Source organism: Candidatus Nanopelagicales bacterium, assembly GCA_041393815.1.
In the GTDB taxonomy this organism is placed as follows: Bacteria; Actinomycetota; Actinomycetes; order S36-B12; family JAWKJK01; genus JAWKJK01.
On record JAWKJK010000001.1, the window covers coordinates 115,344 to 171,541 of the forward strand.

The 56,198-nt window shown below is 72.7% G+C and carries 55 protein-coding genes and 1 tRNA gene (2 of these 56 cut by a window edge); 16 read left to right on the top strand and 40 right to left on the bottom strand.

Annotated elements, in window-relative coordinates; translation table 11 throughout:
• From R2737_00515 to R2737_00535, 5 genes are all read right to left on the bottom strand, one after another.
• Window positions 1-317 carry the 5' portion of an alpha/beta hydrolase gene (locus tag R2737_00515; GenBank protein ID MEZ5114720.1) on the bottom strand. It extends 481 nt beyond the left edge of the window, so only the first 317 of its 798 coding nucleotides appear in the window; it begins with the start codon at window positions 315-317; its stop codon lies off the left edge, out of view.
• 92 nt (window positions 318-409) lie between these two features.
• Complete coding sequence (locus R2737_00520) at window positions 410-1,171, bottom strand: SDR family NAD(P)-dependent oxidoreductase (GenBank protein MEZ5114721.1); 762 nt, start codon at window positions 1,169-1,171, stop codon at window positions 410-412.
• Window positions 1,172-1,268: 97 nt separating this feature from the next.
• Window positions 1,269-2,027 carry a hypothetical protein gene (locus R2737_00525; GenBank protein MEZ5114722.1) on the bottom strand — a complete coding sequence of 253 codons (759 nt, stop codon included), beginning with the start codon at window positions 2,025-2,027 and terminating at the stop codon, window positions 1,269-1,271.
• A gap of 23 nt (window positions 2,028-2,050) precedes the next feature.
• Window positions 2,051-2,353, bottom strand: a complete 303-nt coding sequence (locus R2737_00530) for a hypothetical protein (GenBank protein ID MEZ5114723.1) — start codon at window positions 2,351-2,353, stop codon at window positions 2,051-2,053.
• Window positions 2,354-2,408: 55 nt separating this feature from the next.
• Window positions 2,409-4,190, bottom strand: a complete 1,782-nt coding sequence (locus R2737_00535) for a 3-hydroxybutyryl-CoA dehydrogenase (protein MEZ5114724.1) — start codon at window positions 4,188-4,190, stop codon at window positions 2,409-2,411.
• Window positions 4,191-4,307: 117 nt separating this feature from the next.
• On the opposite strand from R2737_00535, the gene R2737_00540 reads away from it, so the two are divergent.
• A complete protein-coding gene (locus tag R2737_00540) occupies window positions 4,308-5,813 on the top strand; it encodes an aldehyde dehydrogenase family protein (protein ID MEZ5114725.1) in 1,506 nt (501 codons plus the stop codon).
• A 59-nt stretch (window positions 5,814-5,872) separates the two neighbouring features.
• Here R2737_00540 and nucS read toward each other — a convergent pair whose 3' ends face one another.
• Window positions 5,873-6,547 carry an endonuclease NucS gene (gene nucS, locus R2737_00545; protein MEZ5114726.1) on the bottom strand — a complete coding sequence of 225 codons (675 nt, stop codon included), beginning with the start codon at window positions 6,545-6,547 and terminating at the stop codon, window positions 5,873-5,875.
• A gap of 39 nt (window positions 6,548-6,586) precedes the next feature.
• Between nucS and R2737_00550 the strand changes: the two genes are divergently transcribed.
• Together R2737_00550 and R2737_00555 are read left to right on the top strand one after the other, a co-directional pair.
• The gene (locus tag R2737_00550) at window positions 6,587-7,447 is read left to right on the top strand and encodes an ABC transporter ATP-binding protein (GenBank protein ID MEZ5114727.1); all 861 of its coding nucleotides are present in this window, start codon (window positions 6,587-6,589) and stop codon (window positions 7,445-7,447) included.
• Window positions 7,444-8,292, top strand: coding sequence for an ABC transporter permease (locus R2737_00555; GenBank protein ID MEZ5114728.1), 849 nt, complete (start codon window positions 7,444-7,446; stop codon window positions 8,290-8,292). Before R2737_00550 ends, R2737_00555 begins: the two co-directional genes overlap by 4 nt.
• Before the next feature lie 8 nt (window positions 8,293-8,300).
• On the opposite strand, the gene R2737_00560 is transcribed toward R2737_00555, so the two are convergent.
• Window positions 8,301-10,328 (bottom strand): protein meaA, encoded by a 2,028-nt coding sequence (locus R2737_00560; protein ID MEZ5114729.1) that lies wholly within the window; start codon window positions 10,326-10,328, stop codon window positions 8,301-8,303.
• A 119-nt stretch (window positions 10,329-10,447) separates the two neighbouring features.
• Here R2737_00560 and R2737_00565 point away from each other — a divergent pair, with 119 nt between their 5' ends.
• Window positions 10,448-10,765 carry a hypothetical protein gene (locus R2737_00565; protein MEZ5114730.1) on the top strand — a complete coding sequence of 106 codons (318 nt, stop codon included), beginning with the start codon at window positions 10,448-10,450 and terminating at the stop codon, window positions 10,763-10,765.
• A gap of 209 nt (window positions 10,766-10,974) precedes the next feature.
• Here the strand turns inward: R2737_00565 and murA are convergent, their stop codons facing one another.
• Window positions 10,975-12,270 (bottom strand): UDP-N-acetylglucosamine 1-carboxyvinyltransferase, encoded by a 1,296-nt coding sequence (gene murA / locus R2737_00570; GenBank protein MEZ5114731.1) that lies wholly within the window; start codon window positions 12,268-12,270, stop codon window positions 10,975-10,977.
• 52 nt (window positions 12,271-12,322) lie between these two features.
• Between murA and R2737_00575 the strand changes: the two genes are divergently transcribed.
• Window positions 12,323-12,904, top strand: coding sequence for a cob(I)yrinic acid a,c-diamide adenosyltransferase (locus tag R2737_00575; GenBank protein MEZ5114732.1), 582 nt, complete (start codon window positions 12,323-12,325; stop codon window positions 12,902-12,904).
• A 118-nt stretch (window positions 12,905-13,022) separates the two neighbouring features.
• On the opposite strand, the gene R2737_00580 is transcribed toward R2737_00575, so the two are convergent.
• The 16 genes from R2737_00580 to rpmE all read right to left on the bottom strand — a co-directional run bounded on the left by R2737_00580 (window position 13,023) and on the right by rpmE (window position 26,758).
• The gene (locus tag R2737_00580; GenBank protein MEZ5114733.1) at window positions 13,023-13,427 is read right to left on the bottom strand and encodes a F0F1 ATP synthase subunit epsilon; all 405 of its coding nucleotides are present in this window, start codon (window positions 13,425-13,427) and stop codon (window positions 13,023-13,025) included.
• 7 nt (window positions 13,428-13,434) lie between these two features.
• Window positions 13,435-14,898: a F0F1 ATP synthase subunit beta gene (gene atpD / locus R2737_00585; GenBank protein MEZ5114734.1), complete on the bottom strand. Its 1,464-nt coding sequence runs from the start codon at window positions 14,896-14,898 to the stop codon at window positions 13,435-13,437.
• Between the two features lie 5 nt (window positions 14,899-14,903).
• On the bottom strand, window positions 14,904-15,827 hold the full coding sequence (locus R2737_00590; protein ID MEZ5114735.1) for a F0F1 ATP synthase subunit gamma: 924 nt from the start codon (window positions 15,825-15,827) through the stop codon (window positions 14,904-14,906).
• Between the two features lie 12 nt (window positions 15,828-15,839).
• Window positions 15,840-17,474 carry a F0F1 ATP synthase subunit alpha gene (atpA, locus tag R2737_00595; protein MEZ5114736.1) on the bottom strand — a complete coding sequence of 545 codons (1,635 nt, stop codon included), beginning with the start codon at window positions 17,472-17,474 and terminating at the stop codon, window positions 15,840-15,842.
• Window positions 17,475-17,631: 157 nt separating this feature from the next.
• Window positions 17,632-18,441, bottom strand: coding sequence for a F0F1 ATP synthase subunit delta (locus R2737_00600; protein ID MEZ5114737.1), 810 nt, complete (start codon window positions 18,439-18,441; stop codon window positions 17,632-17,634).
• Window positions 18,441-18,998 carry a F0F1 ATP synthase subunit B gene (locus R2737_00605; GenBank protein MEZ5114738.1) on the bottom strand — a complete coding sequence of 186 codons (558 nt, stop codon included), beginning with the start codon at window positions 18,996-18,998 and terminating at the stop codon, window positions 18,441-18,443. The genes R2737_00600 and R2737_00605 overlap by 1 nt, the downstream gene beginning before the upstream one ends.
• 43 nt (window positions 18,999-19,041) lie before the next feature.
• On the bottom strand, window positions 19,042-19,269 hold the full coding sequence (gene atpE / locus R2737_00610; protein MEZ5114739.1) for an ATP synthase F0 subunit C: 228 nt from the start codon (window positions 19,267-19,269) through the stop codon (window positions 19,042-19,044).
• A gap of 118 nt (window positions 19,270-19,387) precedes the next feature.
• A complete protein-coding gene (atpB, locus tag R2737_00615; protein ID MEZ5114740.1) occupies window positions 19,388-20,209 on the bottom strand; it encodes a F0F1 ATP synthase subunit A in 822 nt (273 codons plus the stop codon).
• 78 nt (window positions 20,210-20,287) lie between these two features.
• A complete protein-coding gene (locus tag R2737_00620; protein ID MEZ5114741.1) occupies window positions 20,288-20,485 on the bottom strand; it encodes a hypothetical protein in 198 nt (65 codons plus the stop codon).
• A 119-nt stretch (window positions 20,486-20,604) separates the two neighbouring features.
• Complete coding sequence (locus R2737_00625; GenBank protein MEZ5114742.1) at window positions 20,605-21,060, bottom strand: hypothetical protein; 456 nt, start codon at window positions 21,058-21,060, stop codon at window positions 20,605-20,607.
• 65 nt (window positions 21,061-21,125) lie between these two features.
• Window positions 21,126-22,253 carry an MraY family glycosyltransferase gene (locus R2737_00630; GenBank protein MEZ5114743.1) on the bottom strand — a complete coding sequence of 376 codons (1,128 nt, stop codon included), beginning with the start codon at window positions 22,251-22,253 and terminating at the stop codon, window positions 21,126-21,128.
• 15 nt (window positions 22,254-22,268) lie between these two features.
• Window positions 22,269-23,540 (bottom strand): serine hydroxymethyltransferase, encoded by a 1,272-nt coding sequence (gene glyA, locus R2737_00635; GenBank protein MEZ5114744.1) that lies wholly within the window; start codon window positions 23,538-23,540, stop codon window positions 22,269-22,271.
• Window positions 23,541-23,613: 73 nt separating this feature from the next.
• Complete coding sequence (locus tag R2737_00640; GenBank protein ID MEZ5114745.1) at window positions 23,614-24,279, bottom strand: L-threonylcarbamoyladenylate synthase; 666 nt, start codon at window positions 24,277-24,279, stop codon at window positions 23,614-23,616.
• Window positions 24,280-24,283: 4 nt separating this feature from the next.
• Window positions 24,284-25,288: a HemK/PrmC family methyltransferase gene (locus R2737_00645; GenBank protein MEZ5114746.1), complete on the bottom strand. Its 1,005-nt coding sequence runs from the start codon at window positions 25,286-25,288 to the stop codon at window positions 24,284-24,286.
• Entirely contained in the window at window positions 25,285-26,376 is a 1,092-nt protein-coding gene (prfA, locus tag R2737_00650; protein MEZ5114747.1) for a peptide chain release factor 1, read from the bottom strand. Before prfA ends, R2737_00645 begins: the two co-directional genes overlap by 4 nt.
• A 106-nt stretch (window positions 26,377-26,482) precedes the next feature.
• Entirely contained in the window at window positions 26,483-26,758 is a 276-nt protein-coding gene (gene rpmE, locus R2737_00655) for a 50S ribosomal protein L31 (protein ID MEZ5114748.1), read from the bottom strand.
• 278 nt (window positions 26,759-27,036) lie between these two features.
• On the opposite strand from rpmE, the gene R2737_00660 reads away from it, so the two are divergent.
• Both R2737_00660 and R2737_00665 read left to right on the top strand, forming a co-directional pair.
• Window positions 27,037-27,630 (top strand): hypothetical protein, encoded by a 594-nt coding sequence (locus R2737_00660; GenBank protein ID MEZ5114749.1) that lies wholly within the window; start codon window positions 27,037-27,039, stop codon window positions 27,628-27,630.
• Window positions 27,631-27,664: 34 nt separating this feature from the next.
• Complete coding sequence (locus tag R2737_00665; protein MEZ5114750.1) at window positions 27,665-29,542, top strand: signal peptidase I; 1,878 nt, start codon at window positions 27,665-27,667, stop codon at window positions 29,540-29,542.
• Between the two features lie 86 nt (window positions 29,543-29,628).
• Here the strand turns inward: R2737_00665 and rho are convergent, their stop codons facing one another.
• The 5 genes from rho to lysA all read right to left on the bottom strand — a co-directional run bounded on the left by rho (window position 29,629) and on the right by lysA (window position 36,645).
• Window positions 29,629-31,461, bottom strand: a complete 1,833-nt coding sequence (gene rho / locus R2737_00670; protein ID MEZ5114751.1) for a transcription termination factor Rho — start codon at window positions 31,459-31,461, stop codon at window positions 29,629-29,631.
• Between the two features lie 325 nt (window positions 31,462-31,786).
• Window positions 31,787-32,752 (bottom strand): homoserine kinase, encoded by a 966-nt coding sequence (gene thrB, locus R2737_00675; GenBank protein MEZ5114752.1) that lies wholly within the window; start codon window positions 32,750-32,752, stop codon window positions 31,787-31,789.
• 3 nt (window positions 32,753-32,755) lie between these two features.
• Entirely contained in the window at window positions 32,756-33,814 is a 1,059-nt protein-coding gene (gene thrC, locus R2737_00680; GenBank protein ID MEZ5114753.1) for a threonine synthase, read from the bottom strand.
• Window positions 33,814-35,124: a homoserine dehydrogenase gene (locus R2737_00685; protein ID MEZ5114754.1), complete on the bottom strand. Its 1,311-nt coding sequence runs from the start codon at window positions 35,122-35,124 to the stop codon at window positions 33,814-33,816. The genes thrC and R2737_00685 overlap by 1 nt, the downstream gene beginning before the upstream one ends.
• 102 nt (window positions 35,125-35,226) lie before the next feature.
• Entirely contained in the window at window positions 35,227-36,645 is a 1,419-nt protein-coding gene (lysA, locus tag R2737_00690) for a diaminopimelate decarboxylase (GenBank protein ID MEZ5114755.1), read from the bottom strand.
• A 120-nt stretch (window positions 36,646-36,765) separates the two neighbouring features.
• Here lysA and R2737_00695 point away from each other — a divergent pair, with 120 nt between their 5' ends.
• Complete coding sequence (locus R2737_00695; GenBank protein ID MEZ5114756.1) at window positions 36,766-37,893, top strand: hypothetical protein; 1,128 nt, start codon at window positions 36,766-36,768, stop codon at window positions 37,891-37,893.
• Here the strand turns inward: R2737_00695 and argS are convergent.
• The gene (gene argS / locus R2737_00700) at window positions 37,871-39,529 is read right to left on the bottom strand and encodes an arginine--tRNA ligase (GenBank protein ID MEZ5114757.1); all 1,659 of its coding nucleotides are present in this window, start codon (window positions 39,527-39,529) and stop codon (window positions 37,871-37,873) included. The two genes, R2737_00695 and argS, sit on opposite strands and share 23 nt — an antisense overlap.
• A gap of 289 nt (window positions 39,530-39,818) precedes the next feature.
• On the opposite strand from argS, the gene R2737_00705 reads away from it, so the two are divergent.
• The gene (locus tag R2737_00705) at window positions 39,819-40,022 is read left to right on the top strand and encodes a cold-shock protein (protein ID MEZ5114758.1); all 204 of its coding nucleotides are present in this window, start codon (window positions 39,819-39,821) and stop codon (window positions 40,020-40,022) included.
• A gap of 77 nt (window positions 40,023-40,099) precedes the next feature.
• Complete coding sequence (locus tag R2737_00710) at window positions 40,100-40,522, top strand: YccF domain-containing protein (protein ID MEZ5114759.1); 423 nt, start codon at window positions 40,100-40,102, stop codon at window positions 40,520-40,522.
• A 3-nt stretch (window positions 40,523-40,525) separates the two neighbouring features.
• Here the strand turns inward: R2737_00710 and R2737_00715 are convergent, their stop codons facing one another.
• Genes R2737_00715 through R2737_00725 form a run of 3 tightly spaced genes read right to left on the bottom strand, consistent with a single transcriptional unit; the run spans window position 40,526 to window position 43,876 of the window.
• A complete protein-coding gene (locus R2737_00715; GenBank protein MEZ5114760.1) occupies window positions 40,526-41,392 on the bottom strand; it encodes a transglutaminase family protein in 867 nt (288 codons plus the stop codon).
• 1 nt (window position 41,393) lies between these two features.
• On the bottom strand, window positions 41,394-42,299 hold the full coding sequence (locus R2737_00720) for an alpha-E domain-containing protein (GenBank protein ID MEZ5114761.1): 906 nt from the start codon (window positions 42,297-42,299) through the stop codon (window positions 41,394-41,396).
• Window positions 42,293-43,876 (bottom strand): circularly permuted type 2 ATP-grasp protein, encoded by a 1,584-nt coding sequence (locus R2737_00725; GenBank protein ID MEZ5114762.1) that lies wholly within the window; start codon window positions 43,874-43,876, stop codon window positions 42,293-42,295. Before R2737_00725 ends, R2737_00720 begins: the two co-directional genes overlap by 7 nt.
• Before the next feature lie 48 nt (window positions 43,877-43,924).
• Here R2737_00725 and R2737_00730 point away from each other — a divergent pair, with 48 nt between their 5' ends.
• From R2737_00730 to R2737_00740, 3 genes are all read left to right on the top strand, one after another.
• Window positions 43,925-44,281 (top strand): hypothetical protein, encoded by a 357-nt coding sequence (locus R2737_00730; GenBank protein ID MEZ5114763.1) that lies wholly within the window; start codon window positions 43,925-43,927, stop codon window positions 44,279-44,281.
• Between the two features lie 267 nt (window positions 44,282-44,548).
• Window positions 44,549-44,623: transfer RNA gene (locus R2737_00735), tRNA-Arg, on the top strand.
• 16 nt (window positions 44,624-44,639) lie between these two features.
• Entirely contained in the window at window positions 44,640-45,110 is a 471-nt protein-coding gene (locus R2737_00740; protein MEZ5114764.1) for a YbjN domain-containing protein, read from the top strand.
• A 3-nt stretch (window positions 45,111-45,113) separates the two neighbouring features.
• On the opposite strand, the gene R2737_00745 is transcribed toward R2737_00740, so the two are convergent.
• From R2737_00745 to treS, 6 genes are read right to left on the bottom strand one after another with little or no spacing between them, the layout of a single operon-like run.
• Window positions 45,114-45,896, bottom strand: a complete 783-nt coding sequence (locus R2737_00745) for a hypothetical protein (GenBank protein ID MEZ5114765.1) — start codon at window positions 45,894-45,896, stop codon at window positions 45,114-45,116.
• Window positions 45,897-45,898: 2 nt separating this feature from the next.
• Window positions 45,899-46,960, bottom strand: a complete 1,062-nt coding sequence (locus R2737_00750; GenBank protein ID MEZ5114766.1) for a hypothetical protein — start codon at window positions 46,958-46,960, stop codon at window positions 45,899-45,901.
• Window positions 46,957-47,319, bottom strand: coding sequence for a cyclic-phosphate processing receiver domain-containing protein (locus R2737_00755; protein ID MEZ5114767.1), 363 nt, complete (start codon window positions 47,317-47,319; stop codon window positions 46,957-46,959). Before R2737_00755 ends, R2737_00750 begins: the two co-directional genes overlap by 4 nt.
• Before the next feature lie 4 nt (window positions 47,320-47,323).
• On the bottom strand, window positions 47,324-47,854 hold the full coding sequence (locus R2737_00760; GenBank protein ID MEZ5114768.1) for a shikimate kinase: 531 nt from the start codon (window positions 47,852-47,854) through the stop codon (window positions 47,324-47,326).
• Entirely contained in the window at window positions 47,851-49,581 is a 1,731-nt protein-coding gene (locus R2737_00765) for a SulP family inorganic anion transporter (GenBank protein ID MEZ5114769.1), read from the bottom strand. Before R2737_00765 ends, R2737_00760 begins: the two co-directional genes overlap by 4 nt.
• Before the next feature lie 19 nt (window positions 49,582-49,600).
• Complete coding sequence (gene treS / locus R2737_00770; protein MEZ5114770.1) at window positions 49,601-52,969, bottom strand: maltose alpha-D-glucosyltransferase; 3,369 nt, start codon at window positions 52,967-52,969, stop codon at window positions 49,601-49,603.
• 149 nt (window positions 52,970-53,118) lie between these two features.
• Between treS and R2737_00775 the strand changes: the two genes are divergently transcribed.
• From R2737_00775 to R2737_00785, 3 genes are all read left to right on the top strand, one after another.
• Window positions 53,119-54,081, top strand: a complete 963-nt coding sequence (locus R2737_00775; GenBank protein ID MEZ5114771.1) for an LLM class F420-dependent oxidoreductase — start codon at window positions 53,119-53,121, stop codon at window positions 54,079-54,081.
• A 26-nt stretch (window positions 54,082-54,107) separates the two neighbouring features.
• A complete protein-coding gene (locus R2737_00780) occupies window positions 54,108-54,530 on the top strand; it encodes a PPOX class F420-dependent oxidoreductase (protein ID MEZ5114772.1) in 423 nt (140 codons plus the stop codon).
• A gap of 369 nt (window positions 54,531-54,899) precedes the next feature.
• Window positions 54,900-55,343 (top strand): hypothetical protein, encoded by a 444-nt coding sequence (locus R2737_00785; GenBank protein ID MEZ5114773.1) that lies wholly within the window; start codon window positions 54,900-54,902, stop codon window positions 55,341-55,343.
• Here the strand turns inward: R2737_00785 and R2737_00790 are convergent.
• A protein-coding gene (locus tag R2737_00790; protein MEZ5114774.1) for an aquaporin crosses the window boundary here: on the bottom strand, window positions 55,340-56,198 show its 3' portion. The gene runs 353 nt beyond the window's last position; the window shows 859 of its 1,212 coding nt (coding positions 354-1,212); the start codon falls outside the window, past its right edge; its stop codon occupies window positions 55,340-55,342. The two genes, R2737_00785 and R2737_00790, sit on opposite strands and share 4 nt — an antisense overlap.

The window sequence follows — 56,198 nt, forward strand, 5'->3', positions numbered from 1 at the left end:
GCGACCGGCCGAGGAGCGCGGCGCAGCATCGCCATGGTCACGTAGCCGCCCATCGACAGACCGCCCAGGACGTAGCGGTCCACGTCCAGGCGTCGCAGCAGGTCGTGCACGTCCTCGGCCATCCGGTCCACCGACGGCGGGTCGTCCCCCAGCGGCGACCGGCCGAAACCGCGCAGGTCCGGTGTGACCACCCGCCACCCGGCGGCGGCCAGCGAGTCCCGCTGGCGCTGCCACATGCTCGCGTCGCAGGGGAAGGCGTGCAGCAGCACCACCACGGGCCCGCTGCCGACGTCGTCGTACGCCAGTTCCACCGCCACGTCCGCCTCCTCCTCGCGCCCGGAACGACCACATCAACCGCCGGAACGACCACTGGGATCGACCACTCGGATCGACCAGTCGACCGCGACGGCTACGGCATCGCCGACAGGCCGCCGTCGACCACCAGCATCTGCCCCGTCATGAACCCCGCCGCGTCGCTGGCGAGGAAGACCGCCGGCTCGGCGATCTCCTCAGGCCGGCCCCACCGGCCCATCGGCACCCGCGACAGGGTCCCCTTCTCCGCGTCGGAACTGGCCCGCAGGAAGTCGGTCAGGTCGGTCTCGATCCAGCCGGGCACCAGGGCGTTGACGCGGATCCCGGCCCACGCGGTCTCCACCGCCAGGCTCTGGGTCAGCGACAGCAGCGCCGCCTTGGCTGCGCCGTAGTGGCTCATCATCGGCGCCCCGCGCAGCCCGGCGACGGACGAGACGTTGATGATCGCGCCGGTCTTCCGCTGCAGCAGGTGCGGGAGCAGCGCCTGGGTCGCGTGCACGACCGAGTCGAGGTTGAGCCGGAACGTCTTCTCCCACCCGGAGAAACGCATGCCCTGCAGCGGCATCGAGAACGAGTTGCCGCCGGCGTTGTTGACCAGGACGTCGACGTGCCCGAGTCCCTCGATCGCGCCCGCGACGGCAGCACCGAGTGCCTCGGCGTCGGTCACGTCGCACGGCAGCACCACCGCGGTGCGGCCGAGCGCCTCGACCTCCGCGGCCACCTCGCCGAGGCGGGCCGCGTCCCGCGCCAGCAGCGCCACGTCCGCCCCGGCCTCGGCCATGGCCACCGCCATCGCGTGCCCGATGCCGCGCGACGCCCCGGTGACCAGGACCCCCTTGCCGTCCAGCCTGAACCCCACGGTCGCTCCCTCTCTCGTCGTCCTCGACTACGTCCTGCCTCGGCTGCGTCGTACGTCGACTGTCCCGACGTACGTGCTGCCCGCCGGTCCGAGCGGCTCAGGCCAGGTCGCTCCAGCGCTCGGACGGTCCGTCCCACTCGGTGGGCAGCGGGGCCGCCCCGGGAAGCACCCGGGCGACGACCTCGTCCAGCACGATCCTGACGTACTTCTCCCCGACCCACAGGTGCTTCGCCCCGTCGACCGCGACCACCTCGGCCTGCGGGATCCGGGCGAAGCGGACCCGGGCCTCCGCGGGTCGCAGGAACTCGTCGTGCTCGGGCACCAGAGCGGTCACCGGCCGCCCGCTGGCGGCCCACCCGTCGAGGTCGACCGGAGCGGAGAACCGCAGCGGCGGGGACAGCAGGACCGCGCCCCGGACCGGGTCGACGTTGCCGTGCCGCAGCGCCACGTCGGTCCCGAACGACCAGCCGAGCAGCCACGGGTCGGGCAGGCCGCGCCGTACCGACTCGGCCAGCGCCGCGGCCAGGTCCAGGCCCTCCCCCACGCACGAGTCGAAGTGGCCCTCGCTGCGGCCCGCGGCGCTCACCGTGCCCCGGGTGTTGAACCGCAGCACCGCCAGGCCGGCCAGCGCGGGCAGCCGCCAGGACGCCTTGCGCAGCACGTGGCTGTCCATCATCCCGCCGTGCGTCGGCAGCGGGTGCAGGCACACCAAGGTGCCCACCGGGTCCCTGTCGAGCGGCGTGGCCAACTCGCCGACGAGTGCGAGCCCGTCCGACGTGTGCAGGGTCAGCGGCTCGCGCCGGGCGGGCAGCACCGTGTTGGCCGAGAGCGCGACGCGGGCGGACGGGGGGACCACGGGCGCCACCCTCTCGCACCGCGTCAGCGCCGTGGTGCGGGACCCCGGCGGTCGCGGGCGTTCCAGCACCCGGTGTGCCAGTGCCGGCGCTGCTCCAGTCCGTCCAGCGCCCCGACCGGCTCCACCGGCCAGGCCACCACGTGCGGGGTGGCGGGCCGGATCTCCTGGTCGCACCCCGGGCAGCGGTAGGGCTTGGTCGCCGCCGAGCCGGTGATCCGCCGGACCACCCAGTCACCGTCGGGATGCGACTCGACGTCCTCCACGGCCCCCGCGCGGGCGGGGTCCCGCGTCGGCGCAGCGGGGCGGCGCCGGTGCCGGCGTGACACGTGCTCGGGCTGCCAGTCTCGCGGCCGTCTCGGGTCTGCCTCGGGTCCGGCTCGGTCAGCCGTACGTGCGGAAGCCGCGGCCGGTCTTGCGGCCGAGGTAGCCCGCCGTGACCAGGTGCTCCAGCAGCGGGGCCGGGGCGTAGCCGGGCTCGCGGAACTCGCGGTACAGCGTCTGCTGGATGGCCAGGGACACGTCCAGGCCGACGACGTCGAGCAACTGGAACGGACCCATCGGCAGCGCGCAGCCGACCCTCATCGCCACGTCGATGTCGTCGTCCGAGGCGTAGTTGGCCTCCAGCATCCGGACCGCGTCGTTGAGGTACGGGAAGAGCAGCGCGTTGACGATGAACCCCGCGCGGTCGCCGCAGCGCACCGCGACCTTGCCGGTGCGCGCGCACACGTCCATCGCGGTCGCGGTCACGTCCGGCGCGGTCGACACGGTCTCGACCACCTCGACCAGTTTCATGATCGCCGCGGGGTTGAAGAAGTGCAGACCCACGACGTCCTGCGGCCGCGACGTGACCGCGGCCATCTCGACCACCGGGAGGCTGGAGGTGGTCGTGGCCAGGACCGCGCCGGGCTTGCAGATCTCGTCCAGGTTCTCGAACAGCACCGTCTTCACCGCGATGTCCTCGACCACGGCCTCGACGACGAGATCCACGTCGGACAGGTCGTCCAGGCTGGTCGTGCCGGTGACCCGGGCCAAGGCCGCGTCCCGCGCGTCCTCGCTGAGCTTGCCGCGCTGAACGGCCTTCTCCAGCGACTTCTTCAGGCCCGCCAGCACCTTGGCGACCTTGTCGTCGCTGCGGGCGACGAAGACGGTGTCGAACCCGGACTTGGCGAACACCTCGACGATGCCGCCGGCCATCGTCCCCGAGCCGACGACGCCCACCCGCTCCACGGTCCGCGGCTCGGCTGCACCGGGGGCGCCGTCCGGGCTCGGGGTCAGCTGGTCGGCGACGACCTTCGGGGACCCGGGGGCCTCGTAGGTGTAGAAGCCGCGGCCGGTCTTCCGGCCCTTCAGCCCCGCCGTGATCATCTGCTTGAGGATCGGGCTCGGCGCGTGCAGCCGGTCACGGCCCTGGTGGTACATCGTGTCGAGGATCTCGTACGCCGTGTCCAGGCCGATCAGGTCGAGCAGGGCCAGCGGCCCCATCGGGTAGCCGCAGCCGAACCGCATGGCGGCGTCGATGTCTTCACGGCTGGCGTACCGCTGCTCGAACATCGAGGCGGCGTGGTTGAGGTAGCCGAACAGCAGCGCGTTGGCGATGAACCCGGCCTTGTCGCCTACCACCACGGGCTGCTTGCCCAGCCGCTCGGCGACCGCGAGCGCGTCGTCGATGACGTCCTGCGAGGACACCACGGTGCGCACGATCTCGACGAAGTCCTGGACGGGGGCGGGGTTGAAGAAGTGCAGGCCGACCACCTGCGAGGGCCGCCCGGTCGCCACCGAGATCTCGGTGACCGACAGCGAGGACGTGTTGGTCGCCAGGATGGCGTCGGCCGGGGTGATCTCGTCCAGCCGGGCGAACAGGTCGCGCTTGAGCTCCAGGCTCTCCGGGACCGCCTCGACCACGAGCCCGACGTCGGACAGGTCCGCCAGGTCGGTCGACAGCCGGACCCGGCCGAGCAGCTCGGCCCGCTCCTCCGCGGTCAGCTTGTCCCGGGACACCGCCCGCTCGGTGGACGCCTCGAGCATCTCCCGGGCGTGGGCGGCGGCCTCCTCGGAGACCTCGACCCCGACGACGTCGAAGCCGTGCCGGGCGAACACCTCGGCGATCCCGGCGCCCATGGTGCCCAGACCGACGACGCCGACGGTGGTGATCTCGCGAGCCATTCCGCACTCCTCCCGAGGGGCCCCTCGGCGGGGGCCGATGCGCGCGTGTGGATGCGGATTCATCGTGTCAGGCCCCTCGGGGGGCGGCTGCGCCGGGTCCCGGCCTACGCTGCCCGCATGGCCGTCGAGACCCAGATGTTCGAGTCGCACGCACCCGGGAGCGGCGAGGTCGTCGGCCGCTTCCCCGTCCAGGACGCCGATGACGTCCGAGCCGCCGTCGATGCCGGTCGGATCGCCCAGCGCTGGTGGGCCGACCTCGGCTGGGACGGCCGCAAGCAGCGGATCATGACGTGGAAGGCGATCCTGGCCCGCCGGTCCCAGGAGCTGGCCGAGCTGGTGCACCGCGAGAACGGCAAGCCCGTCGACGACGCGCTGCTGGAGATCATCCTGTCCGTCGAGCACCTCGACTGGGCCGCGAAGAACGCGCAGAAGGTGCTGGGCCGCCGCGGCATGCGGCCCGGGCTGCTGACGGCCAACCAGCAGGCCTCGCTGGCGTACGAGCCGCTGGGCGTGGTCGGCGTCATCGGACCGTGGAACTACCCGGTGTTCACGCCGGTCGGTTCGATCGGCTACGCGCTGGCCGCTGGCAACGCGGTCGTCTTCAAGCCGTCGGAGTGGACGCCGGCCGTGGGTGCGTGGCTGGTGTCCACGTTCGCGGAGGCCGTCCCCGAGCAGCCGGTCTTCCAGCAGGTCACCGGGTACGGCGACACCGGCGCCGCGTTGTGCCGCAGCGGGGTGGACAAGATCTCCTTCACCGGCTCGACCCGGACCGGCCGCAAGATCATGGCGGCCTGCGCGGAGAGCCTGACCCCGGTGCTGCTGGAGCTCGGTGGCAAGGATGCGGTGCTGGTCGACGAGGACGCCGACGTGCGCAAGGCCGCGGACGCGGTGGCGTTCGGCGCGTTCTCCAACGGCGGCCAGACCTGCGTGGGCGTCGAGCGGGTCTACGTGCACGAGAACGTGTTCGACGAGTTCCTCGCGGCGCTCGCGGACAAGGCCCGCTCGCTGCGTCCGGGCGGCGAGCCTCGGGCCTCGTACGGCCCGATGACGATGCCTGCCCAGGTCGACATCATCCGCCGGCACGTGGCCGACGCACTGGAGAAGGGCGCCACGCCGGTCGTGGGCGGACCGCACTCGGTCGGCGCCCGGGTGATCGAGCCGATCGTGCTGGCCAACGCGCCCGAGGATTCCGCCGCGGTGCTGGAGGAGACGTTCGGACCGACCGTCGTGGTCAACCGGGTGCGCGACCTGGACGAGGCCGTGGACCGGGCCAACGCGACGCCGTACGGCCTGGCCGCCTCGCTGTTCGGACGCTCGCGGACGCGGCTGGAGGACGCCGCGTCCCGGCTGCGGGTCGGGATGGTGAGCATCAACTCGTGGGTGCTCTACGCCGGCGTGCCCTCGCTGCCGTGGGGCGGCGTGGGCGAGTCGGGCTTCGGCCGGATCCACGGGGCGGACGGACTGCGCGAGTTCGCCCGATCGAAGGCCGTGGTGCGCGAGCGGTTCGCGCTGCCCATCTCGCTGACGTCGTTTGAGCGGCACCCGGCGACGGGTGCGGCGATCCAGAAGGTCGTCGCCCTGCTGCACGGCGGGCTGCCCTGGCGGTCCCCCGGCCAGCGCTGAGACGCCGAACGGCCCCGGTGGGCGACCCCGGTCAGCGCCGCCGACATACCTGCGCGCCGTCAGAACAGCCGCAGGCCGGGGTCGTCGGCGCCGCGCAGGGCGTCGTAGTCGAGCACCACGCAGCGGATGCCGCGGTCCTCGGCGAGCACCCGCGCCTGCGGCTTGATCTCCTGTGCGGCGAAGACTCCGCGGACGGGGGCGAGGAGCGGGTCGCGGTTGAGCAGCTCGAGATAGCGGGTCAGCTGCTCGACCCCGTCGATCTCGCCGCGCCGCTTGACCTCCACCGCCACCGCGGTGCCGTCGACGTCCCGGCACAGCAGATCCACCGGGCCGATCGCCGTGGGGTACTCCCGGCGCACCAGCGTCCAGCCCTCGCCGAGCGTCGCCACATGGGTGGCGAGCAGGTGCTGCAGGTGGGACTCGACGCCGTCCTTGACCAGCCCGGGGTCCACGCCGAGGTCGTGGTCGCTGTCGTGCACCACCTCGTGCACGTCGATCCGCAGCTGCTCGCCGCCCTTGTTCACGACCGTCCAGGTGCCGATCCCGGCGTCGTCGGCGTCGATGGACAGCCGGCACGGCGGGCTCATCCAGTTCAGCGGCTTGTACGACCCGCCGTCGGAGTGCACCAGCACGCTGCCGTCCGCCTTCACCAGGATCAGGCGTACGGCCTCGGGCAGGTGCGCGTTCAGCCGCCCCTCGTACACCACCGAGCACCGCGCCACGACCACCCGCACCCGCCGCACGCTACCCGCCCGACGTGGCAGGGTGGGCGGATGGCACCGGCAGGCGACGCGGTCTCGGTACGGGCCCTGACCAAGAGGTACGGCGACCTGGCCGCGGTCGACGGCGTCGACCTGGACATCCCGCTCGGCGAGTGCTTCTCCCTGCTCGGCCCCAACGGTGCCGGCAAGACCACGCTGGTGGAGATCCTGGAGGGCTACCGCCGGCCCACGTCCGGGTCCGTGACGGTCCTGGGCGAGACGCCCGAGCACGCCGACCGTGGCTGGCGGGCCCGGATCGGCGTCGTGCTGCAGTCCGACCGCGACCTCGGCGACCTCACCGTGCGGGAGGCCGTGCGCCACTTCGCCGGCTACTACCCGCACCCCCGGGACCCCGACGAGGTCCTCGACGCCGTCGGCCTCACCGACAAGGCGACGTCCCGCAACGAGACGCTGTCCGGCGGCCAGCGTCGCCGGCTGGACGTGGCACTGGGGGTGATCGGGCGGCCGGAGCTGCTGTTCCTGGACGAGCCGACGACCGGGTTCGACCCCGAGGCGCGGCGGGAGTTCTGGCAGCTGATCGAAGGGCTGAAGGCCGAGGGCACCACGATCCTGCTCACCACCCACTACCTGGATGAGGCCGAGCACCTGGCCGACCGGGTGGGCGTCATCGCGGCCGGGCGGATCGTCGCGCTCGGCAGCCCGGAGGCGCTGGGCGGCCGACATGACGGCCGCGCCCGGGTGAGTTGGCGCGAGGACGGGGTCGCCCGTTCCGAGGACACCGACCGCCCCACCGAGCTGGTCACCGCGCTGGCGGCCCGCCTCGGTGGGGAGATCCCGGAGCTGGCGGTGGTCCGGCCGACCCTGGAGGACACCTACCTGGAGCTGGTGGACGGTGCGGGGGACGCCCGATGACCGGGTCCCGGGTGCTGGGGTCGCCCTCGGCCGCGCCGGGCCACCAGCCCGGCATGCTCGCGATCGGCCGTCGCCGGGTCGGCATCGAGCTGAAGCAGTTCTTCCGCGACCGCGAGTCCGCGGTCTTCAACTTCCTGCTGCCCGTCCTGCTGCTGGTCATCTTCGGGGCGGTGTTCGGCGGGCAGGACCTCGGCCCGTCCGGAATCACGTTCGCGCAGTACTTCGTCGCCGGGATGATCGCCAGCGGCATCGTCTACACGTCGTTCCAGAACCTCGCCATCGCGATCCCGCTCGAGCGGGAGGACGGGACGCTGAAGCGGCTGCGCGGCACTCCGATGCCGAAGGGCTCCTACTTCGCCGGCAAGGTCGGCATGGTGTTCGTCGCGTACGTGGCGCAGGTGACCATCCTGATCACCGTCGGCGTGCTGTTCTACGACATCGCGCTGCCGCAGACCGGCCTGCAGTGGTGGACGTTCGTCTGGGTCAGCGTTCTCGGCCTGATCGCGTGCACCCTGTGCGGGATCGCGTTCAGCGTGGTCCCCAAGACGGGCAAGGGCGCGCCGGCGCTGGTCACCCCGATCGTGCTGGTGCTGCAGTTCACCTCCGGGGTGTTCTTCCTGTTCAGCGACCTGCCCCCGTGGATGCAGAAGTTCGCGTCGGTGTTCCCGCTGAAGTGGCTCACCCAGGGGATGCGCAGCGTGTTCCTGCCCGAAGGGGCCGCGACGGTGGAACCGGCCGGCTCCTGGGAGCTGCCGCAGGTGGCGCTCATGCTCGCGCTGTGGTGCGTGATCGGCCTGGTGGCCGCGGTCGTGTTCTTCCGCTGGACCCGCCGCGGCGAGAACTGACCCTCGAGTCAGCCGAAGGCGCGCGGGAGGTCGTGCGCCGCCCGCACCTCGTCGACCACGCGGCCCATGATCGCGGTGGCGTCGTAGTCCTTCGGGGTGAACACGGCAGCGACCCCGGCCTGCCGCAGGGCCGCCTCGTCCGCCTCCGGGATGATGCCGCCGACCACGACCGGGACGTCGGTCAAGCCCGCGTCCCGTAGCCCGGCAAGCACCTCGGGCACCAGCTCCATGTGCGAGCCGGACAGGATCGACAGGCCCACCACGTGGACGTCCTCCTCGACCGCGGCCGCGACGATCTGCGCCGGGGTCAGCCGGATGCCCTGGTAGACCACCTCGAAGCCGGCGTCGCGCGCGCGCACCGCGATCTGCTCCGCCCCGTTGGAGTGACCGTCCAGCCCCGGCTTGCCGACCAGCATCCGCAGCCGGACGCCGAGCTCGTCGCCGGTCGCCCGCACGACGTCGCGCACCCGGGTGAGGGCCTCCCCCGCTTGGGCCACGCCGACGACGCCGGCAACACCGGTGGGAGCTCGGTACTCCCCGAACACCTCCCGCAGCGCGCCGGCCCACTCACCGGTCGTCACACCGGCACGGGCGCACCGCAGCGTGGCCTCGACCAGGTTCTCGTCGGTCTTGGCCGCGTCCTGCAGCGCCCGCAGCGCCTCTCCCACCTCGGCCTGGTCCCGGGCCGCCCGCCAGGCGCGCACCGCCTCGATCGCGTGCCGCTCCACCTCCGGGTCCACGGTCTGGATCGCGGCCTCGAGGTCGGCGAGCAGCGGGTTGTCCTCGGTCGTCGTGAACGCGTTGACGCCGACCACCACGTCCTCGCCGGTCTCGATCCGGGCGCGTCGCGCGGCGTGGGACGAGACGAGCTGCTGCTTCATGTAGCCGCTCTCGACCGCGGCGACGGCGCCCCCCATGGCCTGGACGCGGTCGATCTCCTCGCGGGCCGCGGCCACCAGCTCGGCGACCTTGGCCTCGACGACCTGCGAGCCGGTGAAGATGTCGTCGTACTCCAGCAGGTCGGACTCGTACGCCAGCACCTGCTGGATGCGCAGCGACCACTGCTGGTCCCACGGGCGCGGCAGGCCGAGCGCCTCGTTCCACGCCGGCAGCTGGATCGCGCGGGCCCGGGCGTCCTTCGACAAGGTGACCGCGAGCATCTCCAGCACGATGCGCTGGACGTTGTTCTCCGGCTGCGCCTCGGTCAGCCCCAGCGAGTTGACCTGGACGCCGTAGCGGAACCGCCGCTGCTTCGCGTCGGTGACGCCGTACCGCTCCCGGGTGATCTGGTCCCACACCTCGACGAAGGCGCGCATCTTGCACATCTCCTCGACGAAGCGCACGCCCGCGTTGACGAAGAACGACATCCGCGCCACGACCTCGCCGAAGCGCTCCGGCGGCACCTGCCCGGAGTCGCGGACCGCGTCCAGCACCGCGATCGCGGTGCACATCGAGTACGCGATCTCCTGCACCGGCGTCGCGCCGGCCTCCTGCAGGTGGTAGCTGCAGATGTTGATCGGGTTCCACTTCGGCACGTTCGTCACCGTGTAGGCGACCATGTCGGTGATCAGCCGCAGCGACGGCGCGGGCGGGAAGACGTAGGTCCCGCGCGACAAGTACTCCTTGATGATGTCGTTCTGCGTCGTTCCCTGCAGCACCGCAGGGTCGGCGCCCTGCTCCTCCGCCACGCTCACGTACAGGGCCAGCAGCCACATCGCCGTGGCGTTGATCGTCATGGAGGTGTTCATCTCGGCCAGCGGGATGCCCTCGAAGAGCTGCCGCAGGTCGCCGATGTGCGCGATCGGGACGCCGACCTTGCCAACCTCGCCGCGGGCGAGCTCGCTGTCGGGGTCGTACCCCGTCTGGGTGGGCAGGTCGAACGCGACCGACAGCCCGGTCTGGCCCTTGGCCAGGTTGCGCCGGTACAGCGCGTTGGACTCCGCGGCCGAGGAGTGCCCGGCGTACGTCCGGATCAGCCAGGGCCGGTCCTTGGTCCGGGGCTCGGCGCCGGCTGCGGGCGGGGTGGGCTCGGCCATCGGGACCTCCGGACGCCTGTGGGACCCCCGCCGCCGGGGGTCGCCGCCGTTGTTACTCGAGAGTAGCGATCCTCGGCGACCGGGTGGCGCCCCGGGGTCGCCGGGAGCACCATGACGGGGTGCCCGCGTGGAACGCGTTCTCCTTCATGTTCGGCCCGCTGATGGGCTTCCTGCTCGTCGGCGTCTTCGTGCTGCTGCTGCGCTGGGCCTTCCGGCGTGGCAAGTCCGTCGTGGCAGCCGCGCCGCGACGGGGGACCGCGCAGGAGTACGGGCTGCTGGTGCCGCTGGCCTCCCCGCCGACCTACATCGAGGGCGAGATGCTGCGACGCCGGCTCGAGGACGCCGGGATCCGGGCGAACCTCGCCGAGACGCTGGACGGCCCGCAGGTCCTGGTCTGGCCCGACGATGTGGATCGCGCCCGCCACCTGCTCGGGTAGGCCCCCACCGGCCCGCACCCGCACGACCGGCCCGACCCGTACCCCCCAGAGGCCGGCACCCCCCTACCGGTCCCACCCGCACCACCGGTCACCCGACCCGGGTGGTGTTGCAAGCCTTCGCGGCGACACGCCGCATCAGTTCGGCACACGATCCGCTTAGCGGATCGTGTGCCGAACTGAGGAACGGAGCGGGGTCAGGGGGAGCGGGGTCAGGGGGCGACGGGGTGGGGGTGCAGCGCGGCCTCGACCGGGACGCGGGTGACGTCCGCGCCCAGCGCCCGCAGCGACTCCACGAAGCCGGCGTAGCCGCGGTCGATGTGGTGCACCTCGTAGATGGTGGTCGCACCCTCGGCGACCAGCCCGGCCAGCACGAGCCCGGCGCCGGCCCGGATGTCGGTCGCCTCGACCGGTGCCCCACTGAGCGCGCTGCGGCCGCGCACGAGCGCGTGGTGCCCGTCCGTACGTACGTCGGCACCGAGGCGGACCAGCTCGTTGACGAACCGGAACCGGGCCTCGAACAGGTTCTCGGTGACCATCCCGGCGCCGTCGGCCACCGCGTTGAGCGCGATGAACTGCGGCTGCAAGTCGGTCGGGAAGCCGGGATAGGGCAGCGTGACGACGTCGACGGCGCGCGGGCGGCGGTCCATCGAGACCCGGAAGCCGTTGTCGGTCAACGAGATCGACGCCCCCGCGCTGGCCAGCTTGTTCAGCGCGATCTCCAGGTGGTGGGCATTGGCATTGGCGATCTCGACGTCCCCGCCGGTGATCGCGGCCGCCACCGCCCAGGTCCCGGCGACGATCCGGTCGGACACGGTGCGGTGCGTCACCGGCGACAGCCGATCCACGCCCTCGATCTCCAGGGTGGACGTGCCGATGCCGCCGATCTTGGCGCCCATCGCCTCGAGCATCCGGCAGATGTCGACGATCTCCGGCTCGCGGGCGGCGTTGTCGATGACCGTGGTCCCCCGCGCGGTGACCGCGGCCATCAGCAGCGTCTCCGTCGCCCCCACGCTGGGGAAGTCCAGCCAGATGGGGGCTCCGGACAGCCCCTCCCCCGCCCGTGCGAGCAGGTAGCCGTGCTCGCTGTCGACGTTGGCGCCCATACGCTCCAGGCCGGACACGTGCATGTCCAGCCCGCGGGAGCCGATGTTGTCGCCCCCGGGCAGCGCGACGTCCGCCTCGCCGCAGCGGGCGACCAGCGGGCCGAGGACGCAGATCGAGGCCCGCATCCGCCGGACCAGGTCGTAGTCGGCCTGGTGGAATGGCCGCTCCGGGACCGTGATCGCCAGCGTGGCGCCGGGCCGGTCGTGGACGACGTCGCAGCCCAGCCGGCGCAGCAGCTCGGCCATGATCTCGACGTCGAGGATGTCCGGCACCTCGGTGAGGGTGGTGGTGCCCTCGGCCAGCAGCGCCGCGGCCATCAGCTTCAGGACGCTGTTCTTCGCCCCTGTGACGCGCACCTCACCGGTGAGCCGGGTGCCCCCGACCACCCGCAGCGCCTCCATGTCGGCAGGGTAGCCGTCTGCGTGCTCCGTACCCGTCACCTAGGGTCCTTCCATGGTCAACCTGACGCGGATCTATACCCGGACCGGCGACGACGGAACCACCGCCCTGAGTGACATGTCCCGCACCCGCAAGACGGATCCGCGGCTGGCCGCGTACGCGGACGTCGACGAGGCCAACTGCGCCATCGGTGTCGCCCTCGCCCTCGGTGACCTGCCCGACGACGTTGCGGACCTGCTGAGGCGGATCCAGAACGACCTGTTCGACGTGGGTGCCGACCTGTCCACCCCGGTCGTCCCCGACCCGGAGTACCCGCCGCTGCGGGTCGAACCGGAGTACGTCACCCGGCTGGAGGAGGCCTGCGACCACTACAACGAGCGGCTGGAGCCGCTGCGGTCGTTCATCCTGCCCGGGGGCACCGCGGGCGCCGCGCTGCTGCACACCGCCCGCACCGTGGTCCGGCGTGCCGAGCGGTCCACCTGGGCGGCGTACGAGGAGCACGGCGACACCATGACCGCGTTACCGGCCCGCTACCTCAACCGGCTGTCCGACCTGCTGTTCATCCTGGCCCGCTGCGCGAACGTGGACGCCGGTGGCGACGTGCTGTGGCGCCCCGGCGGCGAACGTCAGAGCTGAGCCCGCATCCCCGACGCCCCCGGCCCCCTCGTGTTTGTGGTGCCGGTTGCGTGCGCTGTAGCGCACGCAACCGGCACCACAGAGCGTCTCGACCGGGGCGTCGGTGACGCCTGCGGCGCTAGTGCGCCTTGATGCCCTTGGCCAGCGAGGCGGTCTGGATCCGCGTCTCCGCGCGCCGGATGGCGGCCAGCTCGTCCGGGTCGTCAGCGCCCGCGGCCTTGGCCCGGTCCAGCGCCAGCTTGGCCCGGTCGATGTCGATCTCCTCGGCCAGCTCGGCGGTCTCGGCCAGGATCGTCACCACGTCGCTGTCGACGGAGAAGAACCCGCCGTGCACCGCGATGAGGACCTTGGTGCCCTCGACCGACTCGATCCGCAGCGGGCTCTCCACCAGCAGCGCGAGCACGGGCTCGTGACCCGGCAGGATGCCGATGTCACCCTCCGGCGTCTTCGCCACGACGTTCTTGGCCTTGCCCGACCACAGGTTGCGGTCGACCGAGACCACGTCGACGGTCAGTTCGGCCATCGTGGGATCAGCCCGCCAGCTTCTTGGCGTTGCGCTCCACGTCCTCGATGCCGCCGCACATGAAGAAGGCCTGCTCGGGGATGTGGTCGTACTCGCCCTCGGCCAGCGCCTTGAACGACGCGATCGTCTCCTCGACGGGGACGAACGAGCCGGGCTGGCCGGTGAACGCCTCGGCCACGAACATGTTCTGCGACAGGAAGCGCTGGATCCGGCGCGCCCGGTTGACCAGGATCTTGTCCTCCTCGGACAGCTCGTCGATGCCGAGGATCGCGATGATGTCCTGCAGGTCCTTGTAGCGCTGGAGGATCTCCTTCACGCGCGCGGCGACCGCGTAGTGCTCGTCACCGACGTAGCGCGGGTCGAGGATCCGGGAGCTGGAGTCCAGCGGGTCCACAGCCGGGTAGATGCCCAGCTCGGAGATCGGCCGCGACAGCACCGTGGTGGCGTCGAGGTGGGCGAAGGTGGTCGCCGGCGCCGGGTCGGTCAGGTCGTCGGCGGGTACGTAGATCGCCTGCAGCGAGGTGATCGAGTGGCCGCGGGTCGAGGTGATCCGCTCCTGCAGCTGACCCATCTCGTCAGCCAGCGTCGGCTGGTAACCCACCGCTGAGGGCATCCGGCCCAGCAGGGTGGACACCTCGGAGCCGGCCTGGGTGAACCGGAAGATGTTGTCGATGAACAGCAGCACGTCCTGCTTCTGCACGTCGCGGAAGTACTCCGCCATGGTCAGCGCGGACAGCGCCACGCGCAGGCGGGTGCCCGGCGGCTCGTCCATCTGGCCGAACACCAGCGCGGTCTTCTCGATGACGCCGGACTCGGTCATCTCCAGGAACAGGTCGTTGCCCTCGCGGGTGCGCTCACCCACGCCGGCGAACACCGACACGCCGCCGAAGTTCTCGGCGACGCGGTAGATCATCTCCTGGATCAGGACCGTCTTGCCCACGCCGGCGCCGCCGAACAGGCCGATCTTGCCGCCCTTGACGTACGGCGTGAGCAGGTCGATGACCTTGATGCCGGTCGCGAAGACCTCGGTCTTGGCCTCGAGCTGGTCGAAGGGCGGCGCGGACCGGTGGATGCCCCAGCGCTCGGTGATGTCCAGCGACGAGGCCGGCACGTCCAGCGGGATGCCCAGGGTGTTCCACACGTGGCCCTTGGTCACGTCGCCGACGGGGACGGTGATCGCCTCACCGGTGTCGCGTACCTCGGCCCCGCGGACCAGGCCGTCGGTCGGCTGCATCGAGATGGCGCGGATCATGTTGTCGCCGATGTGCTGGGCGACCTCGAGGGTGAGCAGGCGGGCGCCGCCGCCCTCCTCGCCCTCGCCGAAGTCCACGTCCACGTGCAGGGCGTTGTAGAGCTCGGGGATGGCGCCGTCGGGGAACTCCACGTCGACGACCGGGCCGGTGACCCGGGCGACGCGGCCGACGCCGGGGGCCGCCGTGTCGGTCGTGGCCGTCTCAGTCGTGGCGGTCATGCGATTCAACTCCCTGCGGTGGCGGACGCCAGCGCGTCGGCTCCGCCGACGATCTCGCTGATCTCCTGGGTGATCTCTGCCTGGCGGGCCTGGTTGGCCTGACGGGTGAGGGTGCGGATGAGCTCTTCGGCGTTGTCCGTCGCGGACTTCATCGCGCGTCGGCGGGCGGCGTGCTCGGACGCCGCGGACAGCAGCAGTGCGCCGTAGACGACGTTCTGGACGTACTGCGGGAGGAGCGCGTCGAGCACGGCCTCCGGGGAGGGCTCGAACTCGTACAGCGGGAACGGCAGGTCGGAGGCGTCCTCCAGGGGGACCACCTGGTCGACGACCTCCAGCGGCAGGATCCGGCGGACCCGCGGCTCCTGGGTCACCATCGACAGGAAGTGGGTATACACGATGTGGATCTCGTCCACCCCACCCTCCTCGGTCTTGGTGAGGAACCGCGCGAGCAGGTCGTCGGCGATCCGCTTGGCATCGGCGAAGGTGGGCTGGTCGGTGAAGCCGGTGTACTCCCCGCCCATCTCCCGGCCGCGGAACCGGTAGAACGACGCGCCCTTGCGGCCGACGACGTACGGGACGACCTCCATGCCGCGCTCCCCGCGCAGCGTCCCGGTCAGCGCCTCGCCCTCGCGGATGGCGTTGGTCGAGTAGGCGCCGGCCAGGCCGCGGTCGGCCGTGATGAGCAGCAGGGCGGCACGGTCGTTGAGCCGGGCCTTGGCCGTCAGCGGGTGCTTGGAGACGTCCGTCGCGTGTGAGGCGGCCGCCGACACGGCGGCGATGAGGTGGCGGGTGTAGGGCGCCGCCGCCTCGACCCGCTGCTGCGCCTTGACGATGCGGGACGAGGCGATGAGCTCCATCGCCTTGGTGATCTTCTTGGTCGCCTGGACGGAGCGGATCCGTCGTCGGTAGACCCTGAGCTGGGCTCCCATGCCTGCGGTCCCTCAGCCCCGCTTGACCCGGGTGATCTGGGTGGGGGCGATCTCGTCCTCGGGGAGGTTCGCCACCGGCTCGTCCTTCACCAGCATCTGGCCGGAGTTGGTCGTGTACTGCTTCTTGAACTCCGCAATGGCACTCTCGAGCAGCGCCACCGTGTCGTCGGACAGGTCACCGGTCTGGCGGATGCTGTCCAGGATCGCCTTGTGGTCGCGCCCCACGTAGTCGAGGAACTCGCGGTCGAACCGGCGAATCTCGTCGACCGGCACGTCGTCGAGCTTGCCGGTCGTACCCGACCACACCGACACGATCTCCTGCTCGACCGGGAACGGCTGGTACTGCGGCTGCTTGAGCAGCTCGACCAGGCGGGCCCCGCGCTCCAGCTGGGCCTTCGACGCGGCGTCGAGGTCGGAGCCGAACGCCGCGAACGCCTCCAGCTCGCGGAACTGGGCAAGGTCCAGACGCAGCCGACCGGCCACCTTGCGCATCCCCTTGGGCTGCGCGGACCCGCCGACCCGGGACACCGAGATGCCGACGTTGATGGCCGGGCGGACGCCGGAGTTGAACAGGTCGGACTCCAGGAAGCACTGCCCGTCGGTGATGGAGATGACGTTGGTCGGGATGTACGCCGACACGTCATTGGCCTTCGTCTCGATGATCGGCAGGCCGGTCATCGAGCCCGCGCCCATCTCGGCGCTGAGCTTGGCGCAGCGCTCGAGCAGCCGCGAGTGCAGGTAGAAGACGTCGCCGGGGTAGGCCTCGCGGCCGGGCGGGCGGCGCAGCAGCAGGGACACCGCGCGGTAGGCCTCGGCCTGCTTGGACAGGTCGTCGAAGATGATCAGGACGTGCTGGCCGTTGTACATCCAGTGCTGGCCGATGGCCGAGCCGGTGTAGGGGGCGAGGTACTTGAAGCCCGCCGGGTCGGACGCGGGCGCCGCGACGATGGTCGTGTAGGCCATCGCGCCGTACTCCTCCAGCGCCCCCTTGACCGAGGCAATGGTGGAGCCCTTCTGGCCGATCGCGACGTAGATGCACTTGACCTGCTTGGCCGGGTCGCCGGACTCCCAGTTCTCGCGCTGGTTGATGATCGTGTCGATCGCCACCGCGGTCTTGCCGGTCTGGCGGTCGCCGATGATCAGCTGGCGCTGACCGCGGCCGATGGCCGTCATGGCGTCGATGGCCTTGATGCCGGTGAGCATGGCCTCCTTCACCGGCTGGCGCTGCACCACCGTGGGCGCCTGCAGCTCCAGGGCCCGGCGGTCCTCCGCCGTGATCGGGCCGAGGCCGTCGATCGGGTTGCCCAGCGGGTCGACGACGCGGCCGAGGTAGCCGTCGCCGACGGGCACGGACAGGACCTCGCCGGTCCGCTTGACCAGCTGGCCCTCCTCGATCGCCGACCCGTCGCCGAGCAGCACGACGCCGATCTCGCGGACGTCGAGGTTGAGCGCGACGCCGAGCAGGCCGCCCTCGAACTCCAGCAGCTCGTTGGTCATCGCCGAGTGCAGACCCTCGACGCGGGCGATGCCGTCGCCGGTCTCGACGACGCGCCCGACCTCCTCGCGCGCGGTCTCGGGGGAGTACGACTCCACGTTCCGCTCGATCGCGTCCCGGATCTCCTCCGGCCGGATCGTCAGCTCCGTCATGGTGTCCTGCTCTCTCGTTCGGCCCGCCGGGTCGGCGGTGGTGTGCGGTGCCTGGGGCTGGTACGTGCGGGTGGTGCGGTGGTGCGTCGTGCGGTGGTCCGTCGTGCGGTGGTCCGTCGTGCGGTGGTCCGTCGTGCGGTGGTCCGTGGTGCGGTGGTCAGCCGAGCAGCGCCCGGCGGGCCTGCTCGAGCCGGCTGGCGACCGTGCCGTCGATGACCTCGTCACCGATCCGCACGGACACGCCGCCGACGACGTCGGGGTCGACGATCACGTTGAGCCGGACCTGCCGGCCCTTGAGCCGGCTGAGCGCGTCGGCGAGCCGGCGCTGCTGGTCGGCGTCGAGGGACACCGCGCAGGTGACCTCGGCCACGACCCGCTGCTGTTGCTGCGCGGCGAGGTCGCTGAGAGTGGCCACCGCCGCGTCGACCCGTCGACCGTGCAGGTGGCCGGCGAGGTACTCCAGCAGCTGCGCCGTGGCCGGCGCGGTCCGCTCCCCGAGGAGGTCACGGATCACCGCGGCCTTGGCCGCAGCCGGCTGCGCCGGGTCGGTGATCAGCATCTGCAGCTCGGGCGAGGCGTCGATGACCCGGCCGAACCGGAAGATCTCCTCCTCCACCCGGTCCAGGGACCCGTCGGCCTCGGCGGTCGTGAAGGCGGCCTGGGCGCCGAGCTGCTCCACCGCGTCGACCAGGTCGGCGTCGGTGGACCAGCGGGCCCGGACGATGCGCTGGACGACGTCGAGCGTGAGCGCGGAGACCCGGCCGGACAGGAGGGACGAGACGAGGTCAGCACGGACCCGCTCGGGCTGACCGGAGTCGGACAGGGTCAGGCGCAGCGCCTTCTCCCGGCCGAGCAGGTCGGCGACGGCCAGCAGCTCGCCGGACAGGGCGGCGAACCCCGGGTCGCTGCGCAGCCCGTCGAGCTGCTCGCGCAGCCCGGCGATGCTCTCCCGGCTGGCCCCGATCATCAGCGCCCCGTCTCGCCGGTGGTGGTCCCCGCCGACGTCTCGAGGTCGGCGAGGAAGCGGTCGACCGTCGCCCGGGCGCGGGCGTCGTCGGTGAGGGACTCACCGACGATCTTGTCCGCGAGCGTCATGGCCAACGCGCCCACCTCGCGCTTGAGCGTCGACATGGTCTGGCTGCGCTCGGCCTCCATCTGCGCCTCGGCGCGGGCGGTGACCGCGGCGGCCGCGGCCGCCGCCTCCGTCCGGGCCTCCTCGATGATGGACTGCCGGTCCGCCTGGGCCTGGGCCCGGATGGCGGCCGCCTCCTCGCGCGCCTGGGCGAGCTGGGCGCGGTAGGCCTCGAGCGTCGACTGCGCCTCGGCCTGGGCGTCCTCGGCCCGCTTGATCCCGCCCTCGATGGCGTCGGCGCGCTCGTCCAGCGTCTTCCGGATCCCCGGCAGCGCCAGCTTCGCGAGGAGGAAGAAGACGATGAGGAACGCCAGCGTCCCGAGGATCAGCTCGTCGAGCGGGACCGACAGGACGCTGTTGCCGCCCTCTTCGGCTGCTGCTAGCAACGACACGGTGGTTGTCCTTCGTCCGTGGGGTGACGGGTCCTAGCGGACGTCAGACGCCGTAGACGAACGGGACGACGAAGCCGATCAGGGCGAGCGCCTCGGCGAGGGCGAAGCCCAGCAGCATGTTCTGCCGGATCACGCCGTAGGCCTCCGGCTGCCGCGCGATGGCCTGCACGCCCTGGCCGAAGATGATGCCGATGCCGATGCCGGGGCCGATGGCGGCGAGGCCGTAGCCGATCGAACCGATCGAGCCGGTGACCTCAGCGAGGAGCGACATGTCGTGTCCTTTTCTGTCGGCCGGCGGTCCCTCCGCCGGTCAGGTCGTTCGTCGTGCGGGTCGTTCGTCGAGCAGGTCGTGCGTCGTACGGGTCGTGCGGTGGTGCGTCGTGCTCGGATCAGTGCTCGGGATGCAGCGCACCGGCGATGTAGACCGCGGTGAGCAGCGTGAAGATGTAGGCCTGCAGGGCCTGGATCAGGACCTCGAAGCCGGTGAGCGCGACCGTGATCGCGAACGACGCGGCGGAGCCGACCAGGCCGATGACGCTGGCGCTGAACAGGTACCAGGCGGCCACGGAGAACGTCACGATCAGAAGGTGGCCGGCGAACATGTTGGCGAACAGACGCACGGCGTGCGTGAACGGGCGGACCAGGATGTTCGAGACGAACTCGATCGGCGCCAGCAGCACGTACATCGGCTTGGGCACGCCCGGCGGGAACATCATGTTGGTGAAGAACTTGACCGGCCCCTGCTTGACGATGCCCAGCGGCACCCAGGTCAGGTAGACGATCAGGGCGAACGCGACCGGGATGGCGAACTGCGAGGTCACCGGGAACTGCGCGAACGGCAGGATCCCCATGAAGTTGAGGATCCAGACGAAGAAGAACAGCGAGAACAGGAACGGGACGTACTTGTCGCCGTCCTTGCCGATCGTGTCGCGGGCGATCCCGTCGCGGATGAACGAGTAGCCGACCTCGGCGACGTTCTGCACGCCGCGGGGAACCAGCTTCGGCTTGTGGAACGCCCAGATGAAGAACCCGGCGACCAGCACCACCGCGATCACCAGCAGGATCGTCGGCTTGCCGACGTTGAAGTCGATGCCCAGGAAGGTGAAGGTGAACAGCGGGTCGAAGGAGAAGATCTCCGCCCCCGGTGCGGGGAAATCGCACTCGGAGCCGAAGTGGCACCCCCACGCGCTGGCGAGCACCTGCTCAGGCACGACCGGCCTCCACGGCAGTCACGTCATCGGACACGGCGGCCGGGACGGAGCCCCGGCCGTCGAAGCGGCGGAGGCGGCTCACGTGCGCTCCGGCCCGTCGTCCCCCTGCGGGTCGGACAGCAGTCCGAGCCGGGTGAAGACGAGGTACATCGACAGGCCGAGGCCGACGAGGGCGCCTCCCGCGATGAACAGGCTGCGGTGACCCAGCCACAGGCTGAGCAGCCAGCCGATGCCCGCGTAGAGCACGATGCCGGCCAGCAGGTGGCCGACGATCATCCATGCGGCATCGGCCGTCGCGCGCCCTTCGGCCCGCGCCGCCGACCTCTTCGTCGCGCCCGAACCGTACCATCCGGGAACGCCGCCCCCGGAACCCGGTCGGGACCCCCCCGACGCGCTCACAGCAGCGGCCCCTGAGGCCCGCTGCCGGGCTCGACGTAGAGCACCTTGGTGCGGGAGAAGACCCAGACCTCGCCCACGGTCCAGGCCAGCGTGCAGGCCAGGATCGTCAGGGCGAAGACCTTGGTGTCGAAGGCCGTCGTGTCCTGGAACAGGACCAGCAGCATGAAGAGCACGCCGATCTTCACCAGGTACAGCGTGAGGGCGACCGTCATCGCCATCTGGGGGTTCGAGCGCAGCACCCGACCGAGCACGACCTGCCCGACGGAGAAGAAGACCAGGACCAGCACCGTGCCGAGCGCGGCGCCCACGGCACCCCCGCCGCCGGCGACGACGGCACCGATCACCACGGCGACGACGCCTACGAGCAGGGCCGGCAGACCGGCTCCCCGGAAGATGGCCGAGTCGACCCGGCCGGGGTCGACGGGAGCGGCTCCGGTCGGCGTGGGGCTCATGCGGGAGTGCCTCGCGAGGTGGGGGGCTGCGCCGGCGCGCCAGGCGCCGGTCGGGCCCGACGAGGCTATCCCAGGAGCCGGTCCCGGCCCAATCCGGCGGCGGACGCCGCCGGTGGCCGTCGGACGCGGCGCGCGGCCAGGACCAGCAGGACCACGCCGGCGAGGACCAGCAGGACCGTGACCGCGGGAGAGACGAACGCGCTGGCCACTGCCCCACCGGCGACCACCGCCGTCCAGCCGTACATCAGCAGCACCGCGCGGGACTGCGAGTGCCCCATCTCCAGCAGCCGGTGGTGCAGGTGCATCTTGTCCGGCGCGAACGGGGAGCGCCGGGCGCGGGTGCGCCGCACGACCGCCAGGGCCAGGTCCGCGAGCGGGATCGCGACCACCGCCAGCGGCAGCAGGATGGGCAGCAGCGCGGGCACGAGGGCGGCGCCCTGCAGGGCACCGGGGTCCACCTGGCCGGTGAGCGTGATCGTGCTCGTCGCCAGCAGCAGGCCGATGAGCATGGAGCCGGTGTCGCCCATGAAGAGGCGGGCCGGGTACCAGTTGTGCGGCAGGAACCCCACGCACATGCCGACCAGGGCGGCGCTGACCAGCGTCGCCAGCGTCGCCCGCTCGAAGCCGTACTCCACCGACAGCAGGTACGAGTAGACGAAGAACGCCAGCGCGGAGATGGCCACGATGCCCGCCGCCAGACCGTCGAGTCCGTCGACGAAGTTGATGGCGTTGACCGTCACCAGCACCACCAGCACCGTGAGCAGCACGCTGGTGAGCGGGTCCAGGACGAGCGTCCCGCCGATCGGCAGCCAGATGATCGCGATGCCCTGGAACGCCATCACGCCGGCCGCGAGGACCTGGCCGGCCAGTTTCGTGGGGGCGTCCAGGCCCCAGCGGTCGTCGATCACCCCGAGGGCGACGATCACGGCGGCCCCCGACAGCAGCGCGATCGGCTCCCGGGAGCCGTCGTCGAAGACCGCGCTCATCATCGGCAGCTTGCTGGCGAGCAGCAGTGCGGCCAGCAGGCCCAGGAGCATCGCCAGGCCGCCGAGCCGCGGGGTCGGCGCGTCGTGGACGTCGCGGTCACGCACCTCCGCGAGGGCACCCCACCGCGTCGCGACCCGCCGTGCCAGCGGGGTGGTCAGGTACGTGACCGCCGCCGCCGCCATGAGGCACAGCAGGTACTCGCGCACGGCGCGACCGCGACCTCAGCCGCGCGGATAGGCCGGGTGGCGGGACACCAGCGCGGCCACCTCGGCGCCGACCTCGGCCGCCGCCGCTCCGTCGGCGTCCCGGACGGCCCGCCCGATGAGGGACGCGACCTCCTTCATGTCCGACTCCGCCATGCCCTGGGTGGTGACCGCCGGGGTGCCGACCCGGATCCCCGAGGCCACCGCGGGCGGCTGGGGGTCGTAGGGGATGGCGTTCTTGTTCAGCGTGATGCGCGCGGCGTCGCAGCGGGCCTCGGCCTCGGCGCCGGTCACTCCCAGCGGCTGCAGGTCGATCAGCGCCAGGTGGGTGTCGGTACCGCCGCTGACCGGGCGCATCCCCTCGGCCGCCAGACCCTCCGCGAGGGCCTGGGCGTTGGCGATGACCTGCCGGGCGTAGGTCTGGTAGTCCGGCGAGGCGGCCTCGCGCAGCGCCACGGCCTTGGCCGCGACCGCGTGCATCAGCGGGCCCCCCTGCATCATCGGGAAGACCGCCTTGTCGATGGCCTGGGCGTGCTCGGCCTTCGACAGGATCATCCCGCCGCGGGGGCCGCGCAGGACCTTGTGCGTGGTGAAACACACGACGTCGGCGTACGGCACCGGGCTGGGGATGGCCTTGCCGGCCACCAGGCCGATGAAGTGAGCGGCATCGACCATCAGGATCGCGCCGACCTCGTCGGCGATCGCGCGGAAGGCGGCGAAGTCGATGAGCCGCGGGTACGCGGTCGCGCCGGCGATGATCATCTTGGGCCGGTGCCGGACGGCGAGGTCGCGCACCTCGTCGTAGTCGATCAGGTTGTCGTCCTCGCGCACGCCGTAGGACACGATGTCGAACCACTTGCCGCTGAAGTTCACCTTGGACCCGTGGGTCAGGTGGCCGCCGTGCGGCAGGCTCATGGCGAGCACCGTCTCGCCCGGCTTCACGAACGCGCCGTACGCGGCGATGTTGGCACTGGCGCCGGAGTGCGGCTGAAGGTTGGCGTGCTCGGCGCCGAAGAGCTCCTTGGCCCGCTCGATCCCGATCAGCTCCGCCTTGTCCACCTCCTGGCAGCCGCCGTAGTAGCGGCGGCCGGGGTAGCCCTCGGCGTACTTGTTCGACAGCGTCGAGCCCAGCGCCGCGAGCACCGCGGGCGAGGTGAAGTTCTCGCTGGCGATGAGCTGCAGGCCGCCGCGCAGCCGGTCCAGCTCGCCGAGGATCACGTCCGCGATCTCCGGGTCCTCCGCGGCCAGCGCGGCGAAGTCGGGGCCCCAGAACGGGACGTCGCTGCTCATGCGGTCTCCAGGGATCGGGACGTGGACCGCCGCCGGATGGCGGGGACGGCCGGCCGAGCGGCCGCCGCCGAGTCTACGCGGGCGCGGCCTCGTCCTCGGGGACCACGAGGTCCGCGACGACCTCACGCAGGACGTCGGCGTCGAAGGCACCCGGTCGCAGCAGGACGGGATGCTCGCCGGTGACGTCGACGACGGCGCTGGTCCGGGTCTCCGGGCAGGGACCGCCGTCGAGGTAGACCGCCACCGCGGGCCCGAGCTGCTCCTCGGCCTCGGCGACGGTGACCGGCGCGGGCAGGCCGGCCCGGTTGGCCGCGGTGACGACCAGCGGCCCCGTCTCCCGCAACAGTTCCAGCGCGACCGGCTGCAGCGGCATCCGCAGCGCCACGGTGCCGCCGGACTCGCCGAGGTCCCAGGCCAAGGTGGCGTGGGCGCGGGCGACCAGCGTGAGCGGGCCGGGCCAGAACGCCTCCATCAGCGCCCGCGCGGGCTGGCCCAGACCCGTGGCCAGGCCGTCGACGGTGCGCGGCCGTCCCACCAGCACCGGCAGCGGCAGGTCCCGGCCGCGGCCCTTGGCCTCCCGCAGCCGCTGCACTCCGCGGGCGGAGAAGGCGTCGGTGGCCAGGCCGTAGACCGCCTCGGTGGGCAGCACCACCAGGTCGCCGCGCCGCGCCGCGGACGCGGCGGTCGTCAGCCCGCGAGTCCGTTCCGAGGGGACCGCGCAGTCGATGACCAGCGCCACGGCGTCAGGCCCGCACCGCGACGGTGAAGCGCGGGCGCCGGGCAAGGTCGATCCGGTCGGCCACCTCGGTCCACACCGGCCGCCCCTCGGGCGTGTGCTGGTGGTCGGCGAGCACCTCGTCCACGACCTGGGCGCGCAGCAGGCCCGGCACGCCGGCGTCACCGGCCTGCTCGCCCTGCTCGTCCGCGTGCTCGACCACGAACACCCCGCCCGGGCGCAGCAGCAGGGCGGCGGTGACGGCCAGGCCGCGGACCACGTCCAGCCCGTCGGGGCCGCCGTACAGCGCCAGGACTGGGTCGTGGTCGCGGACCTCCGGGTCGCGCGGGACCGCGCGCTCGGGGATGTACGGCGGGTTCGACACGACCAGGGGGACCCGGCCGGCGAGCACGGACAGCGCCGCGCCGGGATCGGCCACGGTGGTCGCGTCCGCACGGTGCAGCACCACCCGCGAGCCGCGCGCGGCCAGCCGGTCCCGGTGCGCCTCGATGTTGTCGGCCGCCCAGTCCACGGCGGCCCCGTCCAGCTCGACCGCGTGGACCTCGACGCCGTCCAGCTCGGTCCCCAGCGACAGGGCGATGGCACCGGAGCCGGTGCACAGGTCGACCGCCAGCCGGTCGCCCGCGGGGAGGTCGGCCAGCACGGTCAGCGCCGTCTCGGCCACCAGCTCGGTCTCCGGCCGGGGTACGAACACCCCGCGCCCGACCTTCAGCTCCAGGTGCCGGAAGGCGGCCGTGCCGACGAGGTGCTGCAGCGGGACCCGGGCGATGCGCTTGACCAGCAGCTGCTCCAGCCGGACCCGCTGGGTGGAGGTCATCGGGTCCTGCAGGAGCAGCCGGGTGCGCGGCACCCCGAGCACGTGCGCGACCAGCGTGGCGGCGTCGGCCGACGGGGACGGGACGCCGGCGGCCGCCAGCCGCTTCTCCGCGTCCACCAGCACGTCGCGCATCGAGACCCGGCCGCCGCGGGTGTTGCGGTCCTCGAAGGACAGGTCGGAGCCGTGCCAGGTCACCGGGACTCCCCCGCGTGGGCGCCGGCCGACTCGAGTCGGGCGGCCTCGTCGGCCGCCAGGCAGGCCTCGACCACGGCGTCGAGGTCGCCGTCGAGCACCTGGTCGAGGTTGTGCGCCTTGAAGCCGACCCGGTGGTCGGAGATGCGGTTCTCCGGGAAGTTGTAGGTGCGGATCCGCTCGCTGCGGTCGACCGTGCGCACCTGGGACCGACGGGCGTCGGACGCCTCCCGGGCCGCCTCCTCCTCGGCCTGCGCCAGCAGGCGGGCGCGCAGGATCCGCAGCGCCTGCTCGCGGTTCTGCAGCTGGGACTTCTCGTTCTGGCACGAGACGACGATCCCGGTGGGCAGGTGGGTGATGCGCACCGCGGAGTCGGTGGTGTTGACGCTCTGGCCACCCGGCCCGCTGGACCGGAACACGTCGATGCGCAGGTCGTTCGGGTCGACGGTGACGTCCACGTCCTCCGCCTCGGGTAGGACGAGCACCCCGGCCGCGGAGGTGTGGATGCGGCCCTGCGACTCCGTCACGGGGACCCGCTGGACCCGGTGGACGCCGCCCTCGAACTTCAGCCGGGCGTACGGCGCCTCGCCCCGCTCGGGATCACCGCGCGACTTCACCGCCACGGACACGTCCTTGTAGCCCCCGAGGTCGGACGGCTCGGCGTCGAGGACCTCGGTGCGCCAACCGCGGCGCTCGGCGTAGCGCAGGTACATCCGCAGCAGGTCGCCGGCGAACAGCGCGGACTCCTCGCCGCCCTCGCCCGCCTTGACCTCGAGGATGACGTCCTTGTCGTCCAGGGGGTCCTGGGGCAGCAGCAGGGTGCGCAGCCGGTCCGCGAGCTCCTCGCGGCGGACCCCCTGGGCGTCCGCCTCCGCCCGGAACCCGGGGTCCTCGGCCGCCAGCTCCTCGGCGGCGGCCTCGTCGGCCACGGCCGCGCGCCAGTCCCGGTACGTCCCGACCACGGCGCGCAGCGAGGCGTAGCGGCGCCCGATCCGGCGCGCCTCGGCCTGGTCGGCGTGCACCGCCGGGTCGGCCAGCAGCCGCTCGAGGTCGGCGAACTCGCGTTCGAGCTCCTCGCAGGCCTCGAACACGGGGCGCCCTCCGGGCGGGTACGGGACGGGGCGGGCGCCGGTCCGGGGCCGCCCGACGACCCGGCGTGCGGGTGCGGACGGTCCCGGGCCGGCGCCCGGGGTCGTGCTAGGAGTCGGTGGTGGCCGCGTCGGCGGCCGGCTTCTCGGCCGCAGCCTCGCCGGCCTTGGCCTTGCCACCCTTGGCGCCGAAGCGGGCCTCGAACTTGGCGACCCGGCCGCCGGTGTCGAGGATCTTCTGCTTGCCGGTGTAGAACGGGTGGCACTGCGAGCACACGTCGGCGTGGATGACGCCGTTCTTCGCGGTGCTGCGGGTGGTGAACGTGTTCCCGCAGGTGCAGGTGACGGTGGTCTCGCCGTACTGCGGGTGGATGTCGGGCTTCACGACAGGTTCTCCTCGTCTCGGGCTCCCGGGTCGCGGGCGCGGACGCACCCCGCGTGAACCGGGACCGGCGCACGAGTATTCCACCCGTCGGCGCAGCGGCCAAAACCAGTCACTCCCGTCCCAGGGATCTCTCCGAAAAAAGTTGCCCCTCGGGCCTCAAGTTCCCCGGGAACCGGCCGAAGCACACCTGGCACGGGTCCGCCCGACCGGGCGGGCCCCACCGGGTACCGGCGGTTCGCGGGGGTCCGACCGCCGATGTCGATGAGGGGAACCACACCATGCCGCGTCCCACCGCGTCCCAGCGCAAGGCCCTGCGCGCCGCCGCCGTGCCCGTCGCCCTGCTCGCCTCCGGCGCGCTGGTGTGGCAGGGCTCGTACGCCGCCTTCACCGCCGAGACGAACTCGGGGTCCAACGCCTGGACCACCGGCGTGGTCTCACTGAGCAACGACCTGACCGGCCAGGCCGTGTTCAGCGAGCTGAAGATCCGCCCCGGGGCCAGCGGCTCCAAGTGCGTGACCGTGACCAACACCAGCGACTACGAGGGCACGGTGAAGTTCTGGGCCACCGTCTCCCCCGGCGGCAACAACGGCGCGAACCTGGCGAACGCGCTGCAGGTGACGGTCGAGCGCGGCGCCTCCTGCACCGCGTTCACCGCGGTCGGCACGCCGTACGCCACGGGCGCCATGAGCGGGCTGCCCACGTCCGGCGCCCCCGCAGCGGACACCTGGGCGGCGACCGCCGTCGGTGGCGCCAGCGCCAGCCAGGCCTACCGGATCAGCTGGAACCTCCCGGGCACGACGACCGAGTCCGCCGCGGACGCCTCGGTCGACACGGTGTTCACCTGGAAGCTCGAGGTCCCGAACGCCGTCTGAGCGACCCCGTCACCACCCTCGTCGGAGGCAGGCCATGGAGCACGTCGTCCCGGGGCGGCCGGACCCTCGGGACGACCTGCCCGAGGGCGTCCGGCCGGTCCGGGACCCCGGGTCATCCGACCCGGACGGGGCGGACTGGGACGGCATCGACCGGCTCACCGACCTGGTGGCGCTGCGCGCCGGCGACGACCGGCCGGCCGTCGAGGGGTCGGTCGTGGACCTCAGCGGTGGGACCTCTAGCGCCGGGAGCAGGCTCGATTCGCTGCTGGACCTCACCGACACCGACGGCCGGGAGCCGGTCGTCGATCTTACCGGGGCCGGCCGGCCCGTCCGCGCTGAGGGGGCGGACGGGCCGGTCGCGGTGCTGCACCGACCCGAGTCGGGCTTCACCGTCCCCCGCTCCCTGACCGACGCCGACTCCGACTCCGAGGAACCGTCGTGGCCCCGGGTCGCCGGAGCCGTCCTCGCCCGGGTCGTGCTCGCGCTCGGGGTCGGCCTGCTGCTGTGGGCCACCGCCCCGGCGCTGCTCGGCTGGTCCGCCCAGGTCGTCCTCACCGAGTCGATGTCCCCCCGCGTCAACCCCGGTGACGTCGTCCTCGCGGTGGACGTGGACCCGGCCACGCTGCGCGCGGGCCAGGTCATCCTGTTCCGCGACCCGGAGAACCCCGGACGGTCCCTGGTCCACCGCATCGCCGACGTGGGAGAAGACGGCTCGCTCACCACCCGGGGCGACCACAACCAGTCCCCGGACGCGGCTCCCGTGACCCCGGACCTGGTCGAGGGCCTGGCCCGGCTGCGGGTCCCCTTCGCCGGGTTGCCGGTGCTGTGGGCGACCCAGGGCCGCTGGTTCTCGCTGCTGCTGCTCGTGGTCGCTGCGCTGGCGCTGGTCCGGATCGCTGCCGCCGACCGGGACCGGACCGCCTCGGCGGGCGCGCAGGACGCCGACTCGCCGAACCCGGACTCGGGCACCCCGGTCGGGTCCGGCCACGCACGCCCCGGCCCGCAGGCCGGGGACCACGTCCCCGTCGTGGTGGCGCCGCCCGCACCGCCGCGGCTGCGCCCGGCCGTCGTGTTCATCACCCTCGGGGTGGGCGTCGCCGCGACGGGTCTGCTGCTGACCGTCGTGGCAGGCGGCACGGCAAGGGCGGCGTTCCGGGCCGAGTCTCCCGCCCCGGGCAACACCTGGACGTCGGCGCCGACCTTCGTCACCGCGGACTACCCGGCCGCGGTGCTGGCGGACGACCCGCTGATGTTCTTCCGGCTGAACGACTCCCGTGGCACGGTAGCGATCAACAGCGCGCCCGGAGGGCAGCCGGGGAACTACGGGAATGCGAACCGGTGGGCGTTCGGCGTCACCCCGGAGCCGCTGCCCAACAACCCGGGCACCGCGGTGCAGCCGGTCAACCCCAACGCCTGCCTGTCCACCTCACCGCAGGTCGCCGCGCCCACGACGTACTCCGTCGAAGCCTGGTTCCGCGCGAACCCGGGGGCGGACGGTCAGCTGGTCGGCTTCCAGGGCGCTGCGACCGGGACCGGCGGGAACGACGACCGGCACCTGTACCTCACACCGGGCGGAGCCCTGTCCTTCGGCGTGGGCCGGGCCAACGACATGACAGTGGCGTCCACCACGGCCGGCTACGCCGACGGGCAGTGGCACCAGGTCGTGGTCACCCGCACGCCCGCGCAGACCAAGATCTACGTCGACGGCACCCCCGTGGTGAGCGGGCCGCCCGGCACCACGTGGACCTACAACGGCTACTGGCGGATCGGCTGCGGGAACCTGAACGGATGGCCCGGAGCCCCGGTGAGCCAGCCGAACCGCGGGGTGTTCGGCGGTGCGCTGGCCAACGTGGCGATCTACCCGACGGCCCTGTCCGACGCTCGGATCCAGGCCCACTTCGCGGCCCGCTGACCTACGCGGCCCGCTGACGCGACGACGCGGGGGCGGCACCGGCACCGGGCCGGGCCGCCCCCGCGTCGCGCGTGCCGGCTGGGACGTCAGTCGTCGTCGTGGCCGTTGCCGGTGGTCGGCGTCGTCTTCTGCACCTGCAGCAGGAACTCGTAGTTGCTCTTGGTGTCCCGCAGCTTGTTGAGGAGCAGCTCGATGGCCTGCTGCTGGTCGAGCGCGTGCAGCACCCGGCGCAGCTTCCAGACGATCTTCAGCTCCTCGTGCGACATGAGCAGCTCCTCCTTGCGGGTGCCGGACGCGTCCACGTCCACCGCGGGGAAGATCCTCTTGTCGGCGAGCTTGCGGTCGAGCTTGAGCTCCATGTTCCCGGTGCCCTTGAACTCCTCGAAGATGACCTCGTCCATCCGGGAGCCGGTCTCGACCAGGGCGGTCGCGAGCACGGTCAGCGAGCCCCCGTGCTCGATGTTGCGGGCGGCGCCGAAGAACCGCTTGGGCGGGTACAGCGCGGTGGAGTCCACACCGCCGGACAGGATCCGGCCGGAGGCGGGCGCGGCCAGGTTGTAGGCGCGGCCGAGCCGGGTCATCGAGTCCAGCAGCACGACGACGTCGTGCCCGAGCTCCACCAGCCGCTTGGCCCGCTCGATCGCGAGCTCGGCGACGATCGTGTGGTCCTCGGCCGGGCGGTCGAAGGTCGAGGCGATGACCTCGCCCTTGACCGACCGCTGCATGTCGGTGACCTCCTCGGGCCGCTCGTCGACGAGGACGACCATGAGGTGGCACTCGGGGTTGTTGTGGGTGATGGCGTTGGCGATGGCCTGCAGCACCATCGTCTTGCCGGCCTTCGGCGGGGAGACGATGAGGCCGCGCTGCCCCTTGCCGATGGGAGCGACCAGGTCGATGACCCGGGTCGTGAGGTTGGTGGGGTCGGACTCCAGCCGGAGCCGGGCCTGCGGGTACAGCGGGGTGAGCTTGCCGAACTCGGGCCGGTTGCGGGCCTCGTCGGGCTCGGTGCCGTTGACGGTGTCGACGCGGACCAGCGGGTTGAACTTCTCCCGCCGCTCCCCCTCGCGCGGCTGCCGGATCGCGCCGGTGACGGCGTCGCCCTTGCGCATGCCGAACTTCTTGACCAGGGACAGGGAGACGTACACGTCGTTCGGACCGGGCAGGTAGCCGCTGGTCCGCACGAACGCGTAGTTCTCCAGCACGTCGAGGATGCCCGCGACCGGGACGAGCACGTCGTCCTCGGAGATCTCCGGCTCGCCCTCGCCCATGCCGCCGCGCTGGCGGTCGCGCCGGTCGCGGTAGCGGTCCCGGCCGCGGCGGCGCCGGCGCCGGCCGCCGCGCTCGTCGTCGTCGTCGTACCCGCCCTGGTTCTGGTTGCGGCCGCCGCCCTGGCGGTCGTTCTGCCGGTCGTTGCCGCGGTCGTTCTGCCGGTCGTTCTGCCGGTCGTTCTGCCGGTCGTTCTGCCGGTCGTTCTGCCGGTCGTTCTGCCGGTCGTTCTGCCGGTCGTTGCCGCGGTCGTTCTGCCGGTCGTTCTGCCGGTCGTTCTGGCCGCCGCGGTCGTTCTGGCGGTCCTGCCGATCGCCGCGCTGCTCATCGCCGCGGCGCTGCTCGCGCTGCTGGGGGGGACGCTGCTCGCGGTCCCCGCCGTTGGCCCGGGAGTCCCGCCGCTCCGGCTGGTCCTGGGGCGCGTCGGCGCGCTCGGTCTTGGTCTGACCGGCCGGGCGGGACGACCCGCCGCCGGACTGGCGCTCCGCGATGGCGGCGACGAGGTCGCTCTTGCGCATACCGCTGGCGCCGGGGATGCCGAGCTGCGAGGCGAGCTGCTTGAGCTCGGGGAGCAGCATCGACGACAGTCCGGTTCCGCGCCGGCGCTTGGGCGCCTCGTCCGCGGTCTCGACCGTCTGCATGGTGTCGGTCACTCGGTAGTCCTTCGGTGAGATGGACCGGAGCGGTCCCCCTCCGGGACGCGCTCCGCGTGCGGACCGGTCGTCGACCGGTGCCGCGATCGCTCAGGGCCTTCGGGTGGAGGTACGGGACCAGACCTGAAGTCGGTGCCGGACGTGCCGACGCACTGCGCAACCGATCTCGACGTGGGAACGGCGAGCCAGGGAGAGCGACTGCGAGAGGCCGGACGGAACGGGCCGCCGGAGCCCTGGAGCGCCCTCACCATAACACCCCCGCGGCGTTCGACCGCGCACCACACCCCGGCGGGGTCCGCCGCGCACCGTGACCCGCGGTGCCTCCTCAGCCGTCGGTGGACGACCGAGCACCGCGACGGTCCGGTGCGAGCGGCAGCACCCGCATGTCCGCGTCGGCCAGACCGGGCACGACGTCAGCGGTGCGCACGTCCGCGAGCGCCAGCACCGTGGGGCCGGCGCCGGAGATCACCGCGGGGACGCCTTCGGCTCGCAGCGCGCTCATCACGTCGTGGGACCGCGGGAAGGCCGGGCGCCGCGCGTCCTGGTGCAGTCGGTCCTCCGTTGCCGTCATCAGCAGCGAGGGGTCCTGAGTGATCGCGTGCACCAGCAGCGCGGACCGCCCGGCGTTGAACGCGGCGTCACGGTGCGGCACGGACTCCGGCAGCAGGGCCCGGGCCGCCTTCGTGGCCACCCCCTGCGACGGGACCAGCGCGATCGGCATCAGGTCCGGGTGCGGCTCCAGCCGGACGGCGCTGGCCGCCAGGACCGCGCGGCCGTCCTCCTCCACCGCCTCCGTCTCATCCGACCAGGACAGCGTGAACCCGCCCATCAGCGCGGCCGCCACGTTGTCGGGATGGCCCTCCAGGGTGGCTACCAGGTCGAGCACGGACGCGTCCGGCAGCCGGTCCGGCCCGTCGACGACCATCGCGCGGGCCAGCAGCACGCCCGCGACGATCGCGGCGGCGGACGAGCCCAGGCCCCGGGCGTGCGGAATGCGGTTCACACAGGTCAGCGCGAGCCCGGCAGGGCGACCGCCCATCGCATCGAAAGCACGGTGCATGGTGCGAACAATCAGGTGATCCTCGTTGCGCGGCAACGAGTCCGCGCCCTCGCCGACGATCTCGACACGCAGCCCCGGGCCGTCCAGGGCGACTGCGGCGAGCTCGTCCACGAGGTCCAGGGCGAGGCCGAAGACGTCGAAGCCGGGGCCGAGGTTGGCGCTCGTGGCAGGGACGACGACCCGCACCGGGCCCTCGACGAAGGCGGGCGGCGGTCCAGGGCGGTCCGGCACCGCTCAGCCCAGCCCGAGCGCGGCCGCTGCCGCGACGGCGTCGACCGGGACAACCACTGGGTCCTTGGCCGACTCCAGCGCCCACTGCACGTCCTTGAGCCCGTTCCCGGTCAGCGTGCAGACGATCCGCTGGCCGGGGTCGAGACGCCCCGCCGCGTGCATCTGCAGCAGGCCGGCCACGCTGGCCGCGCTCGCAGGCTCGCAGAACAGACCCTCCTCCGCGGCCAGCAGCCGGTAGGCCGCGAGGATCTGCTCGTCGGTGACCGAATCGATGACCCCACCGGACTCGTCGCGCGCCTCCTCGGCCTGCCGCCACGACGCCGGGTTACCGATCCGGATCGCCGTGGCGATCGTCTCCGGGGTCGCCACCGGGTGGCCGAGGACGATCGGTGCCGCGCCGGCGGCCTGGAAGCCCCACATCCGCGGCCGGCGGGTCGCCGGACCGTCGTCGGCGTACTCCCGGTATCCCTTCCAGTAGGCGGTGATGTTGCCCGCGTTGCCGACCGGCAGGCAGTGGATGTCAGGGGCGTCGCCGAGCAGGTCGACGATCTCGAAGCTCGCGGTCTTCTGGCCCTCGATCCGCGCCGGGTTCACGCTGTTGACCAGCGCGACCGGGTAGTTGTCGGACAGGTCGCGCGCCAGGTCCAGGCAGTCGTCGAAGTTGCCGTCGACCTGCAGCAGGGTGGCGCCGTGCACCAGCGCCTGGGCCAGCTTGCCCATGGCGATCTTCCCCTGCGGCACCAGGACGGCGCAGACCATCCCCGCCTTCACCGCGTACGCCGCGGCGCTGGCGCTGGTGTTGCCGGTCGACGCGCAGATGACCGCCTTCGCGCCCTCCTCCGCGGCCTGCGAGATCGCCATCGTCATCCCGCGGTCCTTGAACGAGCCGGTCGGGTTGGCACCCTCGTACTTGAGCCACACCTCGCAACCGGTCGCCCGGCTCAGCGACTCCGCAGGGACGAGCGGAGTGCCGCCCTCGCGCAGCGAGACCACCGGCGTCGTGTCGGACACCGGGAGCCGGTCGCGGTACTCCTCGATCACCCCGCGCCACTGGTGCGCCATCAGTTGCCCGCCTCCCCTTCGACGCGCATGACGCCGACGACGTTCTTGACCGCGTCCATCCCACGCAGCTCCTCCACCGTGGCGCTCAGCGCCCGGTCGGTCGCCCGGTGGGTGCGGACCACGAGCCCGGCGTCGTCCCCGTGGCCGTCCTGGCGGACGTTCTGGATGCTGACGCCGTGCTCGGCGAAGACCTGGGCGATCGTGGCGAGCACGCCCGGCCGGTCGGCGACGTCGAGGTTGACGTAGTAGCGGGTGACGGCGTCACCCACGGGCCGGACGTCGAGGTCGGCGTACGTCGACTCCCCCGGGCCGCGGCCACCGGAAACCTTGTTGCGGGCGGCCGCGACGATGTCGCCGAGAACGGCTGACGCAGTGGGGGTACCGCCCGCACCGCGCCCGTAGAACATCATCTGCCCGGCGGCGTCGGCCTCGACGAACACCGCGTTGAACGCCTCGCGCACGCTGGCGAGCGGGTGCGACCTGGGCACCATCGTCGGGTGCACGCGGACGATGACACCTTGCTCGTCGTCCGCGAGCTCGGCCACGGCGAGCAGCTTGATGACGAAACCCATGTCCTGGGCGGCCTGGACGTCGGACAGCGTGACGCCCGAGATCCCTTCGCACGACACGTCTTCCAGCGTCACCCGGGTGTGGAACGCGAGCTCGGCCAGGATCGCTGCCTTGGCGGCCGCGTCATGTCCCTCCACGTCGGCGGTGGGATCCGCCTCGGCGTAGCCGAGCGCCTGCGCCTCGGCCAGCACCTCGGCGTAGTCGGCTCCCTCCTCGTCCATCTTAGTGAGGATGAAGTTGGTGGTCCCGTTGACGATGCCGAGGACGCGGCGGACCCGGTCGCCGGCCAGCGACTCGCGCAGCGGCCGCAGCAGTGGGATCGCGCCGGCGACGCTGGCCTCGAAGTACAGGTCGACGCCCTGCGCCTCCGCCGCGGCGTACAGCGTGGCACCGTCCTCGGCCAGCAGTGCCTTGTTGGCCGTGACGACCGAGGACCCGGACTTCATCGCGGCCAGGATCAGCGACCGAGCCGGTTCGATGCCGCCCATCAGCTCGACCACGACGTCCGCGCCGGACGCCGCCAGCGACTCCGCGTCGGTCGTGAGCTGACCCGGGTCGATGCCCTCACGGGGCTTGCCCGCGTCGCGGACCGCGACCCCGACCAGGTCCAGCGGGGCACCTACCCGCGCGGTCAGGTCGGCGGCGTGCTCGCGCATCAGCCGGGCGACCTGGGTGCCCACCGTGCCGCCGCCCAGCAGCGCGACCGTGAGGGGACGCGGTTCGGCGGCGGACGTGCTCATGCGGGCTCCTTCGACGGGGTCGGCGCACCGGGGGACGGGCGGCCGGCGCGCCCCACAGCCTCTCAGAGTCCGGGGCCCCGACGGGAATCGGGTTTCCGGCGGTCAGGCGCCCGGGTCGAGGGACAGCAGGTCGTCCTCGGTCTCGCGCCGCAGGACGACGGCGGTGGCGCCGTCCCGCACGCTCACCACGGCCGGGCGCGGCAGGTAGTTGTACGACGACGCCATCGCCCGGCAGTAGGCCCCGGTCGCCGCCACGGCGAGCAGGTCGCCCGGGGCGAGGTCCGCGGGCAGCCAGGCGTCGCGCACCACCACGTCACCACTCTCGCAGTGCTTCCCCACGATCCGGGTGAGCATCGGCTCCGCGTCCGAGGTCCGGCTGGCCAGCGTGACCGTGTAGTCGGCGTCGTACAGCGCGGTCCGGATGTTGTCGCTCATCCCGCCGTCGACCGAGACGTAGGTACGCACCACTCCGTGGCCGAGGTCCACGGGCTTCACCGTGCCGACCTCGTACAGCGTCACGCCCGAGGGCCCGACGACGGCGCGGCCCGGCTCCACGGCCAGCCGGGGCACCGGGATCCCGGCGTCCGCGCAGGCCTTCGACACGATCTCCCTCAACTGCGCCGCCATCTCGGCCACGTCCAGCGGGTCGTCGGCATCGACGTAGGCGATGCCCATGCCGCCGCCGAGGTTCAGCTCCCCGACCTCGATCCCCTGCTCGTCGCGCAGCCGGGCGGCAAGTGACGCCAGGCGTGCGGCGGCCACCTCGAAGCCCGCCGGGTCGAAGATCTGGGACCCGATGTGCGAGTGCAGCCCGACCAGGCGCAGCGACGGCAGCTTCGCGATCCGGCGGACGGCCTCCTCCGCCTCGCCACCGGCGAGCGACAGCCCGAACTTCTGGTCCTCGTGGGCGGTGGCGATGAACTCGTGGGTGTGCGCCTCGACGCCGACCGTCACGCGCACCAGGACAGGGGCGACCGTGCCCCGCTCCTCCGCCAGGGCGGCCAGCCGGGCGATCTCCAGGTAGGAGTCCACCACGAAGCGACCCACGCCGGCGTCCAGCGCCCGCGCCAGCTCGGGCACGGACTTGTTGTTGCCGTGGAACAGGATCCGCTCCCCGGGGACTCCCGCTCGGAGGGCCACCGCGAGCTCTCCACCGCTGCACACGTCGAGGTTGAGACCTTCGTCCATGATCCAGCGCGCCACCGTCGTGGCCAGGAACGCCTTGCCCGCGTAGTAGACGTCCGCCGGAGTGTCCCCGTCGTCGTACGCGCCGTGGTAGCCCCGGGCGCGGGCCCGGAAGTCGGCCTCGTCCATCACGAACAGGGGGGTCTGGAACTGCCCCGCGAGGTCGCGCACGTCGGCGCCGGCGATCCGCAGCACCCCGTCGGGGTCCCGGTCCGCACCCGCGGGCCAGATCCGGGGGTCGATGCGGTGCAGGTCCTCCGCCGAGCCCGGTCGCTGCGGGGCGCCTCCGGGCGTGAGGACGTCACCGTGCCGGGGGCCTGCGGGGTGGGCGCGCATCCGGAAAGGCTAGCGACGGCTCCGGGCCCGACGGCCCTACCCCGTCCCGTGCGAGCGCCCTAGCGTCGAATCGCCGGGACGGGTGCCGGCCCGGTCGGTCGACGTCCTCGGGAGGTCGCCATGGCAATCCGTCGCACCCCGCACGACTCCCCCGCCCCGGCCCGCTTGGACCGGTCCCTGCCGGACGGCCCGCTGCCGCCGGACCACGCGCTCGAGACGGCGCTGGTGGGCCTGGTCTCCGACGGGACCCTGACCGACGACCAGGCGCGGGCGGTGCGGGCCGCCCGCGCGGGCGCCGCCGAGGCGGAGGCTCGCTCCCAGGGCGCCCCCGCGGTCCGCCGGTCCCCCGTCCCCGAGATCCTCGGCTACGCCGGCGCGGCCCTGCTCGGCAGCGCCAGCCTCAGCCTCGTCCTCAACTCCTGGGACCGGTGGCCGGAGGGGCTGCGACTCGGCCTGCTCGCCGCCGCCGTCGTGGTCCTCTGGGCCGCCGGTCTGACCGCGATGGCGCTGGGCGGCGGGCGCCGCGCGGTGGCCGGTCAGGACAACCGGCGCCGCCTGGTCGCCACGCTGCTGGCCCTGTCCGTCCCGCTGGCCGGGCTGGCCACGCTGCAGGCCCTCGACCTGGCGATGGCCCTGCCGGACCGTAGCCCGTGGTACCTGCTCCCCGGCGTCGTGGCGTTCGCGGTCGCGGTCGGCGCGGCCGTGCTGGTGCGCGGGGCGATGACGACGCTGGCGGTGGCCGCGGGCGCGTTCTGGACCGCGGCGGCCACCGCGATGGTCCTCTTCTCCGACGTGACCGAGACCTGGGTGGCCCCGGTGGCCGCGTGGGTCCTGGGCATCGTTTGGCTGTACGCGGCCCCGCGCCTGCTCGCCGTACCCCGGCTGGGCGAGGCACTCGGCATGGCCTGGCTGCTGATGGGGCTGGTGCCCGCCGCGATGCGCCCGGTGGACGAGTTCGCGCGTGGCGAGCTCCCGGCCGAGGTGATGACGGCCGCCTGGGTCTCCCGCAGCCTGCTGCTGGTGATGGCGGTGGGCTGCCTGCTGATGTTCGCCCGCGGCGCGCACTGGCCGTACGCCGCAGGCGGGGTCGCGGCCGGCGTCTTCGCGGCCCTGAGCATCGGCGGCGGCACGCTCGGCTGGATCGCCGGGATGTTCGTGGCCGGCGCGGTGCTCCTGGCGCTCAGCGCGGTGCTGGTCGTGATCCGGCGGCGGCGGGAGGCGGCGGCTACATCCGCTCCGGGGCCGTGACGCCGCACAGGTGCAGACCGTTGGCCAGCGTCTGCCGGGCGGCGGCGCACAGCCACAGCCGGGCCACGTGGATCGGCTCGACCTGCTCGTCGCCGCGCGGCAGCACCCGGCAGGAGTCGTAGAACTTGTGGTAGGCCGTGGCCAGGTCCTCCAGGTAGCGGGCGACCCGGTGCGGCTCGCGCAGCTCGGCGGCGGACGCCACCACGCGGGTGAACTCGCCCAGCACGCCCAGCAGGTCGCTCTCCCGGTCGTGCGTGAGCAGCGCCGGGTCGAACGGCATGCTCCGCCAGTCGATCCCGAGGTCCGCGGCGTTGCGCAGGACCGAGGAGATCCGCGCGTGGGCGTACTGCACGTAGAAGACCGGGTTGTCGTTGGTGCGCTGGGTGAGCAGGTCGATGTCCAGCGTCAGCGGGGAGTCCGCCGGGTAGCGGATCAGGGTGTAGCGGGCGGCGTCGACGCCGACCTCGTCGACCAGGTCCTCCAGGGTGATGATGTTCCCGGCCCGCTTGGACAGCCGGACCTCCTCGCCTGCCTTGTACATCTTCACGAGCTGGCCGATGAGGACCTCGATGTTGCGGTCCATGTCGTCGCCCGCGCAGGCGGCGACCGCCCGCAGCCTGTTGACATAGCCGTGGTGGTCAGCGCCGAGCAGGTAGATGTTGATGTCGAAGCCCCGCGCACGCTTGTCGACGTAGTACGCGGTGTCGGACGCGAAGTAGGTCAGCTCGCCGTCCGCCTTGACCAGCACCCGGTCCTTGTCGTCGCCGAAGTCGGTGGTGCGCAGCCAGACCGCGCCGTCCTGCTCGAAGACGTGCCCCTGCTCCCGCAGCTTGGCCAGGCCGCGGTCCACGGCCCCGGACGTGTGCAGCGACCGCTCGGAGTACCAGACGTCGAAGTGGGTGCGGAACAGCTCCAGGACGTCCTTCTGCTGCTGCAGCTGCAGCGCGTAGCCGGCCTCCCGGAAGGCCTCCATCTGCTCGTCGTCGGGCAGGTCCCGGATGCCCGGGTCCTCCGCCACGATCCGGGCTGCCAGGTCCATGATGTAGGCGCCGTGGTAGCCGTCCTCGGGCACCGGCCGGCCGTGCGCGGCCGCCTTGATGGACTCGCCGAACCGGTCCATCTGCACGCCGCGGTCGTTGATGTAGAACTCCCGCGCCACCGACGCGCCCGCGGCCTCCAGCACCCGCGCGATGGCGTCGCCGACCGCGGCCCAGCGGGTGTGCCCCAGGTGCAGCGGCCCGGTCGGGTTGGCGGAGATGAACTCGACGTTGACGCTCTCCCCGTCGAGGGAGTCCCCGCGGCCGTAGGCGGGGCCCGCGTCCACGACCGTGCGGGCCAGCTCGCCCTGGGCCGCGGACTCCAGCACCACGTTGATGAAGCCCGGCCCCGCCACCTCCGTGGACGCGATCCCGTCCACCTCGGCCAGCGCGTCGGCGACCAGCTGGGCCACCTCGCGGGGCGGGCGGCCGGCGGGCTTGGCCAGCTGCATGGCCACGTTGGTCGCGTAGTCGCCGTGCTCCCGGTTGCGGGGGCGCTCGACCTTGACCTCGCCGGGGACCTCGACGGCGAGGGCACCCTCGTCGACGAGCCGCTGGAGCACCGCCGCGAGGGCCTCGGAGAGCTGGTCGGGCGTCATGGCGCCGGAGCCTACCCAGGCCGTCGCGGAGGTGCCCCGGGCCGCTCCCGGCGACGCGACCGTGCCGAGTGGTGCCCGGCACCCCCGCGGACCCGCTACACTCGTGACCGCTGAGCACCACCACCGTTCTACGGCGCCCGTGGACCACGTCTCCGGGCGCTTTGCTACATAGAGATGTCCGCTTCACGGCTAGTCCACGAGCGATCTCCACGAGCAGGACGACGGCGAGGCACGGCACCAGGCGGGGAGCAACAAGGCGACTCGCAGTTTTTCGCTCAAGGAGATTCGCATGACTCAGGGCACCGTGAAGTGGTTCAACGCCGAGAAGGGCTTCGGGTTCATCGCCCAGGCCGATGGCGGCGCTGACGTCTTCGTCCACTTCTCGGCCATCCAGATGGACGGCTACCGCACGCTGGAGGAGAACCAGCGCGTCGAGTTCGAGATCGTCCAGGGCCCCAAGGGCCCCCAGGCGGAGAACGTCCGCCCGGCCTGATCGCTGGCTTCACCGGTAGGGGTCCCGTCGCGACGGGGCCCCTTCCGGCGTTCCCGGGCCCGTGATGTGATGGCTGGGTGCGCACCCTGCTGAACCTGCTCTGGCTGGTGTTCGTAGGCATCGGCACGGCGCTGACCTACGTGCTGGCCGGGGTCATCTCCTTCATCCTCATCGTCACCATCCCCTTCGGCATCGCCTGCTTCCGGCTGGCCGGCTACGCGCTGTGGCCGTACGGACGGACGGTGGTGCACGACCCGGAGGCGGGTGCGATGAGCACGATCGGCAACGTGCTGTGGTTCGTGTTCGCCGGCTGGTGGCTGGCGCTGTCCCAGTTCGTCGCCGGGATCGTCTACTGCGTGACGATCATCGGGATCCCATTCGGGATCGGGCTGTTCAAGCTGGCCCGGCTGTCGCTGAACCCGCTCGGCAAGCAGGTGGTGCCGGTGGAGTTCGCCGACGTGGCGCGCGGCGGGGTGTCCGCATACGTGCCCGTGCAGTAGGGCCTAGGACGGCAGCTGCAGGATCTCCACGCTGACGCCCAGTTCCTCGCTGCGCTCGCCGTTGTAGATCCCCTTCAGCGGCGGCACGTCGCCGTAGTCCCGGCCGCGAGCGACCACCACGTGCCCGACGCCGACATAGCGGTCGTTGGTGGGGTCGTGCGCCTCCCACCCGCCGGTCCAGCACTCCACCCAGGCGTGGCTCTCCCCGTGGACGCTGCTGCCGACCGCCGGCTCCTCGGTGTGCAGGTAGCCGCTGACGTAGCGGGACGGGACCCCCACGGCGCGCAGCAGCGACAGGGTCGCGTGCGAGAAGTCCTGGCAGACGCCGTGCCCGGAGTTCCACGCCTCGTGCGCGGTGGTGGACACGGTCGTGACACCAGGGGTGTAGGTCATCCGCTCGCGCACCACCGCGACGGCCGCGGCCACCGCGACGCGTGGGGTCGGCAGCGCCCGCAGCATCCGCACGGTCTCGACCCGGTCCGGGTCCGCGGCCGCGTCGTCGACGTAGCCGGTGGGGTCGAGGTACTCGCACCAGCGGTCCCGCACCGCCGGGTCCGCCAGGTCCTCCCAGGACGCCGACCCGGCGAGCACCGGTGCCCGGGTCACCTCCACCGTGCTCGTGGACACGACCTCGAGCACCCGGTGCTCCTCGTGCACGTCGAAGGCTTCGACGAAGGCCCCCCAGTAGTCCACGTACGACGTCACCCCGGCGCTCGGGGTCACGTCCAGCCGGTGCGACAGCAGCACCTGGCCGTCCCCGTCGTTCGGGGTCATCCGGACCTCGTTGAACGACGCGTGCACGGGGCCCGCGTAACGCAGCCCGGTGCGATGGGTGATGCGCAGCCGCCGGCCGTGCTCCTCGGCAGTCATGTCAGTGGCTCCAGACGATCGTGCCGGCCTGCCGGAAGTACGCCTCGACCACCGCGTCGGACGCCCGGGTCGCCCCCGCCTGCGCGTCTCGGGCCAGCCGGTCCACCTCGGCCGGGGTCGGTGAGACGACGTACTCGACCCGGGATCGCAGCATGCCGACCTCGCGCAGCAGCATCCCGCCGTCGTCGACGCCCATCAGTTGCAGCGCCCGGACCGCGTCCTCGGCGTGCGCGGCGCAGCTGCGCACCGACCGGGGGTTCACCTCGTCGAGGAGCAGGAACGCGCGCACCTCGTCCCCGCTCATGGACAGCCCCGCGCGCAGGAACGCGTCGTGCATGCCCGCGGCCCGCAGGGTCGCCACCGGGCCGGTCTCGGGCCACAGCTGGTCGTGCCGGACGTTCATCAGCCGAACCGTCATGTCGATGCGCTCCAGGGACCGGCCGAGGTCCATGAACAGGTAGCCCTCGTCGCGCGGCATGGTCCACTGCAGGACCCCGTTGACCACCAGCAGCCGTTCGATCACCCGGTGCAGGGCGACCCCCGGGCTGGCCGCCAGCGCCAGTCCCCGCGACAGCGCCAGGTAGGCGCCGTTGAGGGCCTCGTAGACGTCGCTGGAGATGGTGTCCCGGATGGCCCGGGCGTTCTCCCGCGCGCCCGACACCGAACCGGAGATGGTCGCCGGCAGGTCCGGCGTGCCGACCAGCGCCCGCACCAGGCCGGCCGTCTCGACGGCATCGACCCGGGGCAGCGACAGCGCGTCCAGCAGGACGACGCAGGCGGTCTCCTCCGACTCCAGCCGCTCCTCGACCAGCAGTTGGTGGTGCTCGGACAGCATCCGGGCGGTGGCCTCGGCGCGCTCCAGGTAGCGCCCCATCCAGAAGTACGACTCGGCGATGCGGCTCAGCACGGCGACCCACCGGCCTGCTGCTGCTGGGCCTCCTGCTGGCGCAGCCGCTCGTCGTGCGTCTTCGGGGCGTCCGCGCGGCTCGGCAGCGGGGTGATCCGGCGGCGAGCGCGCGTGCGGCGCGGCTCAGGCCGCTGGGTCGGGCCGCTGCCGTCCTCCAGCACCCAGGTGTCCTTGGAGCCGCCGCCCTGGCTGGAGTTGACGACCATGCTGCCCTCGGGCAGGGCCACCCGGGTCAGGCCTCCGGGCAGCACGTAGACCTGACGGCCGTCGTTGACCGCGAAGGGACGCAGGTCGACGTGCCGCGGGGCCAGCGAACCGTCCTCCACCACCGTCGGCGACGTGGACAGGGTCACGATCGGCTGGGCGATCCAGCCGCGCGGGTCGCGGCGGATCACCGACGCGACCTCCGCCAGCTGGCCGTCGCTGGCCCGGTCCCCCATCACCAGGCCGTAGCCGCCGGACCCGTCGACCGGCTTGATGACCATGCGGTCCAGCCGCTCCACGACCCACTCGAGCACGTCCGGCTGCTGAAGGTCGTACGTCTCGACGTTGGGCAGCAGCGGCTCCTCGCCGAGGTAGAACCGGATCAGCGCGGGGACGTACGGGTAGATGGCCTTGTCGTCCGCGACGCCGTTGCCCACGGCGTTGGCGATGGTCACGTTGCCCGCGCGCGCCGCGTTGACCAGGCCCGGCACGCCCAGCACCGAGTCGGGCCGGAACTGCACCGGGTCGAGGAAGTCGTCGTCGATGCGCCGGTAGAGCACGTGCACCGGTCGGGGACCCTGCGTGGTCCGCATCCAGACCAGGTTGTCCCGGCAGTACAGGTCGCGGCCCTCGACCAGCTCGATACCCATGCGGCGGGCCAGGAACGCGTGCTCGAAGTGCGCGCTGTTGTGCACGCCCGGGGTGAGGACCGCGACCACCGGGTCCATGACGTGGGCCGGGGCGGCCGCGCGCAGCGCGTCCAGCAGCCGCTCGGGGTACTCCGCCACCGGCCGGACCCGGTGCCCGGAGAACACCTCCGGCAGCACGTGTGCGAGCGCCCGCCGGTTCTCCAGCACGTAGGACACGCCGGACGGGTTGCGCAGGTTGTCCTCCAGGACGCGGAACACCCCCTCCGCGTCGCGGACCAGGTCGACGCCGGCGACGTGGATCCGGACGCCGTTCGGCGGCTGGAGGCCCCACGCCTGCCGGTGGTAGTGCGTCGAGCTGACCACCAGGTGCCGCGGGATGATCCCGTCGGCGAGCACGTCGCCGACGCCGTAGATGTCCTCCAGGAACATCTCCAGCGCCCGGATCCGCTGCGCGACGCCGGCCTCGAGGTGGCGCCAGTCCTCCGCCCCGATGACCCGGGGGACCAGGTCCATCGGCAGCGGCCGCTCCCGGCCGGACAGCGAGAAGGTGATGCCCTGGCGGTCCAGGTACGCATCGCGCAGCCGGGCCCGCTCCTCCAGACCCTCGGGTCCGAGCCGGGACAGCACCCGGTGCACCCGCCCGGGCGCCGACCGCGCGTCGGCTGCGGGCATCTCGTCGTACGGCTCCGCGCCGACCCGCCGCAGCCCGGGGGTCGCCGTCATGCGGACAGGATCTACCAGATCGGCGCGCCTCGGGTGACGATGGGGGGCATGAGCACAGGTGGAGACGACATCGAGCGCCTGCTGCGCGAGGTCGACGCGCTGAACGCGGGCGGGGCCCCTGCCGGGGGCTCCGCGGGCAAGGAGGTCGCGTCCCGCGGGTCGACGCCGCAGCCGAAGGGCCGCAAGGGCAAGGAGGTGGAGGAGTCCGGCGGGAGCGCGGGCGGCCGGGTCGCCTTCGCACTGCTGGCGGCGGTCGTCGTCGGAGTCATCGGCGCGTTCGTCGGCATGTTCCTCGGGCCGATCCCGCTGCTGGCCACCGGGTTCTGGGCGACCGGCCTCGGTGCCGCGTTCGGCGCGTTCCTGACGGCCCTGGTGGCGGGCCCGCCGCGCTGGTTCGACTCGTAGCAGTTCCCGCCGCCGCGGGGCGGGAGCGGACGGGCGGCAGGGGGCGGGCCCGCAGCCGACCAGGGGAGGGAGGTCGGCCGGCCGCGGGCCCGATGGCCGGTCCCCACCCCCGTGGGAGACCGGCACCGTCGATGTGCCCGGGTGCTCGACGGCCAAACCGGGACCTGTGGTCCGGGCCATGTCGGTTCCGTCACAGACGCCCGGTCGTCCGCCACCCCGGGATTCGGAGCGCGACCGCGCCGGCTGATAACCTCCCGCTCGTCCCTGGCCCCCGTAGCTCAGGGGATAGAGCAGTGGCCTCCGGAGCCATGCGCGCAGGTTCGAATCCTGCCGGGGGCACCAGATCCGGGAGGGTGCCGTGCTCCGCGCGGACATGGTGCAGGCGTATGTCATCGACCTGCTCAAACGGCTCACCGGGAGCACCGTCAGTCCGGACGCGGACGGCGACCTGCCGGTGCACTACCAGGGCGGCGCGTTCTTCGTCCGCGTCGTCGGCAACGACGGCAACCCGCTGGTCCAGGTCTTCGCCGTCGCCGTCGCCGGGCTCGCTCCCAGCCCGGGGCTGTATGAGGCGCTCAACGGCATCAACACCCAGCTGCAGTTCGCCCGGGCGTTCCACGTCCAGGAGCAGGTGCTCATCGAGTCGGAGATGTTCGGTGCGGACGTGAACCCGGCCAACTTCGAGCACGCCTGCCGCTACGTCGCCGGGGCCACCGACGCCTTCGGCAAGCGGCTGGTCGAGTCGTTCGGCGGGCGGCCGTTCTTCGAGGAGCGCAAGACCGAGGCGTACGACGAGCACTACCCGCGGGGCCTCGGCGGCTACCTCTGACACTCAGCCGGTCGACTCGGCGTCGCCGCCGGCCCCCTCGTGGCCGTCCACGGTGTCGGTCGTGGGCCGGCGCAGCCGGCGCGACGGGTCCGCGGCCAGCTCCTCGACCTTGGCCCAGACGCGGGAGCGGACCTCGCCCATGTTCATCTCGCCCAGGTGGGTGACCCGGCCGATGATGAGATCGTCGATGGGCAGGTCCGGGTAGGCGAGCAGGTGCTGGCGGTACTCCTGCTCGTTCGCGATCAGCACGTTGGAGACCCCGGGCACGTCGATGTGCGCCTCGACGTACGGGCTGATGACGATCTCGTGCGTGGAGTAGATGTTCGTGACGCGGTCGGCGACCGGCGGCAGCTCGTCGTGCAGGCGAGTGAGGAACTCCGACCCGGCCGCCATGTCGGTGAGGGCCGGAGTGAGGTCGCGCCCGGTCCAGCGCAGCAGCCGGGTCACGCGAGACGCGCTGCGCGAGCCGTGCCAGGGCGCGCCGACCGAGAAGACGTACAGCACCTGGTCGGGGTGGTCGATCAGGTAGCGCAGGCAGGCCAGCGCGCCCTGCGAGTGGCCGACCAGCACCAGCGGCGCGTCCGGCCTGCGCCCCTGCGCGAGCAGGCCCTTGCGGATGTCGCGGGCGAGGTGCTCCTGGGACGAGTGCAGCGGGAGCGTGACGCCGAAGCTGGCCAGGGTCACCAGGAAGGCATTGGGGTGCCGCTCGAGGACGCCCCGCATCATCGCGTTCGCGGCGACGCCCTTGATGGCGGTGCCCGCGACGATGGGGACGGCGATCGGCATGCTCAGTCCCGCCCTTCCGGCCCTGCGGAGCCTCGCTCCACGGCACCGTACGAAGGGCCCGAGCCGTAGAGGCCAACGTCATGGCCCCCGTCAGGCCCCGGCGCGTCCAGCGTGAGGTGCACCACGCCGCGCCACGACTCCCCCGGCGCGAGCGTCCGCCAGCCCAGGTCCCGTCCCGGCCGCTGCAGGTGCACCGCGTCGGTGGGGCAGGTGTAGGGCTCCACCGCGACCGACTCCCGGTTCGGTGGCGTGAACACGACGATCTCGCGGAAGGAGGCATCGCCGCGCAGCGCCAGCCGCAGTCCGTCACCGAGCACGGCGGCGCGCTCCATCAGGCCGTCCGGGCCGGGCGCGAACGCGGGCAGCCCGGTGAGCACCTCGTCGAGGGACCGGTCCCCCAGCGCGGGGGCGGATCTCAGGTCGGTCCGGTCGTCCACCGGGGCGAGCTCGCCGGTCGGGATGCCGTCCGCGAGCAGCCAGCGCTCGTCGGCACCGCACCAGACCCGGGTCCGCTCCACCGCCCCGGCAAGCGGGCGCAGGTACGCGTGGAGGCCGAGGCCGAAGGGCGCCGGCTCGTCCCCTCGGTTGGCCACCTCGGCGACGATCGCCAGCGCCCGGTCCGAGAGCGCGTACGTCAGCGTGAGCTCCAGGGCACCCGGCCAGACCTGGGCGGGGTCGGCGGTGTCCCGGTCGAGCGCGAACCGGCCGGTGACCGAGCCCGGGCCGGTGCGCTCGTACCGGCTCCAGGCGGCGCGGCAGGCGTAGCCGTGGATCGCGTTCGGGTCGCCCGGGTGCGTGCGCGGCAGGTCCCATCGGCGGCCGCCCGCGTCGAAGGACGCTCCGGCGATCCGGTTCGGGAACGGGAACAGCACGGGGATCCCGCTGCGCGTCGGGCTCCCGCCGCGCAGCGCGTCCGGCTCCGCGTGCACGACGTCCACCGGATCCCTGCCGTCCACCGGCACCAGCGCCAGCCGGACGCAGTTGAACCCGAGGGCCGGGCTGACGTCGGCGAGCGCGCCGCCGGGGCTGACGAGCCGGACCGGCTCGCCGAGTCCGGCGCTCACCCCTCCCGCAGCCAGTCGGCCGCGGACACCCGCCGGACGCGGTAGCCGTACTGCTTCAGGCCGGTGACCAGGGTGGCCGCCGCGGACGGGTCGGTGGTGTGCACGACGACGACGCCGATCGGGTACGGGGCGCCCGTGGCGGCGCACTGGGACAGGTAGTCCAGCACCGGGATGGTCGAGTCGGGGGCCCCGTCGACCCCGGCGCCCAGGTCGTCGTCGAGCCACAGCTCGTCGAGGAACAGGTCCTCGGTGTGCAGCTCGGCGAGCACGTCCAGCGCCTCCTGGGAGGTGTGGGCGCGACGGTGCGCGTAGCCGTCGTCGGTGAACGTGCGGGTGTCGTCGACCAGCAGCCGCTGCATGGGGTCAGCCTGCCATCGCTGCCAGGGCCGCCGCGGCGAGTTCGCCGGGGTCGCGGCCCTCGACGTCGAGGACGACGTCGGCGGCCGCGGCCAGGACGTCCGCCCGGGCCCGCACCTGCGCCGCGAGGAGCTCCGCCCGGGCCCCCGGATCCAAGGGCAGCAGCGGTCTCCGCGGGCCGGTGGTGGTCCTGCGGGCCAGGGTCGACGGCGTCGCGCGCAGCCAGACGACCACGCCGGCCCGCCTCAGCCGCTCGGGCAGGTCGCGGTCGTCCGCGGCGCTGGCGGGCAGCGTCGCCACGCAGGGCTCGGGCGCCGACAGGATCAGGTCGACGACCCGCGCCTCGGCGCGGTGCAGGGCCTCCACGCCCTGCTCGCGCTCCAGTTCCGCCGCGTCGCCGCCGGCCTCGGCCCGCAGCAGGACGTCGTTGTCGAGCAGCGACCATCCGGTCCGTTCCGCGACCGCGACCCCCACCGACGACTTGCCCGACCCCATCAGGCCCACGAGGAGCAGCCGGCGGGGGCGGGCGGGCGTCATGAGGGGACGTCCTCCGCGTCCTCGTCCGGCACGCCAGTCAGGCGGCAGGCCGCGGCCACCGCCTGGCTGATGCTGTGCCAGATCCGGTCCGGACCGAGCAGCCCCACGAACCCGGCCTTCTCCATCACCAGCTCGGCCCGGCTGAGGACACGGGCGAGCACGAGTTCGACCTCCATCCCGCGCAGCTCGACCAGGAGCGTGTGCAGGACGTCCACCGCGGTGGTGTCGAGCTGCCCCGTGGCTTCGAGGTCGAGCACGACCGCGCGGGTGCCCGGCGCCCCGTCCAGCTCGGCCAGGATCAGCCCGTGGGCGTCCTCGCAGTTCACCCAGAACAGCGGGGCATCCAGCCGCAGCACCAGGATGCCCGGGACCGGACGTCGCTCCGGGTGCCCCCGCAGCGACCCCCACCCGGCCCGCTCGTGCGGGATCCGGCCCAGCGGGTCGACGCGCACCTTGCTGGACCGGTACACCAGGCCCAGCAACGAGATCCCGACCGCGGCGAGCAGGCCGTACAGCGGGCCGAGCAGGACCACGCCCAGCAGCCCCGTCCACGCCCCGACGTAGTCGTTACGCCGCACCTTCCGATAGCGGGTCATCGTCCGCGGCGCGATCAGGAACCACACGCTCATCACGACCACGGCGGACAGCACGACCCGGGGTAGGTCGGCGAGCAGGTCGGTGAAGGCGACCAGGACCACCAGCACCGCGACCATGGCCGCGAGGGCCGAGATCTGGCTGCGGGCGCCCGCCGACACGGCGGATGCCGTCCTGCTGAGGCTGCCGCACACGGACAGTCCGCCCGAGAAGCCGGCGGCGACGTTGGCCGCGCCCACCCCGACGAACTCCTGGTCGGCGCTGATCCGGTATCCGCCGCGCGCCGCGAACAGCCGGGCAGCCGACAGGCCCTCCCCCACGGCGACGAGGGCCAGGGCCACCCCGCCGAGCGCGATCGTCGGCAGGTCGGAGGGGTCGACCTGGGGCACGCCCAGCGGCGGGAGTCCCTGCGGCACCGGCCCGATGACCTCGACGTCGTGCGACTGCAGGTCGAGCACCGGCGCCAGCGCGATGCCCGCCACCATCAGCGTGAGCGCCCACGGCCAGCGCGGCGCCAGCCGGTGGCCGGCGATGAGGACGGCCAGACAGAACAGCCCGATCCCGAGCGTTACCGGGTTCGTCTCGCCGAGCTGCTGCACCGTGGCCCACAGGCGCGGCACGAACTGGTTCGGCTCCTTGGGCAGGCCCAGGATGTGCGGCAGCTCGCCCACGATCACGGTGAGCGCGAGGCCGAAGGTGAAGCCGGTGATGACCGGCTTGGACATGAAGTCGGTGATCCACCCCAGGCGGACCGTGCCCGCCAGCATCAGGATCAGCCCGCACGCCAGCGCCAGCGCCGCGGACAACGCCGCCGCCTCGGCGGGGCTGCCGGACCCGACCAGGCCGAACACCACCGATCCGGACATCAGCGCGACGGTCGAGGACGGGCCCACCGACAGCTGCCGGGAGGAGCCGAAGATGGCGTACGCCAGCAGCGCACCGGGCAGGGCATAGAGGCCGACCTGCACCGGGGCGTCCGCCACCCCCGCATAGCCCAACGCGATCGGGATGGCCACCGAGGCCACCACGAGGCCGGCCAGCAGGTCCTTGGGAAGCCACGACCACTGGTAGCGGGGCAGCCAGCGCACGATCGGCACGTAGCGGCCGAGCCCGACCCCCGACAGCACGGTCATCGAGCGTCCCGACCGGCGTTCACTCGAGCAGGTGCAGCATTCCCCGCAGGGGGACGCCCACCCAGGCCGGCCGGTTGTTCAGCTCGTAGGCGACCTCGTACGCCGCCTTCTCCAGCAGGAACGAGCGCAGCAGGACCTCGCTGGCCTCCTGCCCCTCCGGCAGCAGGGTCGGTCCGGCGGTCCCCAGGTACGAGGTCAGGAACGAGGCGCTCACCCACGACGTCCAGAACCGGGCGGCGCCGACCAGTGTCGGCATGACCTCGGCCTCGTCCTGGACGTTGTTCTGGACGACGTGCTCGCTCAGCCCGGTGTAGGCCGCGTAGTGGAACGACCTGAGCATCCCCGCCACGTCCCGCAGCGGGGACCGCTTGATCCTGCGCTGCGAGAGCGACTTCGCCGGCTCGCCCTCGAAGTCGATGATCATGAAGTCCCGACCGGTGAACAGCACCTGACCCAGGTGGTAGTCCCCGTGCACACGGATCCGCAGCGCGCCGATGCGCTCCCCCTTCACCGCCTCGATGGCCGCGTACAGCGCGTCCTCCGAGGCGAGGAGCCGGTCGGCGTCCTCCGCTGCCGCGCCCGCGAGCGTGCCGCGGCGACGGCGCAGAAGGGACAGCATCTGGCGGAACTGGTTGCGCGAGGACTGGTAGATCGAGCGCTGGTAGTGGGGGGTGAACGCCTCAGGGGCAAGGTCCGGCAGATCCCTCGCCGAGGCCAGCGCCAGGTGCATCTGGGCAGTCCGCTCGCCCAGCAACGCCGCCTGCTGGAGGTAGGCACCGAACAGGTCCTGGGCCGGGTCCGGAACCTCCAGATCGACGAGGCTGTTGGGGGGCCGGGTGTCGGTCAGCAGACCCGGCTCGTCGGCGAACTCCTGCTGCACGTCCTCGTAGTAGCCGCCGAGGTGGCTGAGCGTGTACGACCAGGCGTCGTCCTCGTGCGCGACGAGTTCCTGCAGGACGGCGAGGGTCCGCTGCTGGCCGTCGACGTCGGTGTAGGTCAGCGCCCCCGCCATCGCCGGGACGTGCGGGAACTTGACCCGCTCGGTGAGGAACCGGCCGAGTTCCCAGTCCGGGTTCAGTCCCCGGGAGGCACGCCGGAACACCTTGAGGATCAACCGGTCGCCGTAGAGCACCGAGGTGTTGCTCTGCTCGCCCCGGGCCACCGACGGCGTCAGCTCGTCGTCGCCACGCAGCGACCGGTACACGCTGGTGGTGACGCCCTGCACCACTCCGGCCGAGCCGCGGTGCTTCTGCCGGCGGCCGATCGCCTCCAGCAGCCGGGTATCGACGGTGGAGTCGTAGGTCGCGTCGTAGACCAGGCCGTCGGCACCGTGCTGCCCTCGAGGCCGGACGCGCAGCACTGCGGCGGCGGGGATGTCGTGCAGGACCGCGTCGACGGCGTCCCCCGTCGCGAAGGCCAGCGGGAGGACGTACGTGCTGGGCTCGCCGTCGGTGTAGGCCACTTGGACCAGCACCAGGTAGGCGAGGTCCGACCGGCCCTTGCGCGGCAGCGGGACCGCGTCGAGGACCGTCACCGTCTGGATGGTGCGGGCCTTGGCGCCGTACCAGCGCCGGTGCACCAGGACCTCCGGCAGCGCGGCCTCGAACGCGCCACGCGCCCTCGTCTGGGTGAAGAGGGTGTCCCAGGACCCGCTCAGCGTGACCGACGGGACATCGGGCCCCTCCTCGCCGGCCGGCGTCACTTCCTCCGGTCGAGGCTCGAGCTTGAGCCAGTAGAAGGAGTGCGGGCCCAGGGTCAGGAAGTACGGCAGCTCGCCGATCGTGGGGAAGGGCGTCTTGCCGAACAGCTCGACCGGCGTGCGGCCCTGGAACTCGGCCATGTCGAGCTCGGCGTACTGCACGTAGCGGGAGAGGTTCGCCACGACCAGGACCGTCTCGTCCCCGCTGGAACGCACGAAGGCCAGCACCTTCGGGTTGTCCGGGTGAAGGAAGGTGATGTCGCCGCGCCCGAACACCGGGTGCCGCTGCCGCAGCGTGATCAGCCGACGCATCCACCACAGCAGGGACGTCGGGTTGTTCTGCTGCGAGGCGACGTTGATGGACTCGTAGCGGTACTCCGGGTCGATGTTGACCGGCAGGAACAACTTCTGCGGGTTGGCCTTGGAGAACCCGGCATTCCGGTCAGCAGTCCACTGCATCGGCGTGCGCACGCCGTCGCGGTCGCCGAGATAGATGTTGTCCCCCATGCCGATCTCGTCGCCGTAGTACAGCACCGGCGTCCCGGGGAGCGAGAACAGCAGCCCGTGCAGCAGCTCGATCTTGCGCCGGTTGTTGTTGAGCAGCGGGGCCAGCCGGCGGCGGATGCCCAGGTTGATCCGGGCCCGCGGGTCCGCGGCGTAGGCGCGGTACATGTAGTCCCGCTCCTCGTCGGTGACCATCTCCAGGGTCAGCTCGTCGTGGTTGCGTAGGAAGAGCGCCCACTGTGCGTTGGCGGGGATCTCCGGCGTCTGCTGCAGGATGTCGATGATCGGGTAGCGGTCCTCCAGCTGCACCGCCATGTACATCCGCGGCATGACGGGGAAGTTGAAGGCCATGTGGCACTCGTCGCCGTCGCCGAAGTACTCGCGGGTGTCCTCCGGCCACTGGTTGGCCTCCGCGAGGACCATCCGGTTGGAGTACTTCGCGTCCATGTGCGCGCGCAGCTTCTTCAGGAACGCGTGCGTCTCCGGCAGGTTCTCCCCGGTCGTCCCCTCGCGCTCGTACAGGTAGGGGATGGCGTCCAGGCGCAGGCCGTCGACCCCGAGGTCCATCCAGAAGTCCAGCGCCTTGAGCACGGCGTCGTGGACCGCGGGGTTGTCGAAGTTGAGGTCGGGCTGGTGGTGGTAGAAGCGGTGCCAGTAGTAGGCGCCCGCCACCGGGTCCCAGCTCCAGTTCGAGGGCTCGAAGTCCTTGAAGATGATGCGCGCGTCGGCGTACTTGTCCGGGGTGTCGCTCCACACGTAGAAGTCGCGCCACTTCGACCCCGGCTTGGCGTGCCGGGACCGCTGGAACCACGGATGCTGGTCGCTGGTGTGGTTGATGACGAGCTCGGTGATGACCCGCAACCCGCGGCGGTGGGCCTCGTCGACGAACCGCTTGACGTCGGCCATGGTCCCGTACGACGGGTTGACGCCGGTGTAGTCGGCGATGTCGTACCCGTCGTCACGCAGCGGCGAGGGGTAGAACGGCATCACCCACAGCGCGGTGACCCCGAGGTCCTGCAGGTAGTCCAGCTTCTCGGACAGCCCGCGGAAGTCCCCGATGCCGTCGCCGTCGCTGTCGAAGAACGACTTGACGTGTACCTGGTAGATGACGGCGTTCTGGTACCACAGCGGGTCGTCGTCCAGCACCAGCAGCGCGTCCCGCTCCGGCATCGTCGCGCGGCCCATGGGCGCTGCTCCCTCTCGTCCCTCGGCGGCATGGTCGTCCCTGGGCGCGGCGGGCGCCCCGAGGACCGAGGCTATTGCCGTCGGCGGCCGCACGCGGCCGGATCGGCGCAGCGGCCGCGGCGTCCGGCCGGGCACGGTAGGAAGGGCCCATGCGCCTGGGCCTGACGATCCCGCTCGAGGGAATGCCGCCGGACGAGCTGCGGCGACTGGTGGAGTCCCTGCCCGACCTCGGCTACACCGACGCGTGGTCGATGGAGGTCGCCGGCACCGACGCGTTCACCCCGCTGGTGCTGGCCAGCCAGTGGGCACCGTCGCTGCGGCTCGGGACCGCGATCGTGCCCGTCCACACCCGCGGGCCGGCCCTGATCGCACAGAGCTTCGCGGCGCTCGCGCAGGCCGCGCCGGGACGGGTCGCCGCCGGGATCGGGGCGTCCAGCCCGACGATCGTCGAGGCCTGGAACGGGATCGCGTACGAGGAGCCCTACGCGCGGGTGCGCGACACGCTGCGGTTCCTGCGGCTGGCCTTCGCCGGCGGCAAGGTGGACCTGGAGTCGCCGACGGTGCACGTGCGCGGGTTCCGTCCCGGGCTGGTGCCCGACCCGGCTCCCCCGATCCTGCTCGCCGCGCTGCGCAGCGGGATGCTCGCGCTGGCCGGCCGCGAGGCCGACGGCGCGATCCTCAACTGGCTGGCAGCCGACGACGTGCCGAAGGTGGCGGGGATCGTGCACGACGCCGCCGCCGGTGCCCCTCGCGAGATCGCGGCCCGCATCTTCGTGATCCCGACGGCGGACGCCGAGGTGGCCCGCGGGGTCGCCCGGTTCGCGATCGCCGCGTACCTCACGGTCGGGGCGTACGCGGCCTTCCACGAGTGGCTGGGCCGGGGCGACCGACTCGGTGAGACCTGGCGGCTGTGGGCCGCCGGCGAGCGTCGCGCCGCGGCCGCCGCCGTACCCGACTCCGTCGTGGACGAGCTGGTCGTGCACGGACCGCCCGAGGCCTGCCGCGAGCACGTGGCGGCGTACGTCGAGAACGGGGTGACGACCCCGGTCCTGGCCCTGCTGCCGGGCGGCTACGACGTCGCCGCGGCGGTCCGGGCGCTCGGGGCGCGCTGACCGGCGGGGAGCGGCAGGATCGGGGCATGGATCTCACGACCGCGCTCGACTTCGTCCGCCCCCGGCACCGCGGCGTGCTGGTCACCCTCAAGGCCGACGGCCGCCCGCAGCTGTCCAACGTGATGTACGCCCTGGCCGACGACGGCGTGGTCCGCGTCTCCGTCACCGAGACCCGGGCGAAGACCGCCAACGCCCGTCGCGACCCGCGCGTCAGCCTGTACGTGACCGCCGACGACTTCTGGTCCTACGCGGTGGTCGAGGGGGAGGCGGAGCTGACGCCGGCCGCGCGCGACCCGCAGGACCCGACCGTGCAGGAGCTGGTCTCGCTGTACCGGGAGATCAGCGGCGAGCATCCCAGCTGGGACCAGTACCGGTCGGCGATGGTGGCCGACCGTCGGCTCGTGCTGCGACTGCGCCCGACCTACGCCTACGGGATGCTCCAGGGCTGACCGCGGGCGCGACACGCGCTACTCCAAGATCGCCGAAAAGTCACGTCCCGCAAGGCCTTGTGGTCGTGTCCGCCCCCCTGTTAGAACTCGTACACCTCGCCGGAGACGGCGAGGGTCGGGACGGTGACAGAGGTCCTGTCCGCGGGCCGGACCCGCGGGGCTGCGGTGCCACGCAGCCGGACCCCGATCCGGTCCGAGGTCCGAGAACGGCCTGCGCCTGCGCCGCGGCGACGCGGCGTCGGGGCCCGTCCGGGAGGCACCCCGGCCGGTCCCGCCCGACCCGTCGGGCGGGCGTGCCGGACGGACCGGGTGGGACCCCTCGACCTCATACGTCGAGGGGTCCCACGCATGTCCGGGCAGGATGGTGACGTGACCGCCCCCTCCGCCCCGAGCCGGCTGTCGACCGAGCTGGCCGCCGCGCTGAAGGCGGCCGGGCTGCGCTGGGTGCCGGCCAGCGGCGACCAGTTCGTGCTCCCGGACCGCGACCTCGACCACCTGGTGTTCGTGCTCAGCGACATGACCGTGGACGTGCAGGACGTGCCCAGTGGCCGCGTCATCGGCTTCAACGGCACCGTGGAGTGGGCGCTGGACAGCGTCGAGATCGACGAGGCGCTGTGGCTGCCCCGCGAGGACGCGCTGCGCGAACTGCTCGGGGAGGCGTTCCGGTCGCTGCGCCGGACGTCCGACGGGTATGCGGTCACCGCGGAGACCTCGGACGGAGTGGCCCGCGTCGGGGTCGCCGCGTCGGCGGTCGACGCGTACGCCCGGGCCCTGCTCGCGGTGGGGGTGCCGCCCGCGCGACCGGGGGGCTAGCGCTGGGGTCGGCCGTCGCCCGGCTGGGCCACGTCCGGGTCCGGCGGCGCGTCCCCGATCCCCGGCGGGATGACCGCGCCGTCCTCGATCTGCTTCGACAGGTGCAGCCGGGCCAGGAACGCCTGCTCGCTGAGCACCCCGGAGCCCGCCGCCCTGGCAATGGCGTCCCCACCGCGGCCGCGCAGGAGGTAGGCGAAGCCCACCGCGATCAGCGCGCCGGTCAGCGGCCCGACGACGTACACCCAGAAGGCGGTCCAGTTGCCGCTCACCAGGGCCGGCCCGAACGAGCGGGCGGTGTTCATCGAGGTGCCGCTCACCGGCGCGGACCACAGACCGGCCAGGGCGATGTAGCCACCGACCCCGACCGCGGCGATCGCGCCCACGTTCTGCGCGGCCGAGGCGGTCCCGAGGATGACGCTCAGCAGCCCCACCGTCGTGACGATCTCCATGAGCAGCGCCTGGCCGGCGTCGTACCCGGGGCCGGGGACCGTCCCGCCGAGGCCCTCGACGTTGCCGAAGACCGCCAGCAGGAACAGGCACGCCAGCGTGGCCCCGAGCAGCTGGGTCGCGATGTAGCCGGGCACCCGTCGCCAGGGGAAGTCGCCGCGCAGTGCGAACGCCAGCGAGACGCCGGGGTTGAGGTGGGCGCCGGAGACCGCACCCATGAACAGGATGATGGACATCACCATGAGCCCGGGGGCGACCACGGCGGCGGCCAGGCTGATCTGGCCCAGTGCGTGCAGCAGCCCGCCACCGGCGGCCGCCAGCACCAGCAGGAAGGTGCCGAACAGCTCCGAGAACAGTCGCCGCCACTCCTGCCGCGGGTCGTCGAAGTCGCGCGGGTCGCCGAACTCG

What these genes read in the sequence shown, in the direction of transcription:
- R2737_00765 (MEZ5114769.1), bottom strand. Translation starts at nt 49,581, where the DNA reads ATGACCGTGCTGTCGGGGGTCGGGCTCGGCCGCTACGTGCCGATCGTG.
- atpD (MEZ5114734.1), bottom strand. Translation starts at nt 14,898, where the DNA reads ATGACCGCCACGACTGAGACGGCCACGACCGACACGGCGGCCCCCGGC.
- R2737_00535 (MEZ5114724.1), bottom strand. Translation starts at nt 4,190, where the DNA reads ATGGCTCGCGAGATCACCACCGTCGGCGTCGTCGGTCTGGGCACCATG.
- R2737_00625 (MEZ5114742.1), bottom strand. Translation starts at nt 21,060, where the DNA reads ATGAGCCCCACGCCGACCGGAGCCGCTCCCGTCGACCCCGGCCGGGTC.
- R2737_00590 (MEZ5114735.1), bottom strand. Translation starts at nt 15,827, where the DNA reads ATGGGAGCCCAGCTCAGGGTCTACCGACGACGGATCCGCTCCGTCCAG.
- R2737_00695 (MEZ5114756.1), top strand. Translation starts at nt 36,766, where the DNA reads ATGGCAATCCGTCGCACCCCGCACGACTCCCCCGCCCCGGCCCGCTTG.
- R2737_00685 (MEZ5114754.1), bottom strand. Translation starts at nt 35,124, where the DNA reads ATGAGCACGTCCGCCGCCGAACCGCGTCCCCTCACGGTCGCGCTGCTG.
- R2737_00665 (MEZ5114750.1), top strand. Translation starts at nt 27,665, where the DNA reads ATGGAGCACGTCGTCCCGGGGCGGCCGGACCCTCGGGACGACCTGCCC.
- R2737_00580 (MEZ5114733.1), bottom strand. Translation starts at nt 13,427, where the DNA reads ATGGCCGAACTGACCGTCGACGTGGTCTCGGTCGACCGCAACCTGTGG.
- thrC (MEZ5114753.1), bottom strand. Translation starts at nt 33,814, where the DNA reads ATGGCGCACCAGTGGCGCGGGGTGATCGAGGAGTACCGCGACCGGCTC.
- R2737_00775 (MEZ5114771.1), top strand. Translation starts at nt 53,119, where the DNA reads ATGCGCCTGGGCCTGACGATCCCGCTCGAGGGAATGCCGCCGGACGAG.
- R2737_00560 (MEZ5114729.1), bottom strand. Translation starts at nt 10,328, where the DNA reads ATGGCCGAGCCCACCCCGCCCGCAGCCGGCGCCGAGCCCCGGACCAAG.
- R2737_00620 (MEZ5114741.1), bottom strand. Translation starts at nt 20,485, where the DNA reads ATGATCGTCGGCCACCTGCTGGCCGGCATCGTGCTCTACGCGGGCATC.
- murA (MEZ5114731.1), bottom strand. Translation starts at nt 12,270, where the DNA reads ATGGAGGCGCTGCGGGTGGTCGGGGGCACCCGGCTCACCGGTGAGGTG.
- R2737_00730 (MEZ5114763.1), top strand. Translation starts at nt 43,925, where the DNA reads ATGAGCACAGGTGGAGACGACATCGAGCGCCTGCTGCGCGAGGTCGAC.
- atpE (MEZ5114739.1), bottom strand. Translation starts at nt 19,269, where the DNA reads ATGTCGCTCCTCGCTGAGGTCACCGGCTCGATCGGTTCGATCGGCTAC.
- R2737_00575 (MEZ5114732.1), top strand. Translation starts at nt 12,323, where the DNA reads ATGGTCAACCTGACGCGGATCTATACCCGGACCGGCGACGACGGAACC.
- R2737_00780 (MEZ5114772.1), top strand. Translation starts at nt 54,108, where the DNA reads ATGGATCTCACGACCGCGCTCGACTTCGTCCGCCCCCGGCACCGCGGC.
- lysA (MEZ5114755.1), bottom strand. Translation starts at nt 36,645, where the DNA reads ATGCGCGCCCACCCCGCAGGCCCCCGGCACGGTGACGTCCTCACGCCC.
- glyA (MEZ5114744.1), bottom strand. Translation starts at nt 23,540, where the DNA reads ATGAGCAGCGACGTCCCGTTCTGGGGCCCCGACTTCGCCGCGCTGGCC.
- R2737_00745 (MEZ5114765.1), bottom strand. Translation starts at nt 45,896, where the DNA reads ATGCCGATCGCCGTCCCCATCGTCGCGGGCACCGCCATCAAGGGCGTC.
- R2737_00760 (MEZ5114768.1), bottom strand. Translation starts at nt 47,854, where the DNA reads ATGACGCCCGCCCGCCCCCGCCGGCTGCTCCTCGTGGGCCTGATGGGG.
- R2737_00660 (MEZ5114749.1), top strand. Translation starts at nt 27,037, where the DNA reads ATGCCGCGTCCCACCGCGTCCCAGCGCAAGGCCCTGCGCGCCGCCGCC.
- atpA (MEZ5114736.1), bottom strand. Translation starts at nt 17,474, where the DNA reads ATGACGGAGCTGACGATCCGGCCGGAGGAGATCCGGGACGCGATCGAG.
- R2737_00705 (MEZ5114758.1), top strand. Translation starts at nt 39,819, where the DNA reads ATGACTCAGGGCACCGTGAAGTGGTTCAACGCCGAGAAGGGCTTCGGG.
- R2737_00725 (MEZ5114762.1), bottom strand. Translation starts at nt 43,876, where the DNA reads ATGACGGCGACCCCCGGGCTGCGGCGGGTCGGCGCGGAGCCGTACGAC.
- R2737_00550 (MEZ5114727.1), top strand. Translation starts at nt 6,587, where the DNA reads ATGGCACCGGCAGGCGACGCGGTCTCGGTACGGGCCCTGACCAAGAGG.
- treS (MEZ5114770.1), bottom strand. Translation starts at nt 52,969, where the DNA reads ATGGGCCGCGCGACGATGCCGGAGCGGGACGCGCTGCTGGTGCTGGAC.
- R2737_00715 (MEZ5114760.1), bottom strand. Translation starts at nt 41,392, where the DNA reads ATGACTGCCGAGGAGCACGGCCGGCGGCTGCGCATCACCCATCGCACC.
- R2737_00555 (MEZ5114728.1), top strand. Translation starts at nt 7,444, where the DNA reads ATGACCGGGTCCCGGGTGCTGGGGTCGCCCTCGGCCGCGCCGGGCCAC.
- R2737_00600 (MEZ5114737.1), bottom strand. Translation starts at nt 18,441, where the DNA reads ATGATCGGGGCCAGCCGGGAGAGCATCGCCGGGCTGCGCGAGCAGCTC.
- R2737_00755 (MEZ5114767.1), bottom strand. Translation starts at nt 47,319, where the DNA reads ATGCAGCGGCTGCTGGTCGACGACACCCGCACGTTCACCGACGACGGC.
- argS (MEZ5114757.1), bottom strand. Translation starts at nt 39,529, where the DNA reads ATGACGCCCGACCAGCTCTCCGAGGCCCTCGCGGCGGTGCTCCAGCGG.
- R2737_00540 (MEZ5114725.1), top strand. Translation starts at nt 4,308, where the DNA reads ATGGCCGTCGAGACCCAGATGTTCGAGTCGCACGCACCCGGGAGCGGC.